Genomic DNA, 57,164 nt, shown 5'->3' with positions numbered 1-57,164 from the left:
TGGAATTTCGGCACCGTGAAGAGCGAGATGCCTTTGACGCCCGGCGCCCCGCCGGGAATGCGTGCCAGCACCAGGTGAACGATGTTCTCGCTCAGTTCGTGGTCGCCGCCCGAAATAAAAATCTTGTTGCCGCGGATCGAATAGGTGCCGTCTTCGTTGGGCGTCGCACTGGTGACGAGATCCGAGAGGCTCGAGCCCGCCTGCGGCTCGGTGAGCGCCATTGTGCCGAATGCGCGGCCTTCGAATAAGGCCTGCGAATACTTTCGCTTCTGCGCGGCGCTGCCGAAACGTTCGATTACGTTCGCGTTCGCCGTGGTCAGCATCGCGTAAGACGAGGTGGCAATGTTGGCGCTCTTGAACAGCGACAGGCACGCAAAGGAAATCACCGAGGGCAACTGCATGCCGCCCATTTCGTAGTCTTTGCCCGCGGCGAGGAAGCCGGCGGAACGGAACGCGTCGAGCGCGCCCTTGACCTCGGCGGGCATCGTCACGCGTTGACCGTCGAATTGCGGTTCGTGTTCGTCCGAGAGGCGATTGTGCGTCGCGAATTTTTCGACAGCGACCGCATGAGCCGTTTCGAGTGCCGCGGTGAAGGTCTCGCGGCTGTGGTCGGCGTGGCGCGCGCGCTGCGTGAGCGTCTCGGCCTCGAGCACTTCGAACAGCTGGAACTCCAGATCACGCGAGTTGATGATCAGCGCATCTTGCATGGGAGAAGACCTGTCTAAAGGTGAGCCGCTATGCAGAACAACTATGCGACAAGCGGGGAAATCCACGAAATCGCATAGACGCGGCTTGATTGAAAAGTGCGGCATTCGGGTAAGCCCCAATGACCCGCCTATCGACGATGCGTGTTAGTTTAAAGCAAAAGTGAATGAGCGTGCTTTTATTTACACGGCGAATTTCGGCACGTATGATGGTCAGAAAATCTGGAATTTAAATCTGCATTGCAGAACAATTTGGAGGAGCGGTGTAATGTCTGTGAAAGACCTGTTTCAACTGGACGGCAAGGTTGCACTGATCACCGGAGGCTCTCGCGGGCTAGGCCTGCAAATGGCCGAGGCGTTAGGGGAAATGGGCTGCCGCGTGGCGATCACCGCGCGCAAGGCCGACGAACTCGCCGAGGCGAAAACGCATCTGCAAGGCCGGGGTATCGAGGTGCAGACGGTGGTCAACGATCTGCAGCGCTTCGAGGGCATTCCCGGTCTCGTGGATGAAGTGCTCGACGTGCATGGCCGCGTCGACATTCTCGTGAACAACGCGGGCGCGACGTGGGGCGCACCGGCCGAGGACTATCCCGACGAAGCGTGGCACAAGGTGATGAACCTGAATGTCCATGCACCGTTTTTCGTCGCTCGCGAAGTCGGCAAACGCAGCATGATCCCGCGCCGTGCCGGCAAGATCGTCAACATCGCTTCGGTGGCGGGTCTGAAGGGTTCGCCGCCTGGCATGAACACGATTGCGTACAACACGTCCAAGGCCGCGGCGATCAACTTCACGCGGGCGCTCGCGGCGGAATGGGGCAAGTACAACATCAACGTCAATGCGATCTGCCCGGGTTTTTTCCCCTCGAAGATGTCGGCAGGCTTGCTCGACAAACTCGAAAGCGCCATCGTCTCGCACACGCCTTTGCAGCGTCTTGGCGGCGACGAGGATCTCAAAGGCCCGGTCGTGTTCCTCGCAAGTGAAGCGTCGCGGCACATCACAGGCCAGTATTTCGCGGTGGACGGCGGCGCGATCATCGTCTGACTGAGCGGTTTGGAGGCGCAGCGCGAGGGGCGCGGCGCGCTGCGCTCACGTACGCAATGGCAATCATCTTGCATGGGATCGGAGTAGGCGCTATGGGGCAGGAGTAAGCGCTAAAGCGCCAACTCCTGCCGACACGCCAACTCTGGTCGACAGCTTTGCATGGGATCGGAGTAGGCGCTATGGGGCAGGAGTAAGCGCTAAAGCGCCAACTCCTACCGGCACGCCAACTCTGGTCGACAGCTTTGCATGGGACCAGAGTAGGCGCTAAAGCGCCAACTCTGGTCGACAAAGGAGACGCCGCATGGATTTTCAGCATTCGGACAAGGTCAAAAGTTTGCAGCAGCGCCTGAACGCTTTCATGGACGAGTACGTGTATCCGGCCGAGGCGGTTTTCGAAGCGCAGATGGACGCCGCGCGTGAATCCGGCAACCGGTGGCAACCCGCGCCGGTGATCGAGGAATTGAAACAGAAAGCGAAGGCCGTGGGCTTGTGGAACCTGTTCCTGCCCGAGTCGAAATACGGTGCGGGACTCACCAACCTCGAATACGCGCCGCTGTGCGAAATCATGGGGCGCTCGCATATCGGCGCGGAGCCGTTCAACTGCTCGGCGCCGGACACCGGCAACATGGAGACGCTGGTGCGTTACGCCACGCCCGAGCAGCAACAGCAATGGCTGCTGCCGCTGCTTGACGGCACGATCCGCTCGGCCTTTGCAATGACGGAGCCGGAAGTGGCCTCGTCGGACGCAACCAATATCGAAGCGCGCATTGAACGCGACGGCGACGACTACATCCTGAACGGCCGCAAATGGTGGACCTCGGGCGCGAACGATCCGCGCTGCAAGATCCTCATCTTCATGGGCAAGTCTAGTCCGGATCACACGAACCGGCATCAGCAGCAGTCGATGATTCTCGTGCCAACGGATACGCCGGGTGTGAAAGTGCTGCGTCATCTGCCGGTATTCGGTTACGACGACGCCCCGCACGGACATGCAGAAATCCTGTTTGAAAACGTACGGGTGCCGGCCAGCAACATGCTGCTCGGCGAGGGCCGCGGCTTCGAGATCGCGCAAGGTCGGCTCGGACCGGGTCGCATCCATCACTGCATGCGTTTGATCGGACGCGCCGAGCGCGCGCTTGAGGCGATGTGCCGGCGCTCGCTGGAGCGCGTAGCGTTTGGCCGGCCAATCGCCGATCAGGGCGTCACGCGTGAACGGATCGCGAATGCACGCATCATGATCGACCAGACACGTTTTCTGGTGCTGAACGCAGCGCACAAAATGGATACGGTCGGCAATAAAGACGCGCGTCAGGAGATCGCCATGATCAAGGTGGCCGCGCCCAGCATGGCGTGTCAGGTGATCGACTGGGCCATGCAGGTGCATGGCGGTGGCGCGGTCAGCGACGACTTCGGCCTCGCGCGCGCGTATGCGAGTTCGCGCACGCTGCGTTTTGCGGATGGGCCCGACGAAGTGCACCGTAACGCTATCGCGAAGATGGAGCTTGGGCGCTACCTCGGGCGCTCGTGAACGACCTGACTCCCGTGATTCCCCTGGGTCCGTTGGGTCCGTTGGGTCCGTTGGGTCAATAGCCAGCCGCGTCCGTCACGCGGCGGACGCAAACGAAGCGTGCACCACCCGTGTGAAACGCGCACAGAAAGTAAGGCAGGAGACGCCGATGAATGAACGCCATCACCCGAATTGGCCGCCGCAAGTGCCAAAGCACCTGACGCTGCCCGAAACCAACATTTTCTATAACGCCGAAGTGTCGGCGGCGCGCTTTCCCGAGAAGCCGTTCATCGTCTTCTACGACACACCGGTGACGTTCGCCGAGTTCAAGGACGAAGCCGAGCGCATCGCGGGATTTCTTCAGCAGGAATGCCACGTCAAGGCGGGCGACCGCGTGCTGCTTTACATGCAGAACAGCCCGCAATGGATCATCGCTTACTACGGGATCCTGCGTGCGAACGCTGTGGTGGTGCCGGTCAATCCGATGAACATGAGCGGTGAACTGGCGCATTACGTCGAGGACAGCGGGGCGACCACGATCATCGCGCCGCAATGCCTGTTCGCGAACGTCGAGCCGCTGATCGGCAACGCGCCGGGGCAGGGTATCGCGCACGTAATCGTCGCGACGTATAGCGATTACCTGAAGCGGCCATCGCCGATTCCCGTGCCCGAATTCGTGGCGGCGCCGCGCAAGACCTTCAATATTCCCGGCGTCACGCCCTGGCGCGAAGTACTCGAACGGCATGTCGCGCCAGGTCCGCTCACCACCGGTCCGGACGATCTGTGCGTCATGCCCTACACGTCAGGCACCACCGGCAAGCCGAAGGGCTGCATGCACACACACCGCAGCGTGATGAGCACGCTGCTCGGCGGCTGCGCCTGGTTCTCGGCGCCGTCGGACGGTGTGTTTCTATCGGTGTTGCCGTTCTTTCACGTGACCGGCATGCAAGGCGGCATGAACAGCGCGATCTTTTCCGGTGCAACGATTGTCGTGTTGCCGCGCTGGGATCGAGAAGCGGCGGCGCTATGCATGCAGAAATATCGCGTCACCGCTTGGCAGTCGATCACGGCGATGATGGTCGACTTCCTGTCGAACCCGAAGCTCGGCGACTATGATCTGTCGAGCCTGTCAGGCGCGCGCGGCGGTGGCGCGGCAATGCCGGACGCCATAGCCAGAAAGCTCAAATCGCTGACAGGGCTCGATTACGTCGAAGGCTACGGCATGTCCGAGACGATTGCCGGCACGCACATCAATCCGCCGCATCGGCCGAAACCGCAGTGTCTCGGCATTCCGGTGTTCGACGTGGACTCGCGCGTGATCGATCCGGTCACGCTGCAGGAACTCCCGCAAGGCGAAACCGGCGAGATCATCGTGAACGCGCCCCAGGTGATGCAAGGCTACTGGCGCAATCCCAAGGCGACCGAAGAAGCGTTTATCGAACTCGACGGCAAGCGCTTTCTGCGTACCGGCGACCTCGGTCATATCGACGAGGACGGGTATTTTTTCATGACGGACCGCCTCAAGCGCATGATCAATGCCTCGGGCTACAAGGTCTGGCCCGCGGAAGTCGAGGCGCTCATGTACCGGCATCCCGCGATTTACGAGGTGTGCGTGATCGGCGTGAAGGACGCGAAGCGCGGCGAAACCGTCAAGGCGCTGGTGGTGCCCGCTGCGGCGCATGCCGGCACGATCAGCGAGCAGGAAATCATCGACTGGTCGCACGCACAGATGGCGTCTTACAAGGCCCCGCGCATTGTCGAGTTCGTGACATCGCTGCCGAAGTCGGGCAGCGGCAAGATTCTGTGGCGCAAGTTGCAGGAAGAGGATGCGGCACGCACGGCCGCAACCATCGAGGGCAACGGCAGCAACGGCAACAATGACAGCACAGGAGGCGCCTCGTCATGACATGGCTCGAAGCTTTACTGGACGATCCGTTCGTCTGCATCACCGACATGCTCCATCGTTTCGCTAAAGAGCGCGCTGAGCACGCGGCGTTGATCTGCGACGGCGAGGTCGTGACTTACGCCGCGCTGAATGCACGAGTCGATCGCTTTGCCGCCGCATTGCAGCGCGACGGCATCAAGCCTTGCGATGCGATTGCGTTGTGCGCGGCCGCCTCGGTGGAATACGCCGTGGCGTTTCTCGGCGCCCTGCGGGCGGGGGCGGTGGTGGCGCCGCTCGCGCCGTCGTCGAGCGCGGCGAGTCTCGTCGGCATGATCGGCAACTCGAGCGCGCGGCTGCTGTTTCTCGACGCCGACGTCAAGCGTCTGCTCGAACCGGTGGCCGCGGAGATCAGCGCAATTCCCGTCGCGCTCGATGCGCACTCGGGCAGCACTGCGCTGGAAGCGTGGCTCGCGCCCGAGGGCGCAACGCCTGAAGCTGTGACGATCGATCCGGCGTGGCCGTTCAACATCATCTATTCGTCTGGCACCACGGGTACGCCCAAAGGCATCGTGCAGTCGCACGGCATGCGCTGGGCCTATGCGGTGCGCAGCATTCAGCGCGGTTATGGCCCTGACGCCGCGACGCTGATCTCCACACCGTTGTATTCGAACACGACGCTCGTGAGTTTCATGCCGGCGCTGACATTCGGCGGCACGGTCGTGTTGATGCCGAAATTCGACGCCGCACGCTATCTCGATCTGGCACAACAGTACCGCGTCACGCACACGATGCTGGTGCCGGTCCAGTATCAGCGCCTGATGGCGCATCCGGACTTCGACCGTTATGACCTCTCCAGCTTCCAGGCCAAGTTCTGCACGAGCGCGCCGTTCGCGGCGAGCGTGAAGGCGGACGTGGTGCGCCGCTGGCCGGGCAAGCTCACCGAGTACTACGGCATGACCGAAGGCGGCGGCTCGTGCCAGTTGGAGGCAGACGAATTTCCCACCAAGCTGCATACGGTCGGCAAACCGGTCGAAGGCCACGATATCCGTCTGATCGACGAACTCGGCAACGAGGTGGTAGCGGGCGAGGTGGGCGAAATCGTCGGCCATTCGCCCGCGATGATGACCGGCTACTACCGTCAGCCGGACAAAACCGCCGAGGCGGAGTGGTACGACCCGAGCGGCAAGCGCTTCATCCGCACGGGCGATATGGGGCGCTTCGATTCCGACGGGTTTTTGACGCTGCTCGATCGCAAGAAGGACATGATCATTTCGGGCGGCTTCAACGTCTATCCGAGCGACCTGGAGGCCGAATTGCGTTCGCACCCGGACGTCGCGGATGCGGCCGTGGTGGGTGCGCAGTCGGAGCAATGGGGCGAGACACCGGTTGCGTTCGTGGTGCGCCGGGCCAATGCATCGATCGAGGCTGACACGCTGCTGGCGTGGGTCAATGCGCGGCTCGGAAAAATGCAGCGGCTCGCCGCGCTGACTTTCATCGATACTTTGCCGCGCAGTCCGATCGGCAAGGTGCTGAAACGGGAGTTGCGCGAGCAGTACTATCCCGCCGCGCGCTAATGCGGTGAACAGCGCGGCGTAACAACGCGCTACGACGCCTGACTGAATACACCAACTGGCAATGGGACAGGGCATGGACAATTTTGAAGGCAAGGTCGCGGTGATCACCGGCGCCGGCTCCGGATTTGGCCGCGAGTTCGCACGGCTCGGCGCGAAGCTGGGCATGCGCCTCGTACTTGCCGACGTGCAACAGGACGCACTCGACGAAACGTTCGCCGAGGTGAGCGCCGCCGGCGCGCAAGGAATCGCGCGCCGCGTCGATGTCGCGAAGGGCGAGGAAATCGACGCACTGGCGCGCGCCACACTCGACGCCTACGGCGGTGTGCATCTGGTGTTCAACAATGCGGGCGTGGGTGGCAGCGGCGGTCTCGTGTGGGAGAGCACCGAGCGCGACTGGCAATGGCTGCTCGGCGTCAACCTGTGGGGCGTGATTCACGGCGTGCGGGTTTTCACACCGCTGATGCTCGACGCCGCCAAACGCGATGCGGGATATCGCGGGCACATCGTCAACACGGCTTCGATGGCGGGCATGCTCAATCCGCCCATGATGGGTCCGTACAACGTGTCGAAACATGCGGTGGTGTCGCTGACTGAATCGCTGTATCAGGATCTTTCGCTGGTCACGCAACAGGTGGCGTGCTCAGTGCTATGCCCGTACTTCGTGCCGACCGGGATTGCGAAGGCGTATCGCAACCGGCCGTCCGAACTGACCAACGATGCACCGCCGACCTTGTCGCAACGTGTGTCGCGAGCGCTGAGCGAAAAGGCGGTGAGTTCGGGGAAGGTGAGTGCGCAAGAGATTGCGGGGAGGGTGTTCGATGCGATCCGCGAAGAGCAGTTCTATATCTTTTCGCATCCGCACGTGCTGGGCGCCGTGAAAACGCGCGCTGAGGACATCGTCACGCCGCGAAATCCGACCGATCCGTTTGCCGAGCGGCCTGAAGTGCGTGTGCAGATTATTGAGGCGTTGAAGGGGTAGAGTGGGGGTAGAGTGGGGGTAGAGTGGGGGTAGAGTGGGGGTAGAGTGGGGGTAGAGTGCGAATCGCACAATCCGGCCGGTTCGTTTGCCGGGCGGCCGGAGAGACGCGAGCACATGATCGAATGCGTTGAATAGAAAAACGTGAGTTGGCGTAGCCAGCCGAGTTGGAATGCGCGAAGCGCCATGGAAACCATGGCGCTTTTTTACGTCTCTATCACATCGTTACTTCGCTGCTGTCAGCGAACTCAACTCCGCCGGCTTCAACTGTCCACCCTGAACCACCGCCGCCAGCGGATTGCCGATCACGAAGCCACCGTGATCGTCGATGCCGGTCACACTTTGCGGATTGGCCTGCGGCGGCAGCGCCTTCACGGCCTTGTCGAACTGATTGCGGATCGCGGTCGCGTCGCTGACGCTGCCGGCCAGCTTCATCGCGAGTGCCGTCGCGTAGACCGCGGTGTAGTTCAGCGATACCTCCTGGCTCGGTTCCCGGCCGCCGTGGCTCTTGCGGAATCGTTCCACAAACGCTTTGGCGTTCGGCGTCTCATCGTTGACCAACGGCAATACCCCGATCGCGCCGTTCAGCTGCGCATAGCCACCGGTGACCTTGGCCACTTCGTCGAGCTTGGCCTGGTCCATTACGATAAAGCCGCCCTTGAAGCCCAGCTCGCGCGCCTGCTGCGCAATCAGGCCGGTCGGTTCGGACGGCCCGCCAATGAACAGCACATCGGGCTTGGCTGCCAGCACGCGGCTCACGCCGCTGTAGAAATCGGTGGCGCGGTTATACGACATCGAATTGTCCGCGACGATCGTGCCGCCGGCCGCTTCCCACGCTGGTTTGAATGCGGCGACCCAGACCTTGCCGTAGTCGGTATCGGTGGCGGCGAGCGCAACCTTCTTGCCGTACGTCGACATTTCGTACTTGATGAACGAGTTCAGATACGACGTGAACGCGGGCGGAATGCGCACCGTGAGCTTGTTGCCGCGCTCGCTGATCTGCGGCACGCTGGTGTACGAGAGCAGCAGCAATTTCTGCTGCTCGTTACTGGTCTGCACCGCGAAGCCGCCGCCCGAATGCGGCACCAGCACCACGGTGGCCTGCTGTTCCTGCGCGAGACGACGCGCGTTGATCGCGGTTTCGGCGGGGTTGTACTTGTCGTCGAGCGGCACGATCTCGAGCTTGATCTTCTTGCCAGCCACTTCGATGCCAGCCTGATTGACGTCGGCGGCCGCCATCTGCATGCCGTCGAGCACTTCCTGGCCGTACTTCGCCGCGCCGCCGCTCAATGGACCGGAGTAGCCGATATGCACCACCTGTTGCGCCATCGCGGCGCCCGCGCCCAGCAGCGCAGTCGTGGCGACAGCCGCACACAGGCTAGTCCGTGCGCACAAGCGTTTGATCGTCATACATGTCTCCTTTGGGATTGTTCGAATGGGCCGACGCTTATGGTCATGCGTCAGGTTGTTCAGGGTCACGCGTCAGGCCGTGCCTCAATTTCGCTTAGCCGCCGACATAAGCGCGCCGGATCGCTTCGTTGTTCATCAGACTCGCGTGATCGCCTTCGAGCACGATGCGGCCGTTTTCGATCACGTAGGCACGGTGCGCGATTTTCAGTGCCGCAAACGCGTTCTGTTCGGCGAGCAGCACCGTCGTGCCCGCGCGATTGATCTGCTGGATCACCTCGAACACCTGCTTGACCACCAGCGGTGCGAGACCGAGCGAAGGTTCGTCGAGCAGCAGCACCTTCGGCCGGGCCATCATTGCGCGGCCGATCGCCACCATCTGCTGCTGTCCGCCGGACAGCGAGCCCGCCGGATGGTCCTTGCGTTCGGCGAGAAGTGGGAAGAGCGCGAACACCTGGTCGAGATTGCGCTGATTGCCGGCCTTGTCGCCGCGATGCACATAGGCGCCAAGCGTGAGGTTCTTCAGCACCGACATGCCCGGGAACAGCTTGCGGCCCTCGGGACATTGAATCACGCCACTGCGCACAATCTGCGCGGGCGTCATGCCGAGCAGCTCGCGCGTGCCCAGCCGCAGGCTGCCGCTCGCGGCACGCCGCAGGCCGCTCGTAGCAAGGAAGATCGAACTCTTGCCCGCGCCGTTGGCGCCGAGCAGCACCACCAGTTCGCCGTCGTCCGCGTGGAGATCGATGCCGTCCAGCGCACGGAAGCTGCCGTAATCGAGCGAGACGTTTTCAAACTTCAGCATGCTCGCTCCCGAGATAGGCGTCGATCACGGCCGGGTTCGCGCGAATCTCGGCAGGCGCGCCCTCGGCGATTTTCTTGCCGTAGTTCAGCACCATGATGCGGTCGGCGAGCTTCATGATCATGTTCATTTTGTGCTCCACAAGGCACACCGTCACCCCGTGCTTCACCAGTTTGCGGATCAGTTCGGCGAGACCTTCGGTCTCTTCGGGATTCACGCCGCCCGCGGGCTCGTCGAGCAGCATCAGGCTGGGAACAGTCGCAAGTGCGAGTGCCACCGCCGCGCGTTTGCGATCTTCCTGCGAAATGTCGCCGGCCATCCGTTCCGCCATCGCCGACAAGCCGACGAAATCCAGAGCCTCACGTGCCTTCTCGCGGCAAATGCGTTCTTCCTGCTTGAGCCGCGCGGAATGGGTCAGCACGTCCCACAGCCCCGAGCGCGTGCGCAGCCGGTGGCCGACGATCAGGTTGTCGAGCACGCTGGCCCGGTCGAACAGCGCGGTGGATTGAAAGGTGCGTGCAACACCGAGGCGCGCCATCTGATCGGCGCCCAGCTTTGTCACATCCTGGCCTTTGAAGAGGATGCGTCCAGAGCTCGGCAGATGGGTGCCGCTGATCAGATTGAAGAAGGTGGTTTTACCCGCGCCATTCGGCCCGATGATCGCGTTGATCTTGCCGGCTTCGATACGCGTGCTCACGTCGTCCACCGCGACGAGGCCGCCGAAGTGTTTGCTGAGCGAGTCGATTTCAAGCATGACGGTCTCCGCGCGCGGGCTGCGACTGGCGCGCAATAATGCCGCTGTTCGGCGTTGCAAGTTTCGCGCGCCGGTTCTTTCTTGCCATATGCAAACCGACGATACCGTTTGGCAGAAAGATCACCAGCAGAATCAGGATCGGGCCGAACACGACGAAGCGGTACGCCTGCAGAAACTGCAGATACTGCGTGAGCCATGGTACGGCGAGCGCGCCGAGCAGCGGGCCGGCGAGGGTGCCGATGCCGCCCACCAGCATGTACATGGTCATGTCGAAGGTGTGCTCGACGCCGGCGAGATCCGGTCCGAGAAAGCGCACGGAACCCGCATAGAGACCACCCGCGAGTCCCGCATAGACAACCGACAGCACGAAGGCCAGCACCTTGTTACGCATCAGATTGATGCCGAGCGACTGCGCGAGGCCGTCGCTATTGCGGATCGCCATGAAGGTCCGGCCGAGCAGCGAGTTGACGATGCGATGCATCAGCCACACACCGACCACCAGAAATGCGAACACCAGGTAGTAGAGCGGTCGCGGATTTTCAAACGACACGATGCCGAAGCCCGCAGGCGCCGGGATGCCGACGATGTCCGAGACCCCGTGCGTGAGGCTGTCCCATTTCTCGATCACGAGAAACATGATGTAGCCGACGCAGAGCGTGAAAATAGTAAAGTAATGGCCGCGCAGACGCAGCGATACGAGGCCGACCAGCGCGCCCAGTATCGCGACAACCACGCCCGAGGCAATGAACGCGAGCCAGAACGGCACCTGATGGTCGACCGTCAGAATACCCACCGTGTACGCGCCCACCGCCATGAAGCTGCCATGTGCGAGATTGAACTGCCCCGTATAGCCGGTGATCAGATTCAGCCCGACGGTGGCCAGCGCGAAGACGTACGCAGTGGACATCACGGTGAGCATGTAGTCGTTGGTGGCCAGAAACGGAAATGCCAGACCGAGCACGAACAGCAGCGTCCACCCCGGCTTGCCCTCGAATAATTTCATGACTGATTTCACGATGTGCGCAGTTCCCTGGTGAACAGCCCCTGAGGACGAACCGACAGAATCACCACCAGCAGTACGAAGGCGATGATGTCCTTGTAGTCGGTCGAAATGTAGAACGCGCCGAAGCTCTCCGCCATGCCGATGATCAACCCGCCCACGATCGCGCCCGGCACGCTGCCCATGCCGCCGAGAATGATGATCACGAAGGCCTTCACGATCACCAGTTGGCCCATTGCCGGATAGACGAGGTTGATCGGCGCGTACAGCGTGGCCGCCACGGCGGCGAGAAGGCCCGAGATGCCGAAGGTCAGCACCGTCACCTTGTTGGCGTCGATACCCATCAGCGAGGCGCCATCCCGGTCCTGCGCCATCGCGATGACGCTCGAGCCGATCACCGTGTATTTGAGGAAGAGTTGCAGCAGCACCACCAACGCGAACGCGGCCCCGATGATCAGCAAGCGCTGCAACGGTGCGGTCACGCCGCCCAGTTCGATGATCCCGGCGTAGGGCGTGGCCATGCGATGAAAGTCCGCGCCCCAGATTGCTTGCGCACCGGCTTCGAGAAACAGCAGAAGACCGATCGCGGCGATCATGGGATGCAATTCGGAAGATTTGCGCAGCGGATGGAACACCAGCCGCTCGGCGAGGATCGCGAGCACCGCGACCGCGAGGCCGGAGCCGATCATGGCGAGCCAGTAGTTCCAGCCAAGCCGGCTCATCAGGTAGAACGAGACGAACGCGCCGACCATATAGAACGCGCCGTGGGCGAAATTCGGCACCGCGAGAATGCCGTAGACCAGCGTGAGCCCGAGCGCAACGAGGCTGTAGATGCCGCCCAGCGTCAAGCCGTTGAGAAACTGCTGCAAAAACATATCCACGCTTTGACACCCTCCAACGGAGGCGCGCAGTGCAATCGTTCCCTTGCTTCAGGGGACGCATCGCCGCACGCCTGACTACGGACGGGATAACAGCCGCTGCTCGAATCCGGTGACCGGAATCGACGGTTGTCGGCGGTTTAAAACACGCGCGCACCGGCGTATCGGCGCACCGGCGCAAATTACGACAAGTGATGTGCGGCGACGCGAGAACAATTTGGCACGAACGTTCGCTTTGCGTCAATAAGGTTTTCCATTAGATTGTTCTGCATTGCAGATTATTAGGGAAGTCACTTAGGACACGCTCGCTCGCTTGATCCGGCGCACCGCCCACGCCGCACGCCGGTGCCTCGCGTTGCACTCCGTTTAGAACATATGCCGGATGCCGACGTTCACGCCGGCCGTGGTGCCGGTTGCTTCGTTCAGTGCGTTGTTGACGGACAGGCCGGTGTGCATTGCACCGTGGTTGGTCACGAAGCCGGCTTGCCCATATACCAAGGTGGCCTTCGACAGCGAATACTCAAGCCCGGTGGACGCGAGTATCGAATTGTTCGACGAGTGATTCTCGTCGCGCGTGACCCACACGCCCGCGTCGACGTTCAGCGCCGGTGTGATGCGATAGCTGGCGCCGCCTGAATAGACGCGATCGTTGAACGAACCTGCCACCTTGTACTGCACGTATGAAGCTTTCACGGTCAGGTTGTTGAACACGTAGCTGGCGCCGATTGCACGGCCGTCGAATTCGACCACGCTCGGAATCGCGATCGATGCAGCGCTGCCACCGGCGTTGCCGCTATAGAGCGCGGCGTCGACGGCCAGCGAGCCGAGGTGGTAACGCAGGCTCGCCGAATACTGGCGGCCCGCCTGAAAATTCCCAGCTGCGCCGCCTAATGCCATCATCGCATTGGCTTGCAAGCCGGCGATTTCCGGCGACATGTACGAAATGCCGTTCGGGTTGAACATGCCGGTTACATAGACATTATTGATGTAGGTGATGAGGCCGCTGCCGAAGTACGACATCTCGCGCGGATCGACGTCGTACACCGCGACGAAGAAGGGGGAGAACTGCAAGCCGGCCTTGACCGTGCCGTAGCGGCTGTCCACGCCGACCCACGCCTGCCGGCCGAATTCGCCGCCGTTCGAATTGCCGAATGCGCCGTTCGCAATGTTGACACCGCTTTCGAGATCGAAGATCGCGCGCATGCCGCCGCCGAGATCTTCGGCGCCACGCATACCGAAACGCGAACCCGAGAGTCCGCCGTCGGTGAACGAGTATTGGTAGCCTGCGCTCTGGCCGGTCTTCCGGTTAAGTGTTTTGTTGGTGTAGAGCAGGGATCCGTCGACGACACCGTACAATGTGACGCTGCTTTGCGCATGGGCGCTCGGGGCGGCGCCGAGTGCGCAAGCACCTGCTAATCCAAGAATGGCTCCAACTCGACTGCGATGACTTGCCGGCATGCTTCGTGTCTCCTTGTTTATTGGAATCGATTGAATTGGCGAAGTAATGCGGGTGCTGCAAGGTTCTGGCGATCTGTTGCGTGATGCGCTTTCAATGGGCGACAAGCGGCCTTCAAAATTTGTTAAGGGATACGAAATAATTGGTCTGCTGGTGAGCGCCTTGGGTCCGGTTGCCTGCTGGGTTGTCTCCTGATCGCTGGGCGGCTCGGCGCAGCTATGAACTCATCGATCTCGTGCTTACGCACAGGACGTAGGCGCAATTTGGCACGACCGTTCGTTCTGTGTCAACGGGGGAAACCGCTCGTTTGGACTGCAATTCAGGCCAAAATAGGGAAAACACCTGGCGTCGCGGGCGTGCTTGATTTGCGCCGTAAGGCTATGTAATGCAAGGGAGTTGGCGAAATAATCCGGTTTTAATTTTCAGCCGGCCGGCTGATGCCGATGTTCTGCATGACGGAACTTGCCAGGCGCTGACTCAACGCGCGCCAGGCGTGGCCGGCGAGGATATCGGGCGGCTCCTGCGCCGCAATGATCTCGCTGGTTTCTGATCGGCTTTCTGATTGAAGATGGGCCTCGTTCCCGCGCCGATTTTTTTCGATGACTTGCTGCGAGTAATGTACAACGCGGGACAACGCGGGACAACGCGGGACAACGCGGGACAACGCGGAAGTGCAAGGCATCATCGCGCGTATTCAATGATTGAATAGGCGCGAGTTCTTGCCCGCGAAAGGCATCGTCGAAGATTGCGAAAAGCTTGTCGCGGGTGCGCCGTAACCCGAGCTGTCACCGTAGCCCGACATCTTGTGCGGAGGCTGCTGATATTGCGTGCCAGACTGATTGTTCTGCGTGTTGTGCATCGAGACGGTGCGGCCCGGCGTTATGTCGTTCATCGGTGTGTTCATCTGTTGGGCAAACGACAAAGTCGGGATGGCGACGATCGACGCAATGAGCATGACCTGTTTGAGTGCTTTCATGAAGGCTCTCCAGTAGTGTGATGGTGCCGCACTGGCCATTCCGGTCGATGCGTGTCCACAGAATGAGCAGCTTTCCTTAACTTCTCCTTAGGGACGCCAAAACAACTTTCTTCCGTATTTCGAAGCACGGAAATTGCTGGGCGATAGTGGCGAGAACGAGTGCCTTGAAACGGCATCCAGCCGAAGGGCGCCGGCCAGGCCGTGAAAACGCGTCTGATGCAAGCACTGGTACGCATGTTCGGCGCGGGTTTCGTGCTATCCACGCTCGCTGCGGCTGAATACGCCGACCGTAACAAGTACCACGGGCAGCCGGACGCGGGCCACATGTCGGCCGACGAGCATCATCACGCGGCGGTCGTCCAGACCCTGGCTCACGGCGGGGACGACCCGGACCTGTCGCAAGGGGTGCGTATCGCCGCAGCGGAGTCGTGGCATAAGGGCGTTTCGTCGGGTAACGATCTGCGCGCGGCCGTGCTCGGTGCGAACGACGGCCTCGTTTCAAACTTCTGCCTGATCATGGGCGTAGCCGGTGCGGGAACCGGCAACAAGGCGATCCTGCTCACAGGGCTCGCCGGCCTGATCGCCGGCGCGTGTTCGATGGCGTTGGGTGAATGGCTGTCGGTGACCAATGCGCGCGAGCTGGCCAGTACTCAGATTGCCAAAGAAGCGGAAGAACTGGAGGTGTCGCCCGAGGCCGAGGAGCACGAGCTGGCGCTGATCTATCGCGCGAAGGGGCGTGGCGCCGGCCGGTGCCGCCGCCACGCCGCTTGTCTCAATCCCCTTCCCAGCCATGGCGCTCGTGCCATTCGCGCTCGTGCTCCTCATGCTCATGGTGGCGCCGCTGCCGTTCACGCCATTCCTGGCGCTCATGCCATTCACGGGCGCGCCAGTCGTCGTCGTAGCCGTAGCCATATCCCACGACTGGCGGGGGCGCGTAGACGACCGGCGGAGGCGCAATGTAGGCCGGCTGGGCCGGCACGAAAACCGGCCCGGGAATGCCAATGCCGATGCCCACGTCGACGTGGGCGGAAGCGACTGTGGAAGCCATTAGTATCGCGCCGCCGAGAATCGCTGATAGTAGGTTCTTGCGCATGTTTTTCGTTTCGCCTGATGGTTGCAGACGATGACAGTGAAGATGCTGCGCAGTTTAGGCAGTGCCACGGTATGCAGGTGCAAGAGGGATGCGAGATTGGTAACACGGAGTAACGGCGCGCAGCCTTAAGGTTGCCCTAATGATTCCCGTGCGCCATAAGCCGGCTAGACCTCCGGTTTCCCTCCGCCGCGTGCAACCAGTGACGGTGCTTTCGGCACGAACCGGCCATTGATCGTCGGGTCGACCTTCCGGGCGCCAAATGGCGCCCGCTGAGCAACGGTGCGCCTGCTGCACCGCTACAAGTTCGCCTGCCACTTCACCCGCACAGCCGTTTTTTTTGCTGAATCACGCCCACTTGCTCTGGCGCGACACGCCCGGCTAGTCACCCCAACACGCCGCAAACCCTTATCCAACAGGGCTTTACCCACCGCCAGCCGGCGCCCATGCGGCGCCGGTGTCGCATTTCCACATGTGGTTGTCGCAAATAGTCGGCTAGGCGTACTTTTTTCTGGCAACTATGTATGCACGGCGCGGACGGACGTCCGCCACTCCAGCAACTATCTTGCATGGGACCGGAGTAAGTGCTTTGCATGGGACCGGAGTAACGAACTTTGCATGGGACCGGAGTAGCGAGCTTTGCATCGACAGCTCAAGCGCGAACTCCGATCGACAGCTAAAGCGCGAACTCTGGCCGGCAGCTAAAGCGCTTACTCCGGTCGACATAGGAGAGCATTCAATGAATTCCCCCAAGGTCGTGGTCGAAGGGTTGTGCAAGGTGTTCGGCACCAACCCGAAACAGGCGATCGGCATGCTGGCAGGCGGCGCGACGAAAGAGGAAGTGTTCGCGCGCACCGGTCAGATAGTCGGCGTCCACAACGTATCGTTCGAAGTCAAGGAAGGCGAGATCTTCGTGCTGATGGGCCTGTCCGGTTCCGGCAAGTCGACGTTGATTCGCCTGATCAATCGTCTCGTCGAGCCGACCGCCGGAAAAGTGCTGATCGATGGCCGCGACGTGGCCAGCGTGCCGCGCTCGGAATTGACGGCGCTGCGCCGCAAGGACATGAGCATGGTGTTTCAGTCCTTCGCGCTGATGCCGCAGCGCACGGTGCTGTCCAACGCGGCGTTCGGGCTGGAAGTGGCGGGCGTCGGCAAGAAGGAGCGCGAGAAGCGCGCCATGACCGTGCTCGAACAGGTCGGCCTCGCGCCGTTCGCGGAAAAGTTGCCGGCCCAGCTGTCCGGCGGCATGCAGCAACGCGTGGGCCTTGCGCGGGCGCTGGCAGTCAACCCGTCGCTGATGATCATGGACGAGGCGTTCTCCGCACTCGACCCGCTCAAGCGCAAGGAAATGCAGAACGTGCTGCTCGATCTGCAACGCGAGCAGCAGCGCACCATCCTGTTCGTCTCGCACGATCTGGAAGAGGCGATGCGCATCGGCACCCGGATCGCGATCATGGAAGGCGGCAAGGTGGTGCAGATCGGCACGCCGCAGCAAATCATCACCAATCCCGCCGACGATTATGTGCGCGCGTTCTTCGAAGGCATCGACACCAGCCGCTATCTGACCGCCGGCGACCTGATGCAGACGGACGCGGTGCCGCTCATGCAGCATTCGCCGCCGATCGACGCCTCGAGCGTGGCCGCGACGCTCAATGGCAGCGCCGAATACGCGTTCGTGCTCGACGCCGAGCGCAAGATCCGCGGCTTTGTGTGCCGCGATGCGATGGGCAGTGCGTCGCCGAAGCTCAATCACATCGAGTGCATCCGCCGTACTACGCCTCTGGACGACGTTGTCGAACGCGTGGTGGCGAGCCGCGCGCCGCTGCCGGTCGTCGAAGCGGACGGCTCCTACTGCGGTTCGGTCAACAAGACGAACGTGCTGAACGTTCTCACGCGCCATCGAGGTTCCCATGTCTGAAATCATTCCACTTGGCGCCTGGGTCGATCACGGCGTTCACTACCTGCTTGACCACGACGCCCAAACCTTCGATTCCATCGGCAAGGTCATCGAGAGTTTTGCCGCGCTGATCGAACACGGCCTGCAAGCGGTGCCGATGTGGGCGCTGATGGCGTTTTTCGTCGGCATCGGCTTGTGGCGGGTGGGCTGGCGTTTCGCGCTGTTCACGTTGCTGGCGATGCTGCTGATCTACGGCACCGGCTTCTGGGACCAGATGGTGATTACACTTGGCCTCACGCTCTCGTCGACCTTGATCAGCCTGCTGCTCGGCGTGCCGCTCGGCATCTGGACCGCGAAGAGCCGCACCGTCGAAATGATGGTGCGCCCCGTGCTCGATCTGATGCAGACCATGCCCGCGTTCGTTTACCTGATTCCGGCTGCGATGCTGTTCGGTCTCGGCCGCGTGCCGGGGATTCTCTCCACCGTGATCTTCGCGATGCCGCCTGCTGTGCGCCTCACGTCGCTCGGCATCAAGCATGTGAATCGCGAAATCGTCGAAGCAGGGCAGGCGTTTGGCTGCACGCCCTTGCAATTGCTCTACAAGGTGCAGTTTCCGAATGCGCTGCCGTCGATCATGACCGGCGTGAACCAGACCATCATGATGGCGCTCTCGATGGTGATCATCGCCTCGATGGTGGGCGCGGGCGGCCTCGGCAACGACGTGCTGGCGAGTATTCAGCGGCTCGATATCGGCCTCGGCTTCGAAAGCGGCCTCTCGGTGGTGATGCTCGCGATCATTCTCGACCGCATCACGGAAAGCTTCGGACGCTCGCCGGGCACGGCGCGGGCGCCGCTGCTGTCGGGCTTGCGCAGCGTCATGAAGGTGCGCCGCGCGCCGACGGCCCAGCACAGTTGAGCCGCCTATGAAGCGCGACGCGATCGCCCCTGTCGAGCCCCAAGCCGATTCGCCGCTGTCCGGGCTCGCGCACTTCGGCTTTCTGACACTGCCGAACTTTTCGATGATCGCTTTTACGAGCGCGGTCGAGGTGTTGCGCATGGCCAACTACGTGGGCCGCGCGCAGCACTACACGTGGTCGGTGATTACACCGGACGGCGAGCCGGCGCGAGCGAGCAACGGCATCACCGTGAAGCCGACCACGACACTGGCCGTTGCGGGCATGCCGGATGTGCTGATCGTCTGCGCGGGCTGGCATGTGCGCGACTACGTGGACGATACGGTCATCGCATTGCTGCAAGACGTGGCGTCGAAAGGGATTCCGCTTGGCGGCATTTGTACGGGACCGTACGCGCTGCTGGCTGCGAACCTGCTCGATGGTTATCGCTGTACCGTGCATTGGGAAGACATGTCGCCACTGCACAAAAGCTACCCGCACGTGCGTTTCGCCGATGAACTGTTCGTGATCGACCGCGACCGGATGACCTGCACCGGCGGCACTGCGCCGCTCGATCTGATGTTGAAACTGGTCGGCATGCGCCTCGGCCATGCGGTCGCGGCGCAAGTGTCCGAGCAGTTCATTGTTGAGCGGATTCGTGGTTCGACCGATTATCAGCCTATTCCCGTCGACGCGCGGGTTGGTTTTTCGCGGGCGGAATTGATCGAAGTCGTGCGGTTGATGGAGGCGAATATCGAAGAGCCGTTGTCGCTCGAAGAGCTCGCGCGGCTCGTGCATCTCTCGCAACGTCATTTGCAGCGCATGTTCAAGATGTTTCTGAGCGTATCGCCGACGCACTATTATCTGACCCTGCGTTTGCGTCGTGCGCGTGAACTGTTGCGCAATACGGATGCGTCGATCGCGCGAGTGACGGCCGTTTGTGGCTTTCATTCGCCGTGTCATTTCAGTAAGGCCTATCGCGCGCAGTTTGGTCACGCGCCGAGCGTCGAGCGGCGCCTGTCGGCGTGAACGAGTTGGCATCCATGAGTTGGTATGAATGTAGTTGGTATGAATGAAGTCGGTGTACAAAATCGCGCCTGGAAAATCCGCTTAATAGAACCATTCAAGCATCAATCACCCTGAGGGAACGCCATGAAACGTCTGTGGGCTGCGTCGTTGTGCGCGCTGTCGGTGTCGTCTGTCTTTGCCACGGAACCTGCCACCTGCCGGGACGTCCGGTTCGCCGACGTCGGCTGGACCGATATCGCGGCGACTACCGGTCTCGCCTCGACGGTGCTCGAAGGGCTCGGCTACAAGCCGACCAAAACCATCGCCTCGGTGCCGATCACCTTCGCGGGTGTGAAGAGCAAGCAGATCGACGTGTTCCTCGGCTACTGGTCGCCGACCATGGATCCGATGATCGATCCGTTCAGGAAGGCCGGCCAGCTCACCGTGCTGCCCACGCCGAACCTGACCGGGGCGAAATACACGCTCGCCGTGCCGGACTACGCGTACCAGGCGGGCATCAAAACCTTCACCGACATCGCGAAGAACTACGACAAGCTCGACGGCAAGATCTATGGCATCGAACCGGGTAACGACGGCAACGCGCTGATCAAGAAGATGATCGACAGCAACCAGTACGGCCTTGGCAAGTTCAAGCTGGTGGAGTCGAGCGAGGCGGGCATGCTGGTCGAGGTGAATCGCGCGATTCGCGACAAGAAGCCGATTGTGTTTCTCGGCTGGGAACCGCATCCGATGAACGTGCAGATGAAGATCGACTATCTGTCCGGTGGCGACGACGTGTTCGGCCCGAACTATGGCGAAGCCAAAGTGCTGACGGTCACGCCGAACGATTACTCGACGCGTTGCCCGAACGTCGCGAAGCTGGTGTCGAATCTGCACTTCACGACCGATATCGAGAACCACGTGATGCTGCCGATCATGAACAAGACCGATCCGAACAAGGCGGCGAAGGATTGGCTGAAGGCGAATCCGGGTGTGCTCGACAAGTGGCTGGCGGGCGTGAAGACCTTTGATGGGAAGGATGGCTTGCCGGCGGTGAAGGCTTATGTCGCGGGGCAGTGAATCAAATCGCCTGAGCCCGCCCCGGAAAGGTCTCGTCATAGCCTGAGCCGTTATCGACTTCTGCCGCCGTACCGCGTTGCTCGCGGTACATCATCGGCGGCAAGCCGAACTGCTTGCGGAATTCGCGGCCCAGATGCGAGGCATCGGAAAAGCCGCAGCTCGACGCGATATCCGCCACCGTCTTATCCGAACTCGTCAGCAACCAAGCCGCAGTGCGCAAACGCACTTGCTTCGCGTAGGCCTGCGGCGCCTTACCTGTTTGCGCCTTAAACAGCCTTTCGAGTTGACGCGGCGACAGATCGAGCTTGCGCGCCAGTTCATCGAGCGGCAACGAGCGCCCCACATGCTGTTCCATCAGCAGAATCGCGCGTTTCACCTTCGGATGCGCGGCAGGCGCCAATCCCGGCGGATGCGGCTGCGGCGCATTACCCTTCTGCATATCGTCGACCAGCAGAATCCGCAGCGCCTTTTGCACCGTGGCCGTTTCGAAGTGGCGCAACAGAATCGCGGCCGCCACGTCGATCGAGGCCCGCCCACCCGAACACGTAATGCGCCGACGGTCGATCACGAACAGCCGGTCCGCCACCAGCGCCTCCTCATTGACCGCCGGAAAGCGCTCGATGAAATCCCAGTAGTGAAACCAGCTCACGCAGATGCGGTGGCCTTCCAGCACGCCCGCGCGCATCAGTGAAAACACGCCGGTGCACATGCCGACCAGCGTTGCATCGGTAGCGGCGGCGCGGCGGATGAAGGCCAGCGTCGCGTCGCTTGCTGCCGGCCCGGAATGCAGCAGGCCGCCCACCACGACGACGTAATCGAACGGTTCTGCGTTCTCGAACGTTTCCCACGGCGTGATCTGGATCCCGCAACTCGCGCGCACCGGAGCGAGGGTTTCCCCTATCACGCTCCACGAACAGCGCACGGGCTTGCTGAAGTCGCCTTCATCCGCGGACAGGCGCAACAGGTCGACGAAACCCGAGAACGCCGTCAGCGTGAAGTTCGGCAGCAGGATGATGCCGAAGCGGATGCGCTGCTTCGAGGGGCCGTCGATTGATTGAAGGGGGAGCGGTTCAGCGGAATTCATGCATGCAGCCAGCAAGGGAGAGGATTAAATCAAGCATAGCATCGGAGACAGGGACCATTTCGTCGGAGCCGCGCATTGTGGCCGCGCTTGGAGCGAGGCCCGCTTGACGCCACTATCCCACTGTCATGCCGTTTTTATTCTATCGCTCCAATTTGACGTGCGGTGCAATAGGGGCTAGTTGAAACCAAACCCGGCAACCCAGGCATCGCAACGTATAAGGCACGCCATGAACGTCAGCGTCTTCGATCTGTTCAAGATCGGCATCGGTCCCTCCAGCTCGCACACCGTCGGGCCGATGATCGCTGCGTGCCGCTTCGCCTCGCATATCGAAGACGCCAATCTGCTGAGCTTCGTGCGCCGCGTCAAGGTCGAACTGTTCGGCTCGCTCGGCGCGACCGGCAAGGGACACGGCACGGACAAGGCGGTGCTGCTCGGCCTCGAAGGCAATCTGCCCGATCTGATCGACCCCGACGTGATCGAACCGCGCCTGCAGGCGATTCGCGAAACAAAGCAACTGGTGCTGCTCGGCAAGCACCCGGTCAAATTCGACGAGCGCGAACACCTCGGCTTCTTCCGCAAGCTGATGCCGGGCGCACCGGGCTCGAGCATCGTGCATCCGAACGGCATGCGTTTTCAGGCTTTCGACGAAAACGGCCAACTGCTGGTGGAGAAAGAGTATTACTCGATCGGCGGCGGCTTTGTGATCAATCGCGAAGGCGACCGCGTCAATGGGCTGCGCGCCGGTGCGGAAGTGCCGTTTCCATTTCGCACCGGCGACGATCTGATGCGTGTGTGCCGCGAAACCGGTTTGTCGATCGCGGAGGTGACGCTGCGCAACGAATGCGCGTCGCGTACCGAACAGGACGTGCGCGAAGGGTTGCTGACGATCTGGCGCGTCATGTCCGCCTGCGTCGAACGTGGCTGCAAGGTGCGTGGCGAGTTGCCCGGCCCGATGCACGTGAAGCGCCGCGCCGCTGACCTGTGCGCGCAATTGCGGTCGCGTTCGGAAGAGTCGCTGCGCGATCCGCTGTCGATGCTCGACTGGGTCAATCTCTACGCGATGGCCGTGAATGAAGAAAATGCCGCGGGCGGCCGCGTCGTCACGGCGCCGACCAACGGCGCGGCCGGCGTGATTCCCGCCGTGCTGCATTACTACGTGAAGTTCATGCATGCATCGAACGACGAGGGCATCGTCACCTTTCTTCTGACGGCTGCGGCGATCGGCATCATCTACAAGGAAACCGCTTCGATCTCGGGCGCCGAAGTGGGCTGCCAGGGCGAGGTAGGCGTGGCCTGCTCGATGGCTGCGGCGGCGCTCGCCGCCGTGATGGGCGGCACGCCCACGCAAGTGGAAAACGCCGCCGAAATCGGCATGGAACACAACCTCGGCATGACCTGCGACCCGGTTGGCGGCCTCGTGCAGATTCCCTGCATCGAACGTAACGCGATGGGCGCGATCAAGGCGCTGAACGCCGCGCGCATGGCGATGAAGGGCGATGGCCAGCACTACGTGTCGCTCGACAACGTGATCAAGACCATGCGCGAAACCGGCGCCGATATGAAGACCAAATACAAGGAGACGTCGCGCGGCGGCCTCGCCGTGAACGTCATCGAGTGTTGAACGAGTCAAGAAGCAAAGAGTAACAACGGGACCCAAAGGACCAACAATGAGCCGCTATTCGATATTCAGCCTGTTGCGCAACGGGATGTCGTATCACGAGAACTGGGAGCGTCAGTGGAAGAGCCCGGAGCCTAAGCGTGAATACGATGTTGTGATCGTCGGCGGCGGCGGGCATGGACTCGCCACTGCCTATTACCTCGCGAAAGAGCATGGCGTGCGCAATATTGCCGTGCTGGAGAAAGGCTGGATCGGCGGCGGCAATACCGCGCGCAATACGACGATCGTGCGCTCGAACTACCTGTGGGACGAATCGGCCGCGCTCTACGAAAAGGCGATGAAGCTGTGGGAAGGTCTGTCGCAAGACCTGAACTACAACGTGATGTTCAGCCAGCGCGGCGTGATGAACCTCGCGCACACGTTGCAGGATGTGCGTGACACCGAGCGTCGCGTGAATGCAAACCGCTTGAACGGCGTCGACGCCGAATTCCTGACGCCTGAGCAGATCAAGGAAATCGAGCCGACTATCAATCTGAACAGTCGCTATCCGGTGCTCGGTGCGTCGATTCAGCGCCGTGGCGGTGTTGCGAGGCATGACGCAGTTGCGTGGGGTTTTGCACGCGGCGCGGATCAACATGGTGTGGACATCGTCCAGAACTGCCAGGTCACCGGCATTCGCCGCGACGGCAGTCAGGTGGTTGGCGTGGATACCACGAAGGGCTTCATCAAGGCGAAGAAGGTCGCGGTGGTGGCAGCGGGTAACACGTCCACGCTAGCCGATATGGCCGGCATCCGCTTGCCTTTGGAGAGTCATCCTTTGCAGGCCTTGGTCTCTGAGCCGATCAAACCCGTCGTCAATACGGTGGTGATGTCGAACGCGGTGCATGCGTACATCAGCCAGTCCGACAAGGGCGATCTGGTGATCGGCGCAGGCGTCGATCAATACACGGGCTTTGGTCAGCGCGGCAGTTTCCAGATCATCGAAGGCACGCTCGAAGCGATCGTCGAAATGTTCCCGGTGTTCTCGCGCGTGCGGATGAACCGCCAGTGGGGCGGCATCGTCGACGTGTCGCCGGATGCGTGTCCGATTATCAGCAAGACCGACGTAAAGGGGCTTTATTTCAACTGCGGTTGGGGCACGGGTGGCTTCAAGGCGACGCCTGGTTCGGGCTGGGCCTACGCGCACACGATTGCGAGGGACGAGCCGCATCCGTTGAACGCGCCTTTCTCGCTGGACCGTTTCTATACCGGTCACCTGATCGACGAGCACGGCGCGGCCGCTGTTGCCCACTAACACTGACGGAGAACCAGATGTTGCTGATCGAATGCCCGTGGTGCGGGCCACGCGCCGAAACCGAATTTTCTTGCGGCGGCGAAGCTGACATTGCCCGTCCGCTCGATACCGACAAGCTCACTGACAAGGAATGGGGCGACTACCTGTTCATGCGCAAGAATCCGCGTGGCGTGCATCGCGAGCAATGGATGCACACGCAAGGATGCCGCCGCTGGTTCAAGGCGCAGCGCGACACGGTGAGCTACGAGATTCAGGGCTACGAGACGTTCGAACGTCCGCTGCTCACAATGAACTGCGATGAGGTTAAAGCGCAAGACAAGGCACACGAGGGCAAAGCATCATGAGCCAGAAAGACCGACTCCCCAGCGGCGGGCGCATCAACCGCGCAATCGTACTGAACTTCACGTTCAACGGGCGCAAGTATCAGGGCTATCAGGGTGACACGCTCGCGTCCGCGCTGCTCGCGAACGGTGAGCACTTCGTGGCGCGTAGCTGGAAGTACCACCGGCCACGCGGCATCGTAACGGCGGGTGTGGAAGAGCCGAACGCGATCGTGCAGCTCGAAACCGGCGCGTACACGGTGCCTAATGCGCGTGCGACTGAAGTGGAGTTGTATCAGGGACTCGTCGCGACCAGCGTGAACGCGAAGCCGAGCATCGAGAAAGACCGCATGGCGATCAACCAGAAGTTCGCGCGCTTCATTCCGGCAGGCTTCTACTACAAGACCTTCATGTGGCCGCGCAAGTTCTGGCCGAAGTATGAAGAAGTGATCCGCGATGCGGCCGGCCTCGGCAAGGCGCCCGAGCAAACCGATGCGGACCGCTACGACAAGTGCTTCGCGCATTGCGACGTGCTGGTGGTCGGCGGTGGCCCGACGGGTCTGGCGGCCGCGCATGCGGCGGCTTTGTCCGGCGCACGCGTGACGCTGATCGACGATCAGCCGGAACTCGGCGGTTCGCTGCTGTCGTGCCGCGCGGAGATCGACGGCAAACCGGCGCTGCAATGGGTTCAAAAGATCGAGGATGAGCTGCGGCAGATGCCCGACGTGAAGATCCTGTGCCGCAGCACCGCATTCGGATACCAGGACCATAACCTCATCACCGTCACGCAGCGGCTCACGGAACATCTGCCGGTGTCGCAGAGAAAGGGCACGCGCGAACTGATGTGGAAGATCCGCGCGAAACGCGTGATTCTCGCAACAGGCGCGCATGAGCGGCCGATCGTGTTCGGCAACAACGATCTGCCGGGCGTGATGCTGGCTTCGGCCGTCTCCACCTATCTGCATCGCTATGCAGTGCTGCCGGGCCGCAATGCCGTGGTGTTCACGAACAACGACGACGGCTACCAATGCGCTCTGGATCTAAAGGCCGCAGGCGCCCAGGTGACGGTCGTCGATCCGCGCGCCGGTGAATCGAAGGGCACGCTGCCCGCGCTCGCACGCCGCTACGGCGTCAACGTGATGAACGGCGTGGCCGTGACAGCGGCGCACGGCAAGCTGCGGGTTGCGTCGGTCGATGTGGCGTCGTATTCGAACGGACAGGTCGGTGCCAAACAAAACGCGCTGCCCTGCGATCTGCTCGCAATGTCCGGCGGCTGGAGCCCGGTGCTGCACCTGTTCGCCCAATCGGGCGGCAAGGCGCACTGGCATGACGGCAAGGCCTGCTTCGTGCCGGGCAAGGCGATGCAGCCGGAGACGAGCGTCGGCGCGTGTGCCGGCGACTTCACGCTGGGATCGGGGATTCGCTTCGCGGTCGACGCCGGTGTCGAGGCGGCGCGCGCGGCTGGCCATATCGTTGCGCGGCCGAACCCGGTACAAGTGGCCGAGATTACCGAAGCGAAGATGCAACCGCTGTGGCTCGTTGGCGGCCGCGAACTCGCGACGCGCGGGCCGAAGCAGTTTGTCGACTTTCAGAACGACGTGTCGGCGGCCGATATTTTTCTGGCGGCGCGCGAAGGCTTCGAATCCGTCGAGCACGTGAAGCGCTATACGGCGATGGGTTTCGGCACCGATCAAGGCAAGCTCGGGAATATCAACGGCATGGCGATTCTCGCGCAGGCACTCGGCAAGACGATTCCCGAAACGGGCACGACGACGTTTCGTCCGAACTACACGCCGGTTACGTTCGGTACGTTTGCAGGCCGCGAGCTGGGTGAGTTTCTCGATCCGGTACGCAAGACGGCGGTGCACGAATGGCACGTGGAAAACGGCGCGGCGTTCGAGGACGTCGGCAACTGGAAGCGTCCCTGGTACTATCCGAAAGCGGGCGAAGACATGCATGCCGCCGTGGCGCGCGAATCGCTGGCAGTGCGCACGAGCGTCGGCATTCTCGACGCCTCGACGCTCGGCAAGATAGATATTCAGGGCCCCGATTCCGCGAAGCTGCTGAACTGGGTCTACACGAATCCGTGGAGCAAGCTGGAAATCGGCAAATGCCGCTATGGCCTGATGCTCGACGAAAACGGCATGATTTTCGACGACGGCGTGACGGTGCGTCTCGCCGACCATCACTACATGATGACGACCACCACGGGCGGCGCCGCGCGTGTGCTCACGTGGCTCGAACGCTGGTTGCAAACCGAGTGGCCGGACATGCGCGTGCGGCTTGCTTCCGTGACGGATCACTGGGCAACCTTCGCCGTGGTCGGCCCGAACAGCCGCAAGGTCTTGCAGAAGGTCTGTCACGACATTGACTTTGCGAACACGGCATTTCCATTCATGAGCTATCGCGAAGGCACCGTGGCGGGCGCGGCGTCGCGCGTGATGCGGATCAGCTTCTCGGGCGAACTGGCTTATGAGGTCAACGTCCCCGCGAACGTCGGCCGCGCGGTGTGGGAAGCGCTGATGGCCGCTGGCGCGGAATTCGACATTACGCCGTATGGCACGGAGACCATGCACGTGCTGCGTGCGGAGAAGGGCTACATCATCGTCGGCCAGGATACGGACGGTTCGATGACGCCGTACGATCTCGGCATGGGCGGCCTCGTCGCGAAGTCGAAGGACTTTCTCGGCAAGCGTTCATTGACGCGAACGGACACCGCGAAGGCCGGGCGTAAGCAGCTGGTCGGGCTGCTCCCGGACGATCCTTCGTTCGTGATTCCCGAGGGCTCGCAGATCGTTGCCGGCCCGTTCCAGGGCGATACCGCACCGATGCTCGGCCACGTCACGTCGAGCTATTACAGCCCGATCCTGAAGCGCTCGATTGCGATGGCGGTGCTGAAGGGCGGTCTCGACAAGATCGGCGAAACGGTCACGATTCCGCTCGCGAGCGGCAAGCAGATTGCAGCCAGGGTCACCAGCTCGGTGTTCTACGACAGCGAAGGAGCACGTCAACATGTGGAATGAAACAAGAGGGACGGTGTCGGCGGTGGATCGCGCAGTCGGCAAGCAAACCGGTGTGTGGCAGGAGTCGCCGCTGGTGGGTGCGGATGCGTTGCTGAAGAAGCATCAGGCGACGGCGTCGGCGGCGTTCCGATTGAGCGAGCGGCCGTTTCTGGAACTGGTGAATCTGCGTGGCGACACGCGCGACGCAGCGTTCATGCAAGCGGTGGAGGGCGTGATCGGCTGCCGGCCGCCCGAGAAGGCGAACACGATTGCGCGCGGCAATGGCTACGACATGCTGTGGCTCGGACCCGATGAGTGGTTAGTGCGCTCGGCAATGGCGCACGACGCGACCCGTGCCGCGCCGTTGCTGGCAAAGTTCGGCGCGGCATTTGCGGGCGTGTTCGCGTCGGCGGTGGATATCGGCAGCGGCTATACGGTGCTCGAGATCAGCGGCACGCGCACGCGTGACGTGCTGGCGCGCGGTTGCCCGCTCGATCTGCACCCGAAATTGTTCGGTGAAGGGCAGTGCGCACAGAGTCATTATTTCAAGGCATCGATGACGTTGGTGCCCACGGGTGCGGACAGTTTCGATATCGTCGTACGCCGTAGTTTTGCGGACTACTTCGTCAAGATCATGCTCGATGCGGCCGAGCCGCTGATGTCGTGAAGCGCGGCGAGTGGTGTCTTGCCGAGGCATCGCTCGCGGCTCTTCCGGCCGCTGACTGACATGACGTCGACACGTCTAGCCACCGCGCGTCTCACCGAGCGCGCGTGCCAACAGGGCGATGCCCATGCCGCGCTTGCGCTGCTCGATCAGAGCATTGTGTTACGGCATCGGCGCATCGCCTTGATCCGCTATCTCCTCGCGCAGCAGTTGGGCGCACCGCTGCAGTCGCGGCATCACGAATACGTTGAGAAAATCGCCGCTCGTTTGAGTGCGGATGCGCTTGCGCGGATCGCCGGCGCTGCGCGTGCACGGCTGCGACCTTAAGGGGCGATTTCGTGCGTGCATGGCCTCAGCCACGAAGCGCTGTTTCGCCATTTACACGGCTTCGACGCGAAAATGCGGCTCTCGCGCGAGCGCTGCCGCAAGACTCGAGCGACTGCCGTTCTCCGGATATCACCGGATCCTCTTCATCATCATCGCGATCGCATTCTTTTTCGACTCGGTCAATCTCGGCACGATGACCTTCGTGCTCGGCTCGATCAAGACCGAGTTCCATTTGTCGACCGCGGCGGCGGCTCTCAATGATCCGACCTGTCAAAACGGCACTTTTGCACGCGCCAGATACATGCGGCCAGGGCGGACGTAAACGGCCCGGAGGCGGTTTCATGTTTGAGCTCTCGGGCGCCTATGCGGCGTGCGCCAGTTCTGGGAACGCCTGGATCTTGCGATGCGGTCGCTGCTGCGCCTGCCATAGGTCATAACGCGCCTGCATGATGGTCCACATCTCCGCTGAGGTGCCCAGCGCAGCGCCGAGCAGCACAGCCATGTCTGCTGAAATTCCGGCATGACCGTTGAGAATCCTTGAGAGCGCCGCTCGCGTGACGCCAAGCCTCTCAGCAACAATTGTGACGCTGAGATCGCCCAGGTACTCGCGCAACACCAGTCCAGGGTGCGCCGGGTTATGCATTGATGTCATCGTGGAATCCTTAGTGATAGTCCTGATGTGATAGTCCTGATAATCGACAAGAACAGCATCCGTCCCCTCAAAGAAGAACGTGAGACGCCAGTTCCCGGTTATCCAGATAGACCAATGGCCTTCGATATCCTGCCCCTTCGGGTTCTTCCCGGAAAGCTGATGCAGCCGCCATGGCACTGCGTTCATATCCGCCGGTCCTGTCGCAGCGTGGAGCGCTGTCAGGCGAATCCGAAGCTTCTCAGCGTGGGCGGCCGTGATCCCTTTTTTGGAGCCCGTCAGGAAGAACTGCTCCAGCCCTTTGTGTCTGAAGGTCTTGATCATTCGTATAGTGCATAGTAACGCTATACGAAATGCAAGTGACCTGAACGGATGCCAGATCCTAACCGTTGGCGCCAAACTCGTGGACTTGCCGCGCGTTGCCTTTGCCACTCAACTTCAGGCGCGTGCGGGCCTTATGCCCCGGAGGACGCCCCCAAGGGGATAACGTGTTTTTGCCCTTTGGACGTTGGCCGCAAATGCGTCACGCTCGCTCCATTCGCCACGAAGTAAGGCGTCTCCACCCGCGCCAGCGCCTCCCGTCCGCGAATCCGATCGGCGATCTTCTCCGCCAGCATGATCGTCGGCGCGTTCAGATTGCCGGTTGTGATCTGCGGCATGATCGACGCATCGACGACGCGCAGCGCATCGAGCCCATGCACGCGGCCCTCGCTATCCACCACCGCCATATCGTCATAACCCATCTTGCACGAGCAGGACGGATGAAACGCGGTCTCCGCACGCATTCGCACGAACGTGTCGAGTTGCTTGTCGGTGGTCAACTCCACACCCGGATTCAACTCGCGGCCGCGATAACGATCGAGTGCCGGTTGCCGCATGATCTCGCGCGTAATGCGGATCCCGTCGCGGAACTCACGCCAGTCGAGCGGATCGGCCATGTAATTGAACAGGATGCTCGGATGCGCTGCAGGATCGCGTGACGTTAGCTTCACGCGGCCACGGCTTGGCGAACGCATCGAACCGACATGCGCCTGAAAGCCGTGCATTTTGATCGCGTTCGAACCGTTGTAGTTGATCGCGACAGGCAGGAAGTGATACTGGATGTTCGGCCACAGATCATCGTCGCGGGTACGGATGAAGCCGCCCGCTTCGAACTGATTGCTCGCGCCAATACCCGTGCCGTTAAGCATCCATTCAAGCCCAATAGCAGGCTGATTCCACCATTGCAACGCGGGGTACAGCGAAACCGGCTCCTTGCATTCGTACTGGATATACATCTCCAGATGGTCCTGCAGGTTTTCGCCGACGCCAGGCAGATCGTGCACGAGCGGCACGTCGAGTTCGCGCAGCCACGTCGAGCGGCCCACGCCTGAGCGTTGCAGCAATTGCGGCGAGGCAATCGCGCCGCTGCACACCAGCACTTCGCGACGTGCATGCGCAGTGACAGCATTGCCATGATGCAGATACGCGACGCCAATCGCGCGCTTGCCCGAGAACAGTACGCGATCGGTCATGGCATGCGTCACGATGGTCAGATTCGGACGCGTCTTCGCGCGATCCAGGTAACCGCGCGCGGTGCTGGCGCGCCTGCCGTTCGCCGTGACCGTGCGATCCATGGGGCCGAAGCCTTCCTGCTGATAGCCGTTCAGATCGTCGGTACGCGGAAAACCCGCCTGCACGCCGGCCTCGACCATCGCGGCGAACAAGGGATTGTTGCCGGGCTTGCTCGTCGTCACATGGACCGGGCCGTCGCCACCGTGGTACGCGTTCGCGCCGACATCGCGTGTTTCGGCTTTGCGGAAGTACGGCAGGCAATCCAGATAGGTCCAGTTCTCCAGCCCGGGGCGTCCTGCCCAGCCGTCGTAATCGAGCGCATTGCCGCGGATGTAACACATGCCGTTGATCAGCGACGAACCGCCGAGCCCCTTGCCGCGTCCGCACTCCATGCGACGGTTGTTCATATGCGGTTCGGGATCGGTTTCGTACGCCCAGTTGTAGCGCCGCCCCTGCAACGGATAGGCAAGGGCCGCTGGCATCTGCGTGCGAAAATCGAAACGGTAGTCGGGGCCGCCTGCTTCGAGCAGCAGCACGGTCACGTCCGCGTCTTCGGTCAGGCGCGAGGCGAGCACGTTGCCCGCCGAACCCGCGCCGACGATGATGTAGTCGTATTCGTTCGAAGCCATCGCTACCCCTCCTTAGAATACCGGTTGATAAGGGCCGAGTTCCACCTGCACGGACTTGATGCGCGTGTAGTGTTCGAGTGTGGTGATGCCGTTCTCGCGGCCAACGCCCGATTGCCTGTAGCCGCCCACCGGCATTTCCGCGGGCGACTCGCCCCAGGTGTTGATCCAGCAGATACCCGCTTCGAGACGATGAATCACGCGATGCGCACGCGCCAGGTTCTCGGTCACGACGCCCGCAGCAAGACCGTAAGCGGTGTTATTTGCACGCGAGATCGCTTCGTCTTCGTCGTCGAAAACGAGGATGCTCATCACTGGGCCGAAGATTTCTTCGCGCACGATACGCATGTCGTCATGGCAGCCGGTGAAAACCGTCGGCTCGATGTACTGGCCGTTGCGGAAGTGGCCTTCTGTCAGCCGCTTGCCGCCGGCAATGAGCCGCGCACCTTCCTGCAGACCGCTTTCGATGTAGCCCAGCACTTTCTGCAATTGCGCGGCGCTGACCAGCGGGCCGAAGTTGGTGTCGGCGTCAGTGGGTGCGCCGACGCGAATCCGCTTTACACGCTCCAACACCAGCGATTCGAACCGTTCCAGCACGCTACGCTGCACGAAAACCCGTGTGCCGTTTGTACAAACCTGACCGGAGCTGAAAAAATTGGCGCTCATCGCGATGTCGGCGGCGCGTTCGAGGTTGGCGTCGTCGAAGACGAGCAGGGGGGATTTGCCGCCCAGCTCCATGGTTACTTCTTTCAACGACGAGGCGCCTGCCAGCGACATGACCTTCTTGCCTGTTTCAACGCCGCCGGTGAACGAAATTTTTTCGATGCCGGGATGCGCCGCGAGCATCGCACCCACGCGTCCGTCGCCTTGTACGACGTTGAACACGCCGGCCGGTACACCGGCTTCGGTATAAATCTCAGCGAGTTTCAAAGCGGACAGTGGCGTGATTTCGCTCGGCTTGAAGATCATCGCATTGCCGGCCGCCAACGCGGGCGCCGATTTCCAGCACGCGATCTGGATCGGGTAATTCCACGCGCCGATACCTGCGCATACGCCCAGCGGTTCACGCCGCGTATAAACAAACGACGACGGCCGCAATGGGATCTGCTGACCTTCGATGGCGGTCGCCAATCCTGCGTAATACTCGATCACGTCTGCGCCCGTGACGATATCGACAGCGCGGGTCTCAGCGATCGCCTTGCCGGTGTCGCGTGTTTCGAGCGCGGCGAGTTCGTCATTGCGCTCGCGCAGGATCTCGACCGCGCGGCGCAGGATGCGCGAACGTTGCATGGCCGTGAGCGCCGCCCATTCGCGTTGGCCGTCGCGCGCGGATTGCACCGCGCGATCGACGTCGGCCGCCGAAGCTTGTTGCACGGTCGCGAGCGTTTCGCCGGTGGCGGGGTCGAGCGTGTCGAAAGTCTCGCCACTGGTCGCGTCGACGTGGGCGCCGCCTATATAGAGGCGTTGCGTTGCGAATACCGCCATGACTTGCTCCTTTTCTGAAAATGCCGCTCTGGGTGCGTTCTAGTTGCGTGCTTCCAGCAGCAGATCGATGTAGTCGTTTGCTACGCGCAGCGCAGCCTTCGTATCGAAGGGCTCGCCGGATAACGCGCCGCGCAGCCATAGCCCGTCGATCAGCGCCGCCAGGCCGCTTGCCGCACGGCGTGCCGCAGGACGCGGCAGTGCTTTAGAAAAATCCGCGCACAGATTCGAGTTCAAGCGCCGCGTGTTCACGTATTGAAGCCGCCGCAATTGCGGCTTGTGCATGCTTTCGGACCAGAAGGCGAGCCACGTTTTCATGACCGGGCTGCTGGTCTGCTCGGCGTCGAAATTCGCCGCGACGACCGCGCGCAGTTTCGAGCGGGGATCCGCCTTCGCCGCGCGGCGCCTGCGCGACGTGGCTTGCCACAGATCGCGCAGCACGTGGCGCATGGTGGCTTCGAGCAAACCGTCCTTGTCGCCGAAATAATGGCTGACGATGCCGGTGGAAATGCTCGCGCGCTGCGCGACCGAAGCCAGCGTCGCACCGGCGAGGCCGGTTTGGTCGATAGTCAGCAAGGTTGCGTCGATCAACTGGGCGCGGCGGATTTCGCGCATTCCAAGTTTGGGCATGATGCTAGAGGGGGCAGGCGCAGGCACGCCGCCCAAGTATTCGATGGGCCATATTAGTTTTTTTATATTGAACGGTCAATCAATAAAAACGGGCTGTATCGATGAAGTCGTCAACGCATATTCCCGGTGTGGCCAAGTGAATAACGCCCGGGCTGCGGCCAGACGGTGAGCCCGTGCGGTTCCGCGCCCACCGGAATGGATTTGACGGAGCCGGTCGTCGTATCGATCGCGTAGACAACGTCATCGAAGCGGCCGGACAGCCACAGCATCTTGCCATCCGCGCTGACATTGCCCATGTCGGGACTGCCGCCGCCCGGAATCGGCCAGTTCGCGACGACCTTGCGCGTGGCGAAGTCGAGCACCGACACGCTGCCCTTGCCATGTCTTGGTCCGTGCACGAGATTGGAGCCGCGATTGGACACGTAGAGCCGGGTGCCGTCGCGGCTCGGGTACAGGCCGTGCGTACCGACGCCGGTCTTGATGAAGCCGATCTTCGTGAAGCTGTCGCCGTCGACCACGTGGACGCCGTCGGCCATCATGTCGGCGACATAGAATACCTTGCCGTCCGGCGAGATGCGGATGTCCTGTGGCATGCCCTTCCTGTCGAGTTCGAGGTAGCCGACGACCTTGCGGTTGACGAGATCGATCTTGGCCAGCTTGCCGCCGAATTCGCAGGTGAAGAGCGCGTACTTGCCATCGATCGAGAAATCGGCGTGATTGATGCCCTTGCACTGCGGCACTTCGAGACTCGATTTCAGCGCCATCGTGTGCGCATCGCGAAAGTCCAGTCGCGCGTGCGCTTCCGCCACCACGATCGCTTCCTGGCCGTCCGGCGTGAAGTACATGTTGTAGGGATCGTCGACCATGATCGGTTTGCCGGGATGGCCGGTCTTCGGATCGATCGGGGTCAGGCTGCCGTCAGGGCGGCCTTCGGCGTTGTTGGCCACCCACAGCGTCTGCAGATCCCATGCAGGGACGACGTGCTGGGGACTGAAGCCGACGTGAAACCTGTCGACCACCTTGAGCGTCGCCGGATCGATCACGTAGACGTCGTTCGAACGCAGGTTCGGCACATAGACACGCGGCAACGCGCTGGCGACCGCTGGGCTCATATGGCCGGCACCCGCTTCGCTGTACAGGTTATCGGGGTTCACCACGGGCGGCATGCCGGCCACCGTTGCGACAGCCGACGCAGCCGACGCAGCCGACGCAGCCGATGCAGCGCCGGCGGCGCAGAAACCGGCCAGCGCGATGGCGACGGCCGTTGCAACGCGTGAAAAGTGGGGAGCACACAATTGCATGGCGAATTCCGTTATCGAGTGAATGGGGGAATCGGGGACGGAAGCAGGAGTCTGTTGAATGCTTTAACGGCTTGCGGTCTCTTTTTTGATGTCGTCGATGGTCCGCGACACGATCGCGTCAACGCCCAGTTGACCGAGTTCGATGCTCGAGTGCCGCGGGTCGCCGCCATAGACGCCGTCGGCGGGTCCCAGTTTCGGACCGCTTCGCAGGCGCTCGAGCCGTACCATCTGCGGCGCGACCGCCAGCAGCAGCGAGGTATCCGCGAGTCCCGCATGAGTGCCGATCTCGGCATCGCTGACGCCGTGCTGCCGCAGGATCTGCGCGTAGCCGTCCGAGCTGGTGCCGTAGTACTCCGGCGGCACGAATGCGCGGGCGCCCGAGCCGGCCCAGCTCTTGTTGAGCTGGGCTACGGCGCGCCTGACATCGTTCTGATAGCCGCCGTGGTCGCCGAGAAAGACGATGTTGGTGAAGCCGTGAACCTTGAAGCTGTTCGCGGCGGATTCCAGCGTCTTTTCGAACACGTCGTCCGGCACGGTGATCGTGCCGGGAAAGCGCATGTGCGAGGTCGGCGGAGCGTAGCCGCCCTCCGGCACGTAGGCGATGACCGGCGCGACGATCGCGTTGCCGAGGCCCTCGGCGATGCGCTGCGACAGCACCTTGACGCGTGCATTGTGCTTGCCGAGTGCGACATCGGGGCCGCTTTGCTCGGTTCCGCCAATGGGGATGATGATGGTGGTCTTGCCCCCCTGAATCTGGTCGCGCAGTTCGGTCCAGGTCAGGTCCTCAAGGAGCACGGTTTTTGAGGGTTGAGCGAAAACAGGCTGCGTGGCGATGAGCAAAATGACGGATGCGAAAGCTCGTCTTAGTGGAAAGCGCATGAAGGGGGCCTCGTGGGAAATGCGTCTTTGGGCTCTGAACATGACGTGAAGATAGCACGCGCTCGCCGCTCACCGGCGGGCAGGGATGCCGTGCCATTTGCCGTGTCGGCCTGGCGCACGAAAGTCCATTTGTTGAGGTCACCTCGAAATTGACGAATGCCGGTCACCGTTCATACGGTTGCACCTTGCTTGTCGGTTCCTGCCAAACCGGTGTCGTGTTCGGTGCATGTCCTTTGTTTCAGCGGGCGCTACGCTCGTTGAACGGCGTGCCACATCGAGTCGGGCGCGCCGCTCACAAGACATGGAGACAGGCAAATGAGCAGCAATCGCGGCGTCGTGTATCTGGGGCAGGGCAAGGTGGAAGTGCAGTCGATCGACTTTCCGAAGATGGTCGATCCGCGTGGCCGGTCGATTGGCCACGGCGTGATCCTGAAGGTGGTCAGCACGAATATTTGCGGCTCCGATCAGCACATGGTGCGCGGCCGCACGACCGCCGAGGTCGGCCTCGTGCTGGGCCACGAGATTACCGGCGAGGTGATCGAAGTGGGCCGCGATGTTGAAACGTTGAAGATCGGCGACCTGGTGTCGGTACCGTTCAACGTCGCTTGCGGACGCTGCCCGACCTGCAAGGCGCAGCACACTGGCGTATGCCTGAATGTGAATCCATCACGGGCTGGCGGAGCGTATGGCTACGTCGACATGGGCGGCTGGATCGGTGGCCAGGCTGAGTACGTGATGGTGCCGTACGCTGACTTCAATCTGCTGAAATTCCCCGACCGCGCTCAGGCGATGTCGAAAATCCGCGACCTGACGTGCCTCTCCGATATTCTGCCGACCGGCTATCACGGCGCGGTGATGGCGGGCGTGAAGCCCGGCGCTACTGTCTACATTGCAGGGGCCGGGCCGGTGGGCATGGCGGCAGCCGCTTCGGCGCGCTTGCTGGGCGCGGCCTGCACCATCGTCGGCGATATGAATGAGGCGCGTCTCGCGCATGCGCGCAAGATGGGTTTCCAGACTATCGATCTGTCGAAGGACGCCACGCTCGGCGAGCAGATCGAACAGATTCTCGGCATACCCGAAGTGGATTGCGCCGTGGACTGCGTCGGCTTCGAGGCACACGGCCACGGCAGCAGCGGCTCGCATGAGGAAGCGCCGGCCACGGTGCTCAATTCGCTGATGGAAATCACCCGGGCTGCGGGCGCGATCGGCATTCCCGGGCTCTACGTGACGGACGATCCGGGCGCTACCGATGCCGCCGCCCGCAAAGGCAGCCTGAGCATCCGCTTCGGTCTCGGCTGGGCCAAGTCGCACTCGTTCCATACCGGGCAGACGCCGGTAATGAAGTACAACCACAATCTGATGCAGGCGATCCTGTGGGACCGGTTGCCGATTGCGGACATCGTCAACGTGACGGTTGTATCGCTCGATGAGGCGCCGGACGGTTATCGGCAGTTCGACGGCGGCGCGCCGAAGAAGTTTGTGATCGACCCGCACGGGCTGCTGAAGGCGGCTTGAGGCGCGAAGGGACCGCGTTCGCGGTCCCTTCGGAGCCTGTCGCGCAAGGCTGAACAGCGTGATCACAACGCACGCGTTGCGCGGGTTCCCGTTCAACGCGTTGTGTTTTCAGGCGGCGAAGTTGTCAGCGAGGCAATCGACTCAAGCCGCCATCACAGGCGTGACGGGAGCCAGCGACGGCGCCTGCTTGCGCCGTTCGCGCGTCGGCGCGGTGCCGAACGCGTCGCGATAGCTCTTCGAGAAGTGGCAAGCCGACTGGAAGCCGCAAGCCATCGTGATATGCATGATCGACATGTCGGTCTGCAGCAGCAACTCGCGGGCGCGCCGCAAGCGCAGCGTCAGATAGTAATGCGTCGGCGTCATTCCCAGATGCTCGCGGAACAGCCGTTGCAATTGCCGTTGCGACATCCCGGCGAGACGCGCGAGTTCTTCGCGTGAAAGCGGCTCTTCGATGTTGTTCTCCATCAGCGAGATCACTTCGAAGAGCGACTTGTTGGCCGATCCGAGCCGCGCCACCAGCGGCATTTTTTGTTGTGCGCTCGTATCGCGCACATGTTCGACGATGAACTGCTCGGCGATCTGCGTGACCCGTGCCGTGCCGACACGCGGCGCGATCAGGTTGAGCATCATGTCGAGTGGCGCGACGCCGCCCGTGCACGTAACGCGATCGCGATCGATCACGAACAGCTCTTTCAGAAAGCGCGTGTCGGGAAACTCTTCCTTGAGCGCCGACATGTTCTCCCAGTGAATCGCACACGCGTAACCGGCCAGCAAGCCGGCCCGCGCGAGCGCATAGGTGCCGGTACACAGGCTGCCGAGCACGCTACCCATGCGGGCGAAGCGGCGCAAGGCGACGAGATGGGCGGCGGTGGTGGCGCGCTGCACGTCGATGCCGCCGACCACGAACACAATATCCGGCTGACCGACGCATTCGACGGGGCCGGTGTCGACCGCCAGACCGTTGCTCGCTGTCACCGGTCCGCCTTCGGGGCTCACGATCGACCAGCGGTAAAGCGTTTGTCCTGTCAGGTAGTTCGCCATGCGGAGGACTTCGATCGCGTTGGTGAACGCGATCATCGTGAAGTTTGGAACCGGCATGAATGCGAAATGCGACAGCGACGCCGTGCGATCGGTGGACATGGGGGAAATGATTCCTTCGAATCTGTAATGTCGCGTCGCCGGGGGGCGCGGCGACTGCTGCAATTTTGAGGACTAGGGCAACTACCGTGCCATCCGGCTAAACCCTCGGTTGCCCATCGATACAATCGGATAGCTAAACGAACGGCACCAGAACGGGGCCGCCGGCGATCGTGCAGGCACCCGAACTGCGCGCAACGATCAGCTGCAGTGCAGCATGAACATGACTAGCTAACGATCGTTCGCAACCTGTCATCGCGACTTGTCGAAAAAGGACGCTCATGGCGGAAAAGGCAAAGAACGCGTCTGAATTCGTAAATTGGCGCGCGGGGTGAGAGTCAAGAATAGACGCAATGCAGACCGGTAGCAGCAGGGCGTCACAGTCCGCTTTATAGCCCGCTTCATAGCCCGCTTAGCAGCCCGCTTAGCAGCCGCTTCCGGCCCTCCGCCAACCACCTCACGGACCTTCCATGTCGAACCCGAATCCTTTCTTCGAAGAATCGCTCGCCACGCGTGATGCCGCGGTGCGCGGCGCCATTTTGAAAGAGCTGGAGCGCCAGCAGTCGCAAGTCGAATTGATCGCGTCGGAAAACATCGTGTCGCGCGCGGTGCTCGAAGCGCAAGGCTCGGTGCTGACCAACAAGTACGCGGAAGGGTATCCGGGCAAGCGCTATTACGGTGGATGTGAATACGCCGACGTGATCGAAACGCTGGCCCTCGATCGGATCAGGCAGCTGTTCAACGCGAAATTCGCCAACGTGCAGCCGCACTCCGGCGCCCAGGCAAACGGCGCGGTGATGCTCGCGCTGGTGAAGCCGGGCGACACGGTGCTCGGCATGTCGCTCGACGCGGGCGGCCACCTGACCCACGGCGCCAAGCCGGCGATGTCGGGCAAGTGGTTCAACGCGGTCCAGTACGGCGTTAATCGCGACACGATGCTGATCGATTACGAGCAGATCGAGGAACTCGCGCAGCAGCACAAACCGGCGCTGCTGATCGCCGGCTTTTCGGCTTATCCACGCGCGCTGGATTTCGCACGGCTGCGCGCGATCGCCGACGGCGTGGGCGCGAAGCTGATGGTGGATATGGCGCACATCGCCGGGATTATCGCGGCGGGGCGTCACCAGAATCCGGTCGAGCACGCGCACGTTGTCACATCGACCACGCACAAAACGCTGCGCGGTCCGCGCGGCGGCTTCGTGCTGACGAATGACGAAGACATCGCCAAAAAGATCAACTCGGCGGTATTTCCCGGCTTGCAGGGCGGCCCGCTGATGCATGTGATCGCCGGCAAGGCGGTAGCGTTCGGCGAGGCGCTGCAACCGGGCTTCAAGACCTACATCGATAACGTGCTCGCGAATGCCAAGGCGCTGGGCGAAGTGCTGAAAGCAGGGGGTGTCGATCTGGTGACGGGCGGCACGGACAACCATCTGCTGCTGGTCGATCTGCGTCCGAAGGGCCTCAAAGGCAATCAGGTCGAGCAGGCGCTGGAACGCGCGGGCATCACCTGCAATAAGAACGGCATTCCTTTCGACACCGAGAAGCCGACGGTCACGTCCGGCGTTCGCCTCGGCACGCCGGCGGGCACGACGCGCGGCTTCGGTGTGAGCGAATTCCGCGAAGTCGGGCGGCTGATCGTCGAAGTGCTCGACGCGCTGCGCGATCATCCGGAAGGCCATGCCGCAACCGAACAACGCGTGCGCCGCGAGATTTTCGCGCTGTGCGAACGCTTTCCCATCTACTAAGCACGCCTGGAGCAAACGATGAGCACTTTGCACGACAACAGCATCATCATCGACGGTCTGAACATTTCGAAGTTCGAGCGCTCGGTGTTCGAAGACATGCGCAAGGGCGGCGTGACCGCGGTGAACTGCACGGTGTCGGTCTGGGAAAGCTTCCAGAAGACTGTCGACAACATCGCCGAGATGAAGCAGCAGATCCGCGAATATAGCGAGATCCTGACGCTCGTGCGTACTACCGACGACATCTTGCGCGCCAAGAAAGAGCACAAGACCGGCATCATTTTCGGTTTCCAGAACGCGCATGCGTTCGAGGACAACCTCGGCTATATCGAGGCCTTCAAAGACCTCGGCGTGAACGTGGTCCAGCTTTGCTACAACACACAGAATCTCGTCGGCACGGGTTGCTATGAACGCGACGGCGGGCTGTCGGGCTATGGCCGGGAAGTGATTCAGGAGATGAACCGCGTCGGCATCATGGTCGACCTCTCGCATGTGGGCGGTAAAACGTCGTCCGAAGCGATCGCGGCGTCGAACAAGCCGGTGTGCTACTCGCATTGCTGCCCGTCGGGGCTGAAAGAGCATCCGCGCAACAAGAGCGACGAGCAACTGAAAGAGATTGCGGACGCAGGCGGTTTTGTCGGCGTGACGATGTTCGCGCCGTTCCTCAAGCGCGGCCCGGACGCGACCGTCGAAGACTATATCGAAGCCATCGACTACGTGGTGAATCTGATCGGTGAAGACCAGGTCGGTATCGGCACGGACTTCACGCAAGGCTATAGCACCGAGTTCTTCGACTGGATCACGCACGACAAGGGCCGTTATCGCCAGCTGACGAACTTCGGCAAGGTGGTGAATCCGGAAGGCATTCGCACGATTGGCGAGTTTCCGAACCTGACGGCCGCGATGGAACGCGCCGGCTGGAGCGAGACGCGCATCAAGAAGATCATGGGTGAAAACTGGGTACGCGTGTTCGGCGAAGTCTGGAAGGTCTGATTCGCCATTCACCGAACTGAACCGATAAAAACGGAGCCTCCACATGCAACCCCAATTGCCTATCGACGTCGATCCGAACACCGGCGTCTGGACGACCGACGCGCTGCCGATGCTTTACGTACCGCGCCATTTCTTCACGAACAACCACACTGCCGTTGAGGAAGCGCTCGGCATCGACACGTATGCCGGGATTCTCTACAAGGCCGGCTACAAGTCCGCGTACTTCTGGTGCGACAAGGAAGCGAAACAGCACGGCATTGCCGGCATGGCGGTGTTCGAGCATTACCTGAACCGTCTGTCGCAGCGCGGCTGGGGCATCTTCACGATCACGGAAGCCGATCCGTCCAGCTCGCGTGCGCGCATCGAACTGCACCATTCCTCGTTCGTGCTCGCGCAGCCGGGCAAGGAAGGCAAGCTTTGCTACATGTTCGCCGGCTGGTTCGCGGGCGCGATGGATTGGGTCAACGACACCGCGCCGGATGGACAGCGCAAGGGTCCGCCGTCCCATTCGCAGGAAGCGCGCTGCGCGGCTGAAGGCCACGATCACTGCGTGTTCGAAGTGTCGCCGCTCGCGTCGTAACGGCAACGCACACAGCCGCACACAGCCTATCAATTCCGAGGTCGATCGCGATGCGTTACCCGAACCTTTTCAAGCCTCTCACGCTGAACAAACTGACGTTGCGCAACCGCATTGTCAGCACCGCGCACGCCGAGGTGTATGCGGAGCCGGGTGGTTTGCCCGGCGACCGTTATATCCGTTACTACGAAGAGAAGGCCAAGGGCGGAGTCGGCCTCGCCGTGTGCGGCGGTTCGAGCCCGGTGTCGATCGACAGCCCGCAGGGCTGGTGGAAGTCGGTGAATCTCTCCACCGACAAGATCATCGATCCGCTCGCGCGGCTCGCCGAAGCGATGCATCGGCACGGCGCGAAGATCATGATTCAGGCTACGCATATGGGCCGGCGCTCGGCATTTCATGGCGAGCATTGGCCGCATCTGATGTCGCCGTCGGGCGTGCGTGAGCCGGTGCACCGCGGCAATGCGAAGATCATTGAAGTGGAAGAGATTCGCCGCATCATTTCGGACTTTGCCGCGGCCGCGAAGCGTGTGAAGGATGCCGGGATGGACGGCATCGAGATTTCGGCGGCCCACCAGCATCTGATCGATCAGTTCTGGAGTCCGCGTACGAATTTCCGCAGCGACGAGTGGGGCGGCTCGCTCGAAAACCGTCTGCGTTTCGGTACGGAAGTGTTGAAGGCCGTGCGCGAAGCGGTGGGCGCGGACTTCTGTATCGGTCTGCGCATGTGTGGCGACGAATTCCATGAAGACGGTCTCGATCACGAACAACTGAAAGAGATCGCCCAGGCGATGAGCGAAACCGGCCTGATCGACTACCTCGGCGTGATCGGTTCCGGCGCGGATACGCACAACACGCTGGCGAACTGCATGCCGCCCATGGCGCTGCCGCCCGAACCGTTCGTGCATCTCGCGGCCGGGATCAAGTCGGTGGTGAAGCTCCCGGTGATGCATGCGCAAAGCATCCGCGATGCGGGTCAGGCCGAGCGCCTGCTCGCGAGCGGCATGGTCGATCTGGTCGGCATGACGCGCGCGCAGATTGCCGATCCGCATATGGTCATCAAGATCCGCGACGGCCGCGAGGACGAGATCAAGCAATGCGTCGGCGCGAACTATTGCATCGACCGCCAGTACAACGGGCTGGACGTGCTGTGCGTGCAGAACGCTGCGACGTCGCGTGAAGAAACCATGCCGCATGTGATCGCGAAGACGCGTGGGCCCAAGCGCAAGGTGGTCGTGGTCGGCGCGGGTCCTGCTGGACTGGAGGCGGCGCGGGTGGCGAAGTTGCGCGGTCATGACGTGGTGCTGTTCGAGAAGAACGAATACGTCGGCGGTCAGATCATGCTGGCCGCGAAAGCGCCGCAGCGCGAGCAGATGGCGGGCATCGTCCGCTGGTTCGATATGGAGACGAAGCGCCTCGGTGTCGATCGACGTCTCGGTGTCGCCGCCGACGAAACAACCATCATGGCCGAGAAGCCGGACATCGTCGTGCTGGCCACGGGCGGTTCGTCGTTCACGTCGCAGGTCGCGGCGTGGGGCGTCGAAGAAGGGCTCGCCGTGAGTTCATGGGATGTGCTGTCGGGCAAGGTCGAGCCTGGCAAGAACGTGCTGGTTTACGACGGCGTCAGCACGCACGCCGGCGCGGGTGTCGCGGATTTCATGTCGAGCCGCGGCTCGAACGTCGAGATCGTGACGCCTGACGTGAAGGTTGCCGACGACGTGGGCGGCACCACGTTCCCGATTTTCTATCGCCGCCTCTACGCGCAAGGCGTGATTCACACGCCGAATTACTGGCTCGACAAGGTCTATGAGGAAGACGGCAAGAAGATCGCCGTGATCCGCAACGAGTACACGGAAGAGCAGGAAGAGCGTGCGGTCGATCAGGTGGTGATCGAGAACGGCAGCACGCCGAACGACCAGCTCTACTGGACGCTCAAGCCCGAGTCGGTGAATCGCGGCCAGGTGGACGTGCATAAGCTCTTCGCGTCCGAGCCCCAACCGTCGCTCAGCGAGGAACTCGGTAACGGCCGTTTCCTGCTGTTCCGCGTCGGCGACTGCATTTCCATGCACAACATTCACGGCGCGATCTATGACGCGCTGCGCCTTTGCAAGGATTTCTGACGATGAGCCCCGTGTTTGTCATCACCGTCCTGCTGTGGTTGTCGGTGGCGGGTCTAGCGTTCGCGCTCGCCAGGCGCGCTGCATACTGGCGCGAAGGCCGCGCCACGGCGGCGGGTGCGTACGGCTGGACCAATCTGCTGGCGATTCCAAAGCGCTATTTCGTCGACCTGCACCATGTGGTTGCGCGTGACCCTTACATTGCGAAGACGCACGTGGCGACGGCGGGCGGTGCGATCCTCGCGATGGCGCTGGTGTTCGTCAACTATGGCCTCGCGATCTACTCGCCGTGGCTCGACAAGCTGATCTTCCTGGCAGCGCTGGTGATGCTGGTCGGCGCAGTGTTCGTGTGGCGTCGGCGGCATGGTGCGAAGGCCGTGCCGGCGCGGCTCTCGCGTGGGCCTTGGGATCATCTGCCGCTGCTGCTTGGGTCGTTTGCGCTCGGGCTGGCGCTGTTCATCGCGCTGCCGGCTGCGGCGATGTCGGGTGCGCTGGCGATTATCGTCGCACTGCTGATCGCAGTCGGCGCATTCACGATGACGTTCGGCGCGGCACGTGGTGGTCCGATGAAGCATGCGCTCGCCGGTCTGCTGCATCTCGCGTTTCATCCACGTCAGGAGCGCTTTGCCGAGCGCAACGATAACGATGTCGTGCCGCCGACCGCGCTGAAAGCGCCGCTGCTCGACGCGAAGGAATACGGCGTCGGCAAGCCGGTCGAGTTTCGCTGGAACCAGTTGCTGAGCTTCGACGCCTGCGTGCAGTGCGGCAAGTGCGAAGCGGCGTGCCCCGCGTTTGCCGCCGGGCAGCCGCTCAATCCAAAGAAGCTGATTCAGGATCTCGTCACGGGCATGGTCGGTGGCACGGACGAGGCTTATGCCGGCAGCCCGACGCCTGGCATTCCGGTCGGCAAACACGGCGGCGCGCCGGGCAAGCCGCTCGTGTCGAGCCTGATCGAAGCGGACACGCTGTGGTCCTGCACCACCTGCCGCGCTTGCGTGCAGGAATGCCCGATGCTGATCGAGCACGTCGACGCGATCGTGGATATGCGCCGCAACCAGACCTTGGTCGAAGGCAGCGTACCGGGCAAAGGTCCGATCACGCTCGCGAATCTGCGGGAGACCGGCAGTTCGAACGGTTACGACATCGGTGCGCGTTACGACTGGGCGGTCGATCTGCAAGTGCAGGTGGCGCAACCGGGACGTCCGGTGGACGTGCTGTTGATCGCCGGCGAAGGCGCGTTCGACATGCGCTATCAACGCACGCTGCGTGCGTTGGTCAAGGTGCTGAATCGGGCGGGAATCGACTACGCGGTGCTCGGTGGCGTCGAAACCGATACTGGCGACACGGCGCGGCGTCTCGGCGACGAGGCGACCTTCCAGCAACTCGCGCAACGGCTGATCGGCACGCTGTCGCAGTACGCGTTCCGCAAGATCGTTACCGCCGATCCGCACGTATTGCACAGCCTGCGCAACGAATATCGCGCACTCGGCGGTTTCTACGAGGTACAGCATCACACGGCACTGATCGAAGAACTGGTATCGAGCGGCAAGCTGTCGCCGAAGGCGGTCGCCGCGTTTGCGGACCGCAAGATCACGTATCACGATCCGTGCTATCTGGGCCGCTATAACGGTGAGACGGAAGCGCCGCGCCGTTTGCTGAAAACCATCGGCATCAAGGTGGTCGAAATGGAACGCAACGGTATGCGCGGACGTTGTTGCGGCGGTGGCGGCGGTGCGCCGTTGACTGACATCCCCGGAAAAAAACGCATTCCTGACATCCGTATCGACGACGCCCGCACGATCGGCGCCGAGATCGTTGCGGTGGCTTGCCCGAATTGCACGGCGATGCTCGAAGGCGTGGTCGGCCCGCGCCCGGAAGTGCTGGACGTCGCCGAACTGGTTGCCGCGGCGCTGGAGTAACGCGATGAACACTCTCAAACGAATCGACCCGCGCCGGCCGTTCACGATCACGGTCGACGGGCTCAAGCGCATCACGCTCGGCATGACGGGCGTCGCAGACTCGATGGAATTCGCGGCGCACGGCGCCACGGCGTCCGCGCATCGCGAGCACGCGAAACCGCGCCGCACGACGGCCGCGGCGCAGCGTGTGCTGCTGGTGGCCGCTCACACGGACCGCGGCGCGCTGGACGATCACGCGCGCCAGACCCTGGCCGCCGCCGCGCTGATCGCGGACGCGACAACCGAAGTCGTACTCCTCGTATTCGGCGAGTTCACCGGCGACGCCGCCGCACTCGGCGCCGACAAGCTGATCGAGTTGCCGATGTTCGACCGCCGCGCCTTCGCGCCGCTGGACGAATTGAATGCATTGGCCGCGTGCGTCGCAGCCTATGCGCCGGCGCACATTTTCCTGCCCGACAACGCCACCGGCGACGGTGACCTCGGCCGCCGTTATGCGGCAGCCGCTAACGCGAGCGTCGCGACGCACGTCGTTGAAATTGACGCGGCACATGTTGCGGCCTATATCCAGACGAATACGGCGTTCGCCGTGCGTGCATTACCCGAGGTCGTTTTGCTTGCACAGAATGCGGCTGATCCGAAGCTGCCGTTTGTCGGCGCGGGCGAGCGAGTGGTGTGGCGTTTCGATGGCGTACCGGTGTCATCCAAAAGCATCGTGCGCGATCTTGGCATCGAGGAAATCGACGCTGCCCAGCTCGCGCTCGAGGAGGCGGATTTCATCGTCTCGGCAGGCAATGGCGTCAGCGATGTCCCCGCGTTCGAGCGTCTGGCAGACACGTTAGGCGCCGCGATCGGTGCAAGCCGCGTCGCGGTGGACGACGGCAAGTTCACCCGTGACAAGCAGATTGGCGCCACCGGCAAGACTGTCGAGGCGAGTGTCTATATCGCGTTCGGCATTTCCGGTGCGGTTCAGCATCTGCAGGGCATCAAGGATTGCCGGCACGTGATCGCCGTGAATCTCGACGCCAGCGCGCCAATCGCCAAACGCGCGAATCTGACCGTCATCGCCGATGCGCAGGAGACCATCGCGGCGCTGAACGAAGCCGCGGCGGTTGCGCGCACGGCACGCGGCGCTGGCGCCGCGCTATTGAATTCAACGGTGGTTGCGGAAGGAGCGCTCGCATGAAGATCGCCGTACTGGTTTCCGTGGGGCGGCACCCGGTCAGCGGCACCGCGCGTTACAGCCGTAACGACGCCGCCGCGCTGACGATAGCGCTTTCGCTCGCAAAAACTCACGGCGCGACGCTCGACGTGTTGCATGCGGGCGATCCGTCGAACCCGGCGCTGAAGGAGTATCTTGCGCTCGGCGCGCGTGCTGTCGAGGTGCTGGAAGTGCCCGCAACGCCTGAATTGCAAGGCGATGCGATAGCGCCGCTCGCCGCACGTCTGCGCGGTTATGACCTTGTATTGACCGGCACCCGCGCCGAAGGCGCATTCGATAGCGGCATGCTGCCGTATCGCGTCGCCAATGCGCTGGATATGCCTTTGGTCGGCGCGGCAGTTGATCTGACGCTGCGCAACGGCTGCGCCGAAGTCCGGCAATTCATGCCGAAGGGTTTGCGCCGGCGCGTCGAAGTGCAGTTGCCGGCTTTGATCGCGGTGCATCCAATGGCCAACACGGCGCCGAGCTACGCCTATGCAAGGCTGCGGGAAGGCACGATCAGCACGATCCGCCAGGTCGCGACAAAAACGCCTGGGAGCCCGAATGCCGGGAACCCGAATGCCGGGAACCCGAATGCCGGGAACCCGAATGCCGGGAACCCGAATGCCGGGAACCCGAATGCCGGAAGCCCGGGCGCCGGAAGCTCGCACGCAGCCAACCCCGACGACCTCGCCTGGACGACCCATCCCGCGACCGCCAAACCGGTGCGCCTCGCCGCCGCCGAAAAGCGCTCCGGCCATGCCCGCATGCTCTCGGCGACGACGACCGAAAGCCGCGGCGGGAGCGTCGTAATTGAAGGGAGTTCCGTCGAAAAAGCACAAGTGATCCTTGCGTATTTGCGCGAGCATCAACTCGTGGATTACTGATTTCCGGTTCGGGCCAGCATGCGACCAGGAGGGCCTGGCGCAGCGCCAGACGTGACATGCAACGGAGCACACCATGAAAGTTTCGGCAGACGTTCGCGCAATGATCGAACGCCGCAAAAGGAATCACACTCTGGAAGCGCCGTTCTATACGGGCGAGGAAATTTTCGCGCTCGACATGGAGGCGATTTTCCGCAAGCACTGGATTCAGGTCGCAGTGGAACCGGATGTACCGGAACCGGGCGACTACATCACCGTTGAAATCGGCAACGATTCGATTCTGATCGTGCGCGACGACGACATGCAGGTGCGGGCGTTCCATAACGTTTGCCGCCATCGTGGCGCGCGTTTGTGCAATACGGACAAAGGTTCGCTCGGCAATATCGTCTGTCCGTATCACAGCTGGACCTACAACCTGAACGGCGATCTGATGTTCGCCGAGCACATGGGCGACCAGTTCGACCGTTGCAAGCACAGCCTGAAAGCGGTGCACCTCGAGAACCTCGCCGGCCTGATCTTCGTCTGTCTCGCGGATGAACCGCCTGCCGACTTCGCCGCGGTGCGCGCCGCGATGGAACCGTATCTGTTGCCGCACGATCTCGCCGGTTGCAAGGTCGCGGCGTCGATCGACATCATCGAAGAGGGTAACTGGAAGCTCACGATGGAGAACAATCGCGAGTGCTATCACTGTGTCGCGAACCATCCCGAGCTGACGATTTCGCTTTACGAATATGGCTTTGGCTATCAACGCACGCCTGCCAACGAAGAAGGCATGGCCGCGTTCGAAGAGACCGTGGCTCGCCGTACCGCGCAATGGGAGGCGATGAAACTGCCGTCGGCGGAAATCGACCATCTGGCCGATCGGGTCACGGGTTTCCGCACGCAACGCCTGCCGCTCGATCGCGACGGCGAATCGCAGACCATGGACGCGAAGGTGGCGTCGAAGAAATTGCTCGGCGGTTTCGCACAGGCCGATCTCGGCGGCCTCTCGTTCTGGACGCAGCCGAACTCGTGGCATCACTTCATGAGCGACCATATCGTCAGCTTTTCGGTGATTCCATTGTCGGCGGGAAAAACGCTGGTGCGCACCAAGTGGCTCGTCCATAAGGATGCACGCGAAGGCATCGACTACGACGTGAACAATCTCACGGCCGTGTGGCGCGCCACCAATGACCAGGACCGTGCGCTCGTGGAATACTCGCAACGCGGCGCAACCAGCAGCGCCTACGAGCCGGGTCCGTATTCGCCGTTCACCGAAGGCCTCGTCGAGAAGTTCTGCGAGTGGTACATCGGCCGTATTGCGGAATACAGCAATGCGCCCCAAACCCATGATGCCGGCGATGCGCCGGTTTCGCACGGCGAAAAAGTCGTGTCTTTCATGCGCTGAGCGCGATACCGCGACCAGGAGCGGGAGAAAATAATGATGCGCGATCAGGCGACGCTTCAGCTCAGCCCCGAGCCGGCTCCGAACCCCGAGACTTCACACCGTGAGACTTCAAGCCGAGTGACGCAGCCGCGGTTCTGGGAGACCTTGCCGGCGCGCTGGAACAGCGATACCGACGACACGCTGGTGTGCTGCCAGGTCCGCCAGGAAACTCACGACGTCAAGAGCTTTTTCTTTCGTGCGCCTTCCGAGCGGGCGTTCGTGTTCGAACCGGGGCAATTCATTACGCTGGAGCTGGAGATCGACGGCGAGGCGGTGAACCGCTGTTATACGATTTCTTCGCCCCCCACGCGTCCGCACACCGTCTCCATCACCGTGAAGCGCGTGCCTGGCGGCAAGGTGTCGAACTGGCTGCACGACAATCTGCACGCGGGCATGGAGGTTCGTGTGCTGGGGCCGTCCGGCGAGTTCACCTGCGCCAGGCATCCGGCGCGTAAGTTTCTGTTTTTGTCGGCAGGGTCGGGCATTACGCCACTGATGTCGATGAGCCGAGCGCATCACGAACTCGGCGAAGATAGCGACATCGTATTCGTGCACAGCGCTCGCACGCCGGACGACATCATCTTCGCGCGCGAACTCGATCTGATTGCATCGAATCAGGCCAATTTCCGCACGGCGTTCGTCTGTGAACGGCTTGGCGCGCGGACCAATTGGCCTGGCGTCACCGGCTTTCTGACTTTGCCCTTGCTAAAGCTCATCGCGCCGGATTTTCTGGATCGCGAGATTTTCACTTGCGGCCCCGAGCCCTACATGCAGGCAGTCAGAAATTTGCTGGCTGAAGGCGGCTTCGATCGCAGCCATTATCACGAGGAAAGCTTCTCGTTCGAGACGGTCAGCGAGGTGGCCGCACAATTGACCACCGCGCATGTCGCCGATGCATTGCAGGCGCCGACCGCCACCGCGGAGCGCTTTGTCGAAGCGCGTGAACAGGCGGCTGGATTCACACCCGCGCAGGTGCCCCTCGAGACGGAAACGACGTTCAAGGTGAGCTTCGCCAAAAGCAATCGCGAGATCGAATGCGGCAGCGGCCAGCATGTCCTCGACGCGGCGAAGAAGGCCGGTGTGCGGCTCCCGGCCTCGTGTACGCAGGGCATGTGCGGCACCTGCAAGGTGAAGCTGGTGTCCGGCGAAGTGGCCATGAAACACGCTGGCGGAATTCGTCAGCGCGAAATCGATCAGGGCATGGTGCTGCTGTGCTGCAGCAAGCCGTTGAGCGATCTCGTCGTCGATAAGTAAGACAGGAACGGGACCCGGATTCGCAGTCGAGGTCGCCTGCGGACAACTGGATGTCGGAAAACGACGCTACCTGGCAATTCTGGTTGGCGATTCTAAATGCTCAATGGGTAGTTTGGATGACGAACGGGAGAGCGGCGATGAGACTGGTCAAAAAGATACTGATGTTGAGCGCGTTAAGCGCGGCGCTGGCGGCAAGCAGCGTGAGTGTGTCGGCCGATACCAGACCGACCATCAAGATCGGCTATGTGGAGGGTTGGGACGACAGTGTGGCGACGTCGAACGTGGCCGCGCGCGTGATCGAAAAGCGCCTCGGCTATCAGGTGCAGCTCGTGCCGGTGGCGGCCGGTGTGATGTGGCAAGGGGTGGCGCGCGGCGACCTCGACGCGACGCTGTCCGCATGGCTGCCGGTCACGCATGGCGCGTACTGGAACAACTTCAAGGATAAAGTCGTCGACCTGGGTCCCAACTTCAACGATGCGAAGATCGGTCTGATCGTGCCCGATAACGCTGACGTGAAAAGCGTCGGCGATCTCGAAGCGAAGAAGACCGAATTCAGCTCGCGTATTGTCGGTATCGATGCCGGCGCGGGCGTAATGCAGAAAACCAGCGAAGCGATCAAGGCATACGGGCTGGATTATCAGCTGATGCCGAGCTCGGGCAGCGCGATGACCGCGGAACTGGCGCGTTCGGAAGCGGCTAGCAAACCGATCATCGTGACCGGCTGGAAGCCGCATTGGATGTTCGCGAAGTACAAGCTCAAATTCCTCGACGATCCGAAGAAGGTGTTCGGCGAAGCGGAGCACGTGGATAGCGTCGTCAATCCTGAACTGGAGACGAAAGCGCCGACGGTCGTTGCGTTCCTCAAGAAGTTTCAATGGAAACCGGGCGAGATCGACAGTGTGATGCTTGCGACGCAAAACGGCGAGAAGCCGACGGCCGCTGCCGATGCGTGGATCAGTGCGCATGGGGACCGTGTGGATAGCTGGGTGAAGTGACTTTGTGCGTTGCGTGAATGCGTTGCCGCTTCTTTGGAGCGGCAACTTTTAGAGGTCAGTTCATGACGAGGCGAGTGTCGCGTTCTGTCGCTGCTACGGTCGCGTTTTTGACGTTGTTGTGAACGGGGAGCCCAACGTCGTCGACGGTGGGTGGGACCCCGGCGCCAAATAGGGCTATTTCAGCCCGGAGACTCGAACGATCTCTTCCTCGACTTCGCGCAATCGGTCTTTTCCGAAGAAGATCTGGTCGCCAACAAAGAACGTCGGTGAACCGAAGGCTCCGCGCTCGAAAGCGGCTTGAGTGTTTGCCATCAACGTGGCTTTCACCTCGGGATCTTTCGTGCCTTCGTAGATTGCGTGCCCGTCGAGGCCGGCTTCCTGAAGGGATCGAACGATAACCTCGGGATCCTCCATGTTTCGCTGCTGTTCCCACACGTGAGCGTAGACCGCGTTAATGTAACGCGTGAAGCATCCTTGACGTTGTGCCGCCACTGCTCCTCGCATGATTTGCAACGTGTTGATCGGCCAGAATGGATTCGAGCGAAAGCTGTCTATTTTGTATTTTGCAATGAAGCGCTGCGTCTCCAGCTTCTCGTAGGCAAGTTTGTTCGGAATGCCTGCGAAGGCTTCGGCCGGAGAGCGATTGCCGGTAAACTTGAACAGGCCGCCTAATAGAATCGGCACGTATTCGAATTCGACGCCCGTGCGGGCGGCGATGTCTGGAATGACTTTATGGCAGAAGTACGCATTCGGGCTGCCAAAGTCGAACAGGAACTGCACGGAAAGCGATGTCATGAATCTTCCTTTGGATTGCTGGCAAGCCGTCGATTGTTTGGGGATTGGCGGTGACGCCTGGAAATCTCAGAAAGCGGTCTCGCTTCCATGCAGCACGACAACCCGCACATCGTCACGCTCGTTCGCATCGTTGAACACCTCGGCAAGACGCGTATACATCGCTTCCATTATTGCATTCTTGTGCGATGGGCGATTGAATCCGAGCGTCAGGATGCCGTTTTCGAGTACGTCAACAATTTCCGTCGTCATGGTTACCATGCCTCCATCCAGGGGCGAAGTTCGGTCTCGTGCGTCCAGGCGTTGCGAGGTTGCAGGTGAATCTGGTAGTAGGCGTCGGCGATGGAGTTCGGATCCACGATGCCGTCCTGCTCCTTGAGGGCATAACGCTGCGGAAAGGTGGTCCGGATGAAGTCGGTGTCGATGGCGCCGTCGATGATCGGATGCGCAACATGGATGCCCTTTGGCCACAGCTCGCGGGCCATGCTCTGCGCGAGTGCCCGGAGTCCGTGCTTGGCGCCCGAGAACGCGGCATAACCGGAGCGGCCGCGCAAGCTTGCGGTGGCGCCAGTGAAGATGATCGTCCCACGTCCGCGCGGCAACATCGCCTTCGCGACTTCGCGACCCATGAGAAATCCGCCGAAGCAAGCCATCTCCCACACTTTGAAGTACACGCGAGCGGTGGTCTCGGTAATGCTGAACTGGACGTTCGCGCCGATGTTGAAGACGGCGACTTCGATCGGGGCAATGTCGCGCTCGATTTGTTCGATGAGCGAGACCATTTCCTCTTCCTTGCGGGCGTCAGTGCCGAATGCGTACGCGTCGCCCCCCGCTGCCTTGATCTCTTCCACTACCGGCGCGAGTTTGTCGACATTGCGGCGCGTCATACAGGCGATATAGCCCTCGCGGGCGAATCTGCGAGCGATGGCACTTCCGGTGGCGTCACCCGCGCCAATGACCAGTATTGCTTTCTTGTCCGTCATTTCGTTCTCTTCATGAACATGTAGCGTTTGAGGTGGTGAACTTGATCGCCAAGTTGATGGTCGATCATGATCAACCGCTTTGCGAAGTGCGAAAGTGGCAGTTCGCGCGTCATGCCAATTCCGCCATGCAGTTGAATGCCTTCCTCCGCGACCAGCGTGCCGATTCGTCCGATTGTGTACTTCGCAGCCGCCGGATTGATCACGGCGGACCTCGATTGTTCGATCTCGAGGGCCAACTGAACCATGCGATGCGGCAGCGCCTGAAAAGCACCGATGGGCACGCCGAATAAGTCGAATACTTTATGTGGTCACGTTGAAAACTGCATAGCGGAATTAAAAACTGCAATTCAGTCTAAGCTTGCGATTTATGCGCTGTCAAGGTTGCTAAGTGGCCCTTACGTTCGTCCTATGGAAAACCCCGAGAAGTGAAAGTGCGCTTGCTGGCCGTTCTGCACAGCAGTAGCATGAACCGAATTCGAGCCCCCAGCCATGCCGGTGCCATGCCGGCTGGCAATACCAACGTGGAGACGATGTGTCTATGGAAGAGGCCAGGCAGTTGATCGCGGAATACTCGCGCATCCATCAGATTATTGAACCGTGGGTAAGCCAGCTACCCAATGGCATTGCCTTGCAAGACAAGCGGCACCGCCAGACATACGGCGAACTCGATGTCTCGATCCGCCGTGTGAGCGAGCGTCTGGTTTCGTTAGGAATTCGCCCAGGCGACCGGGTGCTGGTCGTTGCAGAGAACTGCGTGGCCGTGGGCGTTCTGGTCCTTGCGCTGAGTGCGCTTGATGCCTGGGCTGTGGTTGTCAATGCCCGTCTCTCAGCGCGCGAGATCGACAGTTTCCTCGATCATTCGGGTGCGAGGCGGGCGTTCTATACCCATGGCGTTGGACGGGATGCGGACGCGCATGCTCATCGTCACGGTGCTGTTTCGGAATCATGGCCCGGCATCGGCGAGCTGTCGGTCGGACCGCTCAATGAGCAGGCTGTCGCGGAGCCGACCAGCGAAGATCCGAGGAAGCAAACGGCGGTCATGATTTATACGTCAGGCACCTCTGGGCAACCGAAGGCGGTCATGCTCAGCCACGCCAACATGCTCCACATCGCGCAGGTGATTCGAACCGTGCGCCGCTTGAGCCCGGAGGACAAGGTCTATGGCGTGCTGCCGATGGCGCACATCATGGGGTTGTCCGGCAACCTGGTCGGCTCGCTGGCGTGTGGAACCACCTTGCTGCTTGACGATCGGTTTGCCCCGGAGACGCTCGCCAAGGCAATTCTCGAAGAGCGCATAACGATGCTTTTTGGGGTTCCCGTTATGTTCGCAAAACTGCTCGACTGGTGTCGCAGCACAGGTACCGATATCAGCGGGCATAGTCTGCGCACGATAGGCGTAGCAGGTTCGCCGTTGACGCCCAAGCTGAAAGAAGACGTGGAGCGGGCGTTTGGTATGGTCTTGCAGAATAATTATGGGTTGACCGAAATGGCTCCGACCGTGACGCAGACGGTGCTTTCAGATCCCCGGCAAGACTGCTCAGTCGGAGTCCCGGTGCCTGGCGTCGATCTTCGTATCGTCGACAGGCATGGAGCGGACGTGGCGCCTGGCGATGTGGGCTTGATTTGGGTGCGCGGCCCGAATCTCATGTTGGGATATTACCGGGACGAAGCACTGACTCGGGAGACCGTCAATGCAGATGGCTGGTTCAATACCGCGGACCTTGGGCGGCAAGAGCCGGACGGCGCGGTTTTCATTATGGGCCGGACCAAGGACTTGATCATTCGGTCAGGATTCAACGTTTACCCGGTAGAAGTCGAGCAGGCTCTGAATACCCATCCCTTGGTGATTCAGTCCGCCGTGGTTGGCAGGGTAGTTGAGGATAACGAAGAAGTTATAGCGTTCGTCGAAGCTGATCCGGGCGCGACGATTACCGCAGACGAGATCAAGGTCCATTTGAGGGAGCGATTGTCTCCTTACAAGATTCCCGCGGAGATCCACTTCATGGCGCAACTGCCGTCCGCGCCAACGGGAAAGATCCTGAAAAATGCGCTCAAGGATCTGGCTGTGGAGTTGGCGGCAAAGGGCGGCGAGGAGCGGCGGGTCGCTCCTGGGCGAGTGAATTAGAGAACACCGGTCGGGGTGATTTTGACCCGTCGCAGCCAGCGGTATGCTATTTTCCGCCCGGGATTGGAGAAGTGGCAGCAAGGCGGCGGCGGGGATCCACTGAACAGGAGTTGACGATTTACCCTCGCTTGCTACCGGCATGGGCCGAGTGGGCTTGCCGCAGGGGGCTTCTCAAATATTGGCTTTGTTCATTCGGAGGATTTTATGGCTTTGAACGCGCAGACCGCCTCCACCGAGAAACGCATGGTCGAAACGGAGGCCTCCGACAACGACGTATTAGCGGACGGGGATGGCGACCGGCACTTTGTAATCGCGCTCGCGCGAGGGTTGGACGTACTTCGCTGCTTTCGCAGTGGTGATATGTTTCTCGCGAATCATGAGATCGCGGAGCGCTGCCGTTTGCCGAGATCGACCATCACGCGCCTGACGTACACGCTTACCAGGCTCGGCTATTTATATGTGGTTCCGGAGACCGGCAAATACCGCCTTGGCGCAGCGGCTGTCGCACTCGGCAGCGCAATGTTGGTGAAGCTCGACGTGCGCCAGGTGGCACGCCCGCTGATGCAGAGCCTCGCAGAAGAGGTTGGAGCGATGGTCGCGCTTGCCACACGCGACAGGATGGCAATGTTGCATCTGGAGTGCTGTCGCGACGACTCCGTCGTGACACTCAATATGGACGTCGGCGCACGCATACCGCTGGGTACGACATCCATGGGCCGTGCTTATCTCGCCGCCATTCCGGCCGGTGAGCGCGCGGAACTGATGGAACGGATTCGCGCTTTCGACGAAGGCTCGTGGCCTGCCGTCAAGCAGGGAGTCGAACGGGCACTGCAAGAGTACGCGGATACGGGGTGCTGCTCGTCCGTGGACGAATGGCTCAAGGGCGTGAGTGGAATCGCCATGCCTTTTAACCCAGGCAGGGGACTGCCACTCATGGTGGTCAACGCTGGTGGGGCGACGCAAGACTTCCCTGCCGAGCGGCTGTTCGAGGAAGTTCGCCCGAAGCTGATCCAGGTGGTCAATAGAATTCGACTTGAATTGGGCCAGATTGGTGAATATGGCGGGATGCCAATGGGCTCGGATGATTCGTGTATCCCCGGTTGACGCGCGAGGAGATCGTTCACGCGTTGCCTCATTGGGGTAGTCTGAAT

General features: G+C 61.7%; 50 protein-coding genes and 3 pseudogenes (1 of these 53 only partly in view). 31 read left to right on the top strand and 22 right to left on the bottom strand.

Annotation, left to right across the window (positions count from 1 at the left end):
* A protein-coding gene (locus tag P3T22_RS24395; RefSeq protein ID WP_429326384.1) for an acyl-CoA dehydrogenase crosses the window boundary here: on the bottom strand, nt 1–707 show its 5' end (the start). 1,099 nt of this gene lie to the left of the window's left edge; only the first 707 of its 1,806 coding nucleotides appear in the window; it begins with the start codon at nt 705–707; its stop codon lies beyond the left edge, outside the window.
* A 265-nt stretch (nt 708–972) separates the two neighbouring features.
* Between P3T22_RS24395 and P3T22_RS24390 the strand changes: the two genes are divergently transcribed.
* The 5 genes from P3T22_RS24390 to P3T22_RS24370 all read left to right on the top strand — a co-directional run bounded on the left by P3T22_RS24390 (nt 973) and on the right by P3T22_RS24370 (nt 7,691).
* Nucleotides 973–1,746, top strand: a complete 774-nt coding sequence (locus P3T22_RS24390; protein WP_063498984.1) for an SDR family oxidoreductase — start codon at nt 973–975, stop codon at nt 1,744–1,746.
* A 301-nt stretch (nt 1,747–2,047) separates the two neighbouring features.
* Nucleotides 2,048–3,274 (top strand): acyl-CoA dehydrogenase family protein, encoded by a 1,227-nt coding sequence (locus P3T22_RS24385; RefSeq protein ID WP_063498985.1) that lies wholly within the window; start codon nt 2,048–2,050, stop codon nt 3,272–3,274.
* Between the two features lie 148 nt (nt 3,275–3,422).
* Complete coding sequence (locus tag P3T22_RS24380) at nt 3,423–5,159, top strand: long-chain fatty acid--CoA ligase (RefSeq protein ID WP_429326383.1); 1,737 nt, start codon at nt 3,423–3,425, stop codon at nt 5,157–5,159.
* Nucleotides 5,156–6,712 (top strand): class I adenylate-forming enzyme family protein, encoded by a 1,557-nt coding sequence (locus P3T22_RS24375; protein ID WP_429326382.1) that lies wholly within the window; start codon nt 5,156–5,158, stop codon nt 6,710–6,712. Before P3T22_RS24380 ends, P3T22_RS24375 begins: the two co-directional genes overlap by 4 nt.
* Nucleotides 6,713–6,785: 73 nt before the next feature.
* Nucleotides 6,786–7,691: an SDR family oxidoreductase gene (locus P3T22_RS24370; RefSeq protein ID WP_429326381.1), complete on the top strand. Its 906-nt coding sequence runs from the start codon at nt 6,786–6,788 to the stop codon at nt 7,689–7,691.
* 222 nt (nt 7,692–7,913) lie between these two features.
* Here the strand turns inward: P3T22_RS24370 and P3T22_RS24365 are convergent, their stop codons facing one another.
* The 6 genes from P3T22_RS24365 to P3T22_RS24340 form a co-directional block, all read right to left on the bottom strand.
* Nucleotides 7,914–9,098 (bottom strand): ABC transporter substrate-binding protein, encoded by a 1,185-nt coding sequence (locus P3T22_RS24365; protein ID WP_429326380.1) that lies wholly within the window; start codon nt 9,096–9,098, stop codon nt 7,914–7,916.
* 94 nt (nt 9,099–9,192) lie between these two features.
* Complete coding sequence (locus tag P3T22_RS24360) at nt 9,193–9,900, bottom strand: ABC transporter ATP-binding protein (protein ID WP_063498989.1); 708 nt, start codon at nt 9,898–9,900, stop codon at nt 9,193–9,195.
* The gene (locus P3T22_RS24355; RefSeq protein WP_429326379.1) at nt 9,887–10,651 is read right to left on the bottom strand and encodes an ABC transporter ATP-binding protein; all 765 of its coding nucleotides are present in this window, start codon (nt 10,649–10,651) and stop codon (nt 9,887–9,889) included. Before P3T22_RS24355 ends, P3T22_RS24360 begins: the two co-directional genes overlap by 14 nt.
* Nucleotides 10,644–11,654 (bottom strand): branched-chain amino acid ABC transporter permease, encoded by a 1,011-nt coding sequence (locus tag P3T22_RS24350; RefSeq protein ID WP_429326378.1) that lies wholly within the window; start codon nt 11,652–11,654, stop codon nt 10,644–10,646. The genes P3T22_RS24355 and P3T22_RS24350 overlap by 8 nt, the downstream gene beginning before the upstream one ends.
* An 8-nt stretch (nt 11,655–11,662) precedes the next feature.
* A complete protein-coding gene (locus P3T22_RS24345; protein WP_063498992.1) occupies nt 11,663–12,532 on the bottom strand; it encodes a branched-chain amino acid ABC transporter permease in 870 nt (289 codons plus the stop codon).
* A 363-nt stretch (nt 12,533–12,895) separates the two neighbouring features.
* A complete protein-coding gene (locus P3T22_RS24340; protein WP_429326377.1) occupies nt 12,896–13,987 on the bottom strand; it encodes a porin in 1,092 nt (363 codons plus the stop codon).
* A gap of 46 nt (nt 13,988–14,033) precedes the next feature.
* Here P3T22_RS24340 and P3T22_RS24335 point away from each other — a divergent pair, with 46 nt between their 5' ends.
* Nucleotides 14,034–14,180, top strand: coding sequence for a hypothetical protein (locus tag P3T22_RS24335; RefSeq protein ID WP_429326376.1), 147 nt, complete (start codon nt 14,034–14,036; stop codon nt 14,178–14,180).
* A gap of 220 nt (nt 14,181–14,400) precedes the next feature.
* On the opposite strand, the gene P3T22_RS24330 is transcribed toward P3T22_RS24335, so the two are convergent.
* Nucleotides 14,401–14,619 carry a hypothetical protein gene (locus tag P3T22_RS24330; protein ID WP_429326375.1) on the bottom strand — a complete coding sequence of 73 codons (219 nt, stop codon included), beginning with the start codon at nt 14,617–14,619 and terminating at the stop codon, nt 14,401–14,403.
* 60 nt (nt 14,620–14,679) lie between these two features.
* A complete protein-coding gene (locus P3T22_RS24325; protein ID WP_429326374.1) occupies nt 14,680–14,961 on the bottom strand; it encodes a hypothetical protein in 282 nt (93 codons plus the stop codon).
* 168 nt (nt 14,962–15,129) lie between these two features.
* On the opposite strand from P3T22_RS24325, the pseudogene P3T22_RS24320 reads away from it, so the two are divergent.
* A pseudogene (locus P3T22_RS24320) lies at nt 15,130–15,729 on the top strand (VIT1/CCC1 transporter family protein); the annotation flags it as partial.
* 4 nt (nt 15,730–15,733) lie between these two features.
* On the opposite strand, the gene P3T22_RS24315 reads toward P3T22_RS24320, so the two are convergent.
* Entirely contained in the window at nt 15,734–16,054 is a 321-nt protein-coding gene (locus tag P3T22_RS24315) for a hypothetical protein (RefSeq protein WP_429326373.1), read from the bottom strand.
* Between the two features lie 736 nt (nt 16,055–16,790).
* Between P3T22_RS24315 and P3T22_RS24310 the strand changes: the two genes are divergently transcribed.
* From P3T22_RS24310 to P3T22_RS24295, 4 genes are all read left to right on the top strand, one after another.
* Complete coding sequence (locus tag P3T22_RS24310) at nt 16,791–17,969, top strand: quaternary amine ABC transporter ATP-binding protein (protein WP_063498994.1); 1,179 nt, start codon at nt 16,791–16,793, stop codon at nt 17,967–17,969.
* Complete coding sequence (gene choW, locus P3T22_RS24305; RefSeq protein ID WP_063498995.1) at nt 17,962–18,864, top strand: choline ABC transporter permease subunit; 903 nt, start codon at nt 17,962–17,964, stop codon at nt 18,862–18,864. The genes P3T22_RS24310 and choW overlap by 8 nt, the downstream gene beginning before the upstream one ends.
* 7 nt (nt 18,865–18,871) lie before the next feature.
* Nucleotides 18,872–19,870 carry a GlxA family transcriptional regulator gene (locus tag P3T22_RS24300; protein WP_429326372.1) on the top strand — a complete coding sequence of 333 codons (999 nt, stop codon included), beginning with the start codon at nt 18,872–18,874 and terminating at the stop codon, nt 19,868–19,870.
* A gap of 123 nt (nt 19,871–19,993) precedes the next feature.
* Nucleotides 19,994–20,929, top strand: a complete 936-nt coding sequence (locus P3T22_RS24295) for a choline ABC transporter substrate-binding protein (protein WP_429326371.1) — start codon at nt 19,994–19,996, stop codon at nt 20,927–20,929.
* A 1-nt stretch (nt 20,930) separates the two neighbouring features.
* Here P3T22_RS24295 and P3T22_RS24290 read toward each other — a convergent pair whose 3' ends face one another.
* Complete coding sequence (locus P3T22_RS24290; RefSeq protein ID WP_063498998.1) at nt 20,931–22,013, bottom strand: GlxA family transcriptional regulator; 1,083 nt, start codon at nt 22,011–22,013, stop codon at nt 20,931–20,933.
* A 226-nt stretch (nt 22,014–22,239) separates the two neighbouring features.
* Here P3T22_RS24290 and P3T22_RS24285 point away from each other — a divergent pair, with 226 nt between their 5' ends.
* The 7 genes and pseudogenes from P3T22_RS24285 to P3T22_RS24255 all read left to right on the top strand — a co-directional run.
* On the top strand, nt 22,240–23,634 hold the full coding sequence (locus tag P3T22_RS24285) for an L-serine ammonia-lyase (protein ID WP_429326370.1): 1,395 nt from the start codon (nt 22,240–22,242) through the stop codon (nt 23,632–23,634).
* A 46-nt stretch (nt 23,635–23,680) separates the two neighbouring features.
* Nucleotides 23,681–24,925: a sarcosine oxidase subunit beta family protein gene (locus tag P3T22_RS24280; protein WP_063499000.1), complete on the top strand. Its 1,245-nt coding sequence runs from the start codon at nt 23,681–23,683 to the stop codon at nt 24,923–24,925.
* 17 nt (nt 24,926–24,942) lie between these two features.
* Nucleotides 24,943–25,269, top strand: a complete 327-nt coding sequence (locus P3T22_RS24275) for a sarcosine oxidase subunit delta (RefSeq protein ID WP_429326369.1) — start codon at nt 24,943–24,945, stop codon at nt 25,267–25,269.
* Nucleotides 25,266–28,268 (top strand): sarcosine oxidase subunit alpha family protein, encoded by a 3,003-nt coding sequence (locus tag P3T22_RS24270; protein ID WP_429326368.1) that lies wholly within the window; start codon nt 25,266–25,268, stop codon nt 28,266–28,268. The genes P3T22_RS24275 and P3T22_RS24270 overlap by 4 nt, the downstream gene beginning before the upstream one ends.
* Entirely contained in the window at nt 28,258–28,914 is a 657-nt protein-coding gene (locus P3T22_RS24265) for a sarcosine oxidase subunit gamma (protein WP_429326367.1), read from the top strand. The genes P3T22_RS24270 and P3T22_RS24265 overlap by 11 nt, the downstream gene beginning before the upstream one ends.
* Nucleotides 28,915–28,974: 60 nt before the next feature.
* The gene (locus tag P3T22_RS24260; RefSeq protein WP_063499004.1) at nt 28,975–29,238 is read left to right on the top strand and encodes a hypothetical protein; all 264 of its coding nucleotides are present in this window, start codon (nt 28,975–28,977) and stop codon (nt 29,236–29,238) included.
* A gap of 19 nt (nt 29,239–29,257) precedes the next feature.
* Nucleotides 29,258–29,494 (top strand): annotated as a pseudogene (locus P3T22_RS24255) (hypothetical protein); the annotation flags it as partial.
* Between the two features lie 105 nt (nt 29,495–29,599).
* Here P3T22_RS24255 and P3T22_RS24250 read toward each other — a convergent pair.
* From P3T22_RS24250 to P3T22_RS24225, 6 genes are all read right to left on the bottom strand, one after another.
* Complete coding sequence (locus P3T22_RS24250) at nt 29,600–30,211, bottom strand: HigA family addiction module antitoxin (protein WP_429326366.1); 612 nt, start codon at nt 30,209–30,211, stop codon at nt 29,600–29,602.
* A gap of 131 nt (nt 30,212–30,342) precedes the next feature.
* The gene (gene betA / locus P3T22_RS24245; protein WP_429326365.1) at nt 30,343–32,070 is read right to left on the bottom strand and encodes a choline dehydrogenase; all 1,728 of its coding nucleotides are present in this window, start codon (nt 32,068–32,070) and stop codon (nt 30,343–30,345) included.
* 12 nt (nt 32,071–32,082) lie between these two features.
* Nucleotides 32,083–33,552 (bottom strand): betaine-aldehyde dehydrogenase, encoded by a 1,470-nt coding sequence (gene betB, locus P3T22_RS24240; protein WP_429326364.1) that lies wholly within the window; start codon nt 33,550–33,552, stop codon nt 32,083–32,085.
* Nucleotides 33,553–33,591: 39 nt separating this feature from the next.
* Nucleotides 33,592–34,179 carry a transcriptional regulator BetI gene (gene betI / locus P3T22_RS24235; protein ID WP_063499010.1) on the bottom strand — a complete coding sequence of 196 codons (588 nt, stop codon included), beginning with the start codon at nt 34,177–34,179 and terminating at the stop codon, nt 33,592–33,594.
* Nucleotides 34,180–34,289: 110 nt separating this feature from the next.
* Nucleotides 34,290–35,480, bottom strand: coding sequence for a YncE family protein (locus tag P3T22_RS24230; RefSeq protein WP_429326363.1), 1,191 nt, complete (start codon nt 35,478–35,480; stop codon nt 34,290–34,292).
* A gap of 63 nt (nt 35,481–35,543) precedes the next feature.
* Nucleotides 35,544–36,359, bottom strand: coding sequence for a creatininase family protein (locus P3T22_RS24225; protein WP_429326362.1), 816 nt, complete (start codon nt 36,357–36,359; stop codon nt 35,544–35,546).
* A gap of 315 nt (nt 36,360–36,674) precedes the next feature.
* On the opposite strand from P3T22_RS24225, the gene fdhA reads away from it, so the two are divergent.
* The gene (fdhA, locus tag P3T22_RS24220; protein WP_063499013.1) at nt 36,675–37,874 is read left to right on the top strand and encodes a formaldehyde dehydrogenase, glutathione-independent; all 1,200 of its coding nucleotides are present in this window, start codon (nt 36,675–36,677) and stop codon (nt 37,872–37,874) included.
* A gap of 141 nt (nt 37,875–38,015) precedes the next feature.
* On the opposite strand, the gene P3T22_RS24215 is transcribed toward fdhA, so the two are convergent.
* Nucleotides 38,016–39,014 carry a GlxA family transcriptional regulator gene (locus tag P3T22_RS24215; RefSeq protein ID WP_063499014.1) on the bottom strand — a complete coding sequence of 333 codons (999 nt, stop codon included), beginning with the start codon at nt 39,012–39,014 and terminating at the stop codon, nt 38,016–38,018.
* A gap of 467 nt (nt 39,015–39,481) precedes the next feature.
* Between P3T22_RS24215 and P3T22_RS24210 the strand changes: the two genes are divergently transcribed.
* The 10 genes from P3T22_RS24210 (at nt 39,482) to P3T22_RS24165 (ending at nt 52,113) form a co-directional block, all read left to right on the top strand.
* On the top strand, nt 39,482–40,756 hold the full coding sequence (locus P3T22_RS24210; RefSeq protein WP_429326361.1) for a serine hydroxymethyltransferase: 1,275 nt from the start codon (nt 39,482–39,484) through the stop codon (nt 40,754–40,756).
* Between the two features lie 18 nt (nt 40,757–40,774).
* Nucleotides 40,775–41,746, top strand: a complete 972-nt coding sequence (locus P3T22_RS24205) for a dipeptidase (protein WP_063499016.1) — start codon at nt 40,775–40,777, stop codon at nt 41,744–41,746.
* A 43-nt stretch (nt 41,747–41,789) separates the two neighbouring features.
* A complete protein-coding gene (locus tag P3T22_RS24200) occupies nt 41,790–42,326 on the top strand; it encodes a DUF5943 domain-containing protein (protein WP_063499017.1) in 537 nt (178 codons plus the stop codon).
* A gap of 50 nt (nt 42,327–42,376) precedes the next feature.
* Nucleotides 42,377–44,440 (top strand): FAD-dependent oxidoreductase, encoded by a 2,064-nt coding sequence (locus P3T22_RS24195; RefSeq protein ID WP_429326360.1) that lies wholly within the window; start codon nt 42,377–42,379, stop codon nt 44,438–44,440.
* 2 nt (nt 44,441–44,442) lie between these two features.
* Nucleotides 44,443–46,356, top strand: a complete 1,914-nt coding sequence (locus tag P3T22_RS24190; protein ID WP_063499019.1) for a (Fe-S)-binding protein — start codon at nt 44,443–44,445, stop codon at nt 46,354–46,356.
* Between the two features lie 4 nt (nt 46,357–46,360).
* On the top strand, nt 46,361–47,539 hold the full coding sequence (locus P3T22_RS24185) for an electron transfer flavoprotein subunit alpha/FixB family protein (RefSeq protein WP_429326359.1): 1,179 nt from the start codon (nt 46,361–46,363) through the stop codon (nt 47,537–47,539).
* The gene (locus P3T22_RS24180) at nt 47,536–48,441 is read left to right on the top strand and encodes an electron transfer flavoprotein subunit beta/FixA family protein (RefSeq protein ID WP_429326358.1); all 906 of its coding nucleotides are present in this window, start codon (nt 47,536–47,538) and stop codon (nt 48,439–48,441) included. The genes P3T22_RS24185 and P3T22_RS24180 overlap by 4 nt, the downstream gene beginning before the upstream one ends.
* Nucleotides 48,442–48,514: 73 nt before the next feature.
* The gene (locus P3T22_RS24175; protein WP_429326357.1) at nt 48,515–49,825 is read left to right on the top strand and encodes an aromatic ring-hydroxylating oxygenase subunit alpha; all 1,311 of its coding nucleotides are present in this window, start codon (nt 48,515–48,517) and stop codon (nt 49,823–49,825) included.
* Nucleotides 49,826–49,858: 33 nt separating this feature from the next.
* Nucleotides 49,859–51,118: an FAD-binding oxidoreductase gene (locus P3T22_RS24170; protein ID WP_429326356.1), complete on the top strand. Its 1,260-nt coding sequence runs from the start codon at nt 49,859–49,861 to the stop codon at nt 51,116–51,118.
* Nucleotides 51,119–51,255: 137 nt separating this feature from the next.
* Entirely contained in the window at nt 51,256–52,113 is an 858-nt protein-coding gene (locus P3T22_RS24165; RefSeq protein WP_063499024.1) for a glycine betaine ABC transporter substrate-binding protein, read from the top strand.
* A 174-nt stretch (nt 52,114–52,287) separates the two neighbouring features.
* On the opposite strand, the gene P3T22_RS24160 is transcribed toward P3T22_RS24165, so the two are convergent.
* From P3T22_RS24160 to P3T22_RS24145, 4 genes and pseudogenes are all read right to left on the bottom strand, one after another.
* The gene (locus tag P3T22_RS24160; protein WP_429326355.1) at nt 52,288–52,908 is read right to left on the bottom strand and encodes a 2-hydroxychromene-2-carboxylate isomerase; all 621 of its coding nucleotides are present in this window, start codon (nt 52,906–52,908) and stop codon (nt 52,288–52,290) included.
* A 66-nt stretch (nt 52,909–52,974) separates the two neighbouring features.
* Nucleotides 52,975–53,157 (bottom strand): enoyl-CoA hydratase-related protein, encoded by a 183-nt coding sequence (locus P3T22_RS24155; protein ID WP_063499026.1) that lies wholly within the window; start codon nt 53,155–53,157, stop codon nt 52,975–52,977.
* Nucleotides 53,158–53,159: 2 nt separating this feature from the next.
* Nucleotides 53,160–53,888, bottom strand: coding sequence for an SDR family oxidoreductase (locus tag P3T22_RS24150; RefSeq protein ID WP_063499027.1), 729 nt, complete (start codon nt 53,886–53,888; stop codon nt 53,160–53,162).
* Nucleotides 53,885–54,175 (bottom strand): annotated as a pseudogene (locus P3T22_RS24145) (pimeloyl-CoA dehydrogenase small subunit); the annotation flags it as partial. The gene P3T22_RS24150 and the pseudogene P3T22_RS24145, both read right to left, overlap by 4 nt.
* 251 nt (nt 54,176–54,426) lie before the next feature.
* On the opposite strand from P3T22_RS24145, the gene P3T22_RS24140 reads away from it, so the two are divergent.
* Entirely contained in the window at nt 54,427–56,013 is a 1,587-nt protein-coding gene (locus P3T22_RS24140; protein WP_429326354.1) for a class I adenylate-forming enzyme family protein, read from the top strand.
* Between the two features lie 204 nt (nt 56,014–56,217).
* On the top strand, nt 56,218–57,117 hold the full coding sequence (locus P3T22_RS24135) for an IclR family transcriptional regulator (RefSeq protein ID WP_429326353.1): 900 nt from the start codon (nt 56,218–56,220) through the stop codon (nt 57,115–57,117).
* Nucleotides 57,118–57,164: the final 47 nt, after the last annotated feature.

It is taken from the genome of Paraburkholderia sp. GAS348, from assembly GCF_050434205.1.
Lineage (GTDB): Bacteria > Pseudomonadota > Gammaproteobacteria > Burkholderiales > Burkholderiaceae > Paraburkholderia.
The sequence above is the reverse complement of the archived record's forward strand: the minus strand, read 5'-3'. Positions and strand labels throughout refer to the sequence as shown.

What these genes read in the sequence shown, in the direction of transcription:
- P3T22_RS24150 (WP_063499027.1), bottom strand. Translation starts at nt 53,888, where the DNA reads ATGACGGACAAGAAAGCAATACTGGTCATTGGCGCGGGTGACGCCACC.
- P3T22_RS24185 (WP_429326359.1), top strand. Translation starts at nt 46,361, where the DNA reads ATGAACACTCTCAAACGAATCGACCCGCGCCGGCCGTTCACGATCACG.
- P3T22_RS24350 (WP_429326378.1), bottom strand. Translation starts at nt 11,654, where the DNA reads ATGAAATTATTCGAGGGCAAGCCGGGGTGGACGCTGCTGTTCGTGCTC.
- P3T22_RS24275 (WP_429326369.1), top strand. Translation starts at nt 24,943, where the DNA reads ATGTTGCTGATCGAATGCCCGTGGTGCGGGCCACGCGCCGAAACCGAA.
- P3T22_RS24375 (WP_429326382.1), top strand. Translation starts at nt 5,156, where the DNA reads ATGACATGGCTCGAAGCTTTACTGGACGATCCGTTCGTCTGCATCACC.
- P3T22_RS24300 (WP_429326372.1), top strand. Translation starts at nt 18,872, where the DNA reads ATGAAGCGCGACGCGATCGCCCCTGTCGAGCCCCAAGCCGATTCGCCG.
- P3T22_RS24265 (WP_429326367.1), top strand. Translation starts at nt 28,258, where the DNA reads ATGTGGAATGAAACAAGAGGGACGGTGTCGGCGGTGGATCGCGCAGTC.
- P3T22_RS24285 (WP_429326370.1), top strand. Translation starts at nt 22,240, where the DNA reads ATGAACGTCAGCGTCTTCGATCTGTTCAAGATCGGCATCGGTCCCTCC.
- P3T22_RS24280 (WP_063499000.1), top strand. Translation starts at nt 23,681, where the DNA reads ATGAGCCGCTATTCGATATTCAGCCTGTTGCGCAACGGGATGTCGTAT.
- P3T22_RS24215 (WP_063499014.1), bottom strand. Translation starts at nt 39,014, where the DNA reads ATGTCCACCGATCGCACGGCGTCGCTGTCGCATTTCGCATTCATGCCG.
- P3T22_RS24250 (WP_429326366.1), bottom strand. Translation starts at nt 30,211, where the DNA reads ATGATCAAGACCTTCAGACACAAAGGGCTGGAGCAGTTCTTCCTGACG.
- P3T22_RS24180 (WP_429326358.1), top strand. Translation starts at nt 47,536, where the DNA reads ATGAAGATCGCCGTACTGGTTTCCGTGGGGCGGCACCCGGTCAGCGGC.
- P3T22_RS24205 (WP_063499016.1), top strand. Translation starts at nt 40,775, where the DNA reads ATGAGCACTTTGCACGACAACAGCATCATCATCGACGGTCTGAACATT.
- P3T22_RS24335 (WP_429326376.1), top strand. Translation starts at nt 14,034, where the DNA reads ATGCGGGTGCTGCAAGGTTCTGGCGATCTGTTGCGTGATGCGCTTTCA.
- P3T22_RS24380 (WP_429326383.1), top strand. Translation starts at nt 3,423, where the DNA reads ATGAATGAACGCCATCACCCGAATTGGCCGCCGCAAGTGCCAAAGCAC.
- P3T22_RS24230 (WP_429326363.1), bottom strand. Translation starts at nt 35,480, where the DNA reads ATGCAATTGTGTGCTCCCCACTTTTCACGCGTTGCAACGGCCGTCGCC.
- betA (WP_429326365.1), bottom strand. Translation starts at nt 32,070, where the DNA reads ATGGCTTCGAACGAATACGACTACATCATCGTCGGCGCGGGTTCGGCG.
- P3T22_RS24310 (WP_063498994.1), top strand. Translation starts at nt 16,791, where the DNA reads ATGAATTCCCCCAAGGTCGTGGTCGAAGGGTTGTGCAAGGTGTTCGGC.
- P3T22_RS24200 (WP_063499017.1), top strand. Translation starts at nt 41,790, where the DNA reads ATGCAACCCCAATTGCCTATCGACGTCGATCCGAACACCGGCGTCTGG.
- P3T22_RS24160 (WP_429326355.1), bottom strand. Translation starts at nt 52,908, where the DNA reads ATGACATCGCTTTCCGTGCAGTTCCTGTTCGACTTTGGCAGCCCGAAT.
- P3T22_RS24170 (WP_429326356.1), top strand. Translation starts at nt 49,859, where the DNA reads ATGATGCGCGATCAGGCGACGCTTCAGCTCAGCCCCGAGCCGGCTCCG.
- P3T22_RS24225 (WP_429326362.1), bottom strand. Translation starts at nt 36,359, where the DNA reads ATGCGCTTTCCACTAAGACGAGCTTTCGCATCCGTCATTTTGCTCATC.
- P3T22_RS24195 (WP_429326360.1), top strand. Translation starts at nt 42,377, where the DNA reads ATGCGTTACCCGAACCTTTTCAAGCCTCTCACGCTGAACAAACTGACG.
- P3T22_RS24360 (WP_063498989.1), bottom strand. Translation starts at nt 9,900, where the DNA reads ATGCTGAAGTTTGAAAACGTCTCGCTCGATTACGGCAGCTTCCGTGCG.
- P3T22_RS24175 (WP_429326357.1), top strand. Translation starts at nt 48,515, where the DNA reads ATGAAAGTTTCGGCAGACGTTCGCGCAATGATCGAACGCCGCAAAAGG.
- fdhA (WP_063499013.1), top strand. Translation starts at nt 36,675, where the DNA reads ATGAGCAGCAATCGCGGCGTCGTGTATCTGGGGCAGGGCAAGGTGGAA.
- P3T22_RS24325 (WP_429326374.1), bottom strand. Translation starts at nt 14,961, where the DNA reads ATGAAAGCACTCAAACAGGTCATGCTCATTGCGTCGATCGTCGCCATC.
- P3T22_RS24390 (WP_063498984.1), top strand. Translation starts at nt 973, where the DNA reads ATGTCTGTGAAAGACCTGTTTCAACTGGACGGCAAGGTTGCACTGATC.
- betI (WP_063499010.1), bottom strand. Translation starts at nt 34,179, where the DNA reads ATGCCCAAACTTGGAATGCGCGAAATCCGCCGCGCCCAGTTGATCGAC.
- P3T22_RS24270 (WP_429326368.1), top strand. Translation starts at nt 25,266, where the DNA reads ATGAGCCAGAAAGACCGACTCCCCAGCGGCGGGCGCATCAACCGCGCA.
- P3T22_RS24315 (WP_429326373.1), bottom strand. Translation starts at nt 16,054, where the DNA reads ATGCGCAAGAACCTACTATCAGCGATTCTCGGCGGCGCGATACTAATG.
- P3T22_RS24190 (WP_063499019.1), top strand. Translation starts at nt 44,443, where the DNA reads ATGAGCCCCGTGTTTGTCATCACCGTCCTGCTGTGGTTGTCGGTGGCG.
- P3T22_RS24295 (WP_429326371.1), top strand. Translation starts at nt 19,994, where the DNA reads ATGAAACGTCTGTGGGCTGCGTCGTTGTGCGCGCTGTCGGTGTCGTCT.
- P3T22_RS24210 (WP_429326361.1), top strand. Translation starts at nt 39,482, where the DNA reads ATGTCGAACCCGAATCCTTTCTTCGAAGAATCGCTCGCCACGCGTGAT.
- P3T22_RS24370 (WP_429326381.1), top strand. Translation starts at nt 6,786, where the DNA reads ATGGACAATTTTGAAGGCAAGGTCGCGGTGATCACCGGCGCCGGCTCC.
- choW (WP_063498995.1), top strand. Translation starts at nt 17,962, where the DNA reads ATGTCTGAAATCATTCCACTTGGCGCCTGGGTCGATCACGGCGTTCAC.
- P3T22_RS24140 (WP_429326354.1), top strand. Translation starts at nt 54,427, where the DNA reads ATGGAAGAGGCCAGGCAGTTGATCGCGGAATACTCGCGCATCCATCAG.
- P3T22_RS24155 (WP_063499026.1), bottom strand. Translation starts at nt 53,157, where the DNA reads ATGACGACGGAAATTGTTGACGTACTCGAAAACGGCATCCTGACGCTC.
- P3T22_RS24340 (WP_429326377.1), bottom strand. Translation starts at nt 13,987, where the DNA reads ATGCCGGCAAGTCATCGCAGTCGAGTTGGAGCCATTCTTGGATTAGCA.
- P3T22_RS24135 (WP_429326353.1), top strand. Translation starts at nt 56,218, where the DNA reads ATGGCTTTGAACGCGCAGACCGCCTCCACCGAGAAACGCATGGTCGAA.
- P3T22_RS24260 (WP_063499004.1), top strand. Translation starts at nt 28,975, where the DNA reads ATGACGTCGACACGTCTAGCCACCGCGCGTCTCACCGAGCGCGCGTGC.
- betB (WP_429326364.1), bottom strand. Translation starts at nt 33,552, where the DNA reads ATGGCGGTATTCGCAACGCAACGCCTCTATATAGGCGGCGCCCACGTC.
- P3T22_RS24365 (WP_429326380.1), bottom strand. Translation starts at nt 9,098, where the DNA reads ATGACGATCAAACGCTTGTGCGCACGGACTAGCCTGTGTGCGGCTGTC.
- P3T22_RS24355 (WP_429326379.1), bottom strand. Translation starts at nt 10,651, where the DNA reads ATGCTTGAAATCGACTCGCTCAGCAAACACTTCGGCGGCCTCGTCGCG.
- P3T22_RS24165 (WP_063499024.1), top strand. Translation starts at nt 51,256, where the DNA reads ATGAGACTGGTCAAAAAGATACTGATGTTGAGCGCGTTAAGCGCGGCG.
- P3T22_RS24385 (WP_063498985.1), top strand. Translation starts at nt 2,048, where the DNA reads ATGGATTTTCAGCATTCGGACAAGGTCAAAAGTTTGCAGCAGCGCCTG.
- P3T22_RS24290 (WP_063498998.1), bottom strand. Translation starts at nt 22,013, where the DNA reads ATGAATTCCGCTGAACCGCTCCCCCTTCAATCAATCGACGGCCCCTCG.